Origin of the sequence: Mesorhizobium wenxiniae, assembly GCF_002284535.1 — a bacterium.
Lineage (GTDB): Bacteria > Pseudomonadota > Alphaproteobacteria > Rhizobiales > Rhizobiaceae > Mesorhizobium > Mesorhizobium wenxiniae.
Map to the genome: position 1 here is coordinate 454,620 of NZ_NPKH01000020.1, position 57,671 is coordinate 512,290.

Consider the following 57,671-nt stretch of genomic DNA (forward strand, 5'->3'; position numbering starts at 1 on the left):
ACGCAGTTCGAACTGACAATCTAGCGAATTTTCCTGCTTTTCATTCAATCAAAATGCATAGTATCCGGACTCACACCAGTTTGAGGCTTCCGCTTGATGACAACAGTCGCACCGTTTCCGCTTGTCGAGATCGATGGAGCGCCGAGAGCGCGCGGCATGGCCTATGGCGAACAGGCGCGCGGGCGCATCGGCGCTTCGGTGGCGCTCTATGCCGCTCAGCTCGACCGTTTCGGCTTCAGGCCGGACGATGTCGGGCGGTTCTCCGGCATCTTCCTGCCCCGCTTGCGGCAATGGGCGCCCGATCTAGTCGAGGAAATGGAAGGAATTGCGTCAGGCGCGAATGTCGACCTGTCCTCGATCGTCCTGGTCAATGCGCGTACCGAAATCCTGCAGCTCGCCCGGCGCGAGAAAGGCATTTCCGACGACGAGCCCGACGGCTGCACGGGCGCGGCGATCCTGCCGGAGGCAACCCGGAACGGCAGGCTCATCCATGGCCAGAACTGGGACTGGAAGGCAGAATGCGCCGAGACCTCGGTGGTGTTGCGCATCCGGCGAACGGACGGGCCGGACCTCCTCACCTTCACCGAAGCCGGCGGACTGGCGCGCAGCGGCTTCAACTCGGCCGGTATCGGCATCACCGCGAACTATCTCGAATCGGACCGCGACTATCGCGGGATCGGAATTCCGCTTCCCTTCATCCGGCGCCGGGCTCTTGAAGCGCAGCATTTCGCCCATGCCATCAAGGTGGTGGCGACGACGCCGAAATCCGGTTCCAACAACATGATCCTGAGCACCGCCGAAGGGTTCACGGCCAATTTCGAATGCGCCCCGGACGAGGTCTTCACCATCTATCCGGACAACGACATGATCGTCCACGCCAATCACTGGCAGAGCCCGGTGGCGTTGTCTAAGCTGCGCGAAACCGGACTTCGCGACGTGCCGGACAGTCTCTATCGCGACCACCGCGTGCGCCGGCACCTGTCGGCGCGGCATGGAGACATAACCATCGACGACCTGAAGGAAGCGCTGTTCGACAACTTCGCTTCGCCGTTCAGCGTGTGTCGCCCGCAGATCAGGAAGGAAGGCGGCAATCTCTCGGCGACGGTGGCGATGATCGTCTTCGAACCAGCCGCCGGCATCATGGAGATCGCGCCGTTGCCGGCCAAGAACGGTGAATTCACCCGCTACGAACTCACCATCGAAGACGAGATCCTCGAGCGGGCGGAGAAGGCAGTGCCCGCACGGGAGAGACCTTCGATATCAGCACAGGAGAAACGATGGTCCGCTTTGTCCTGACCCGCCTCGCCAGCGCCGTACCGACACTCATCCTGGTCTCGGTCGCGGTCTTCGTGATGATGCGCTTCATTCCGGGCGATCCTGCGACGCTGATGCTGGGCGAGCTCGCGCAGCCCGGACAGGTCGATGCGATGCGGCATCAGATGGGGCTCGACCAGCCGGTGGTGGTGCAATATCTGATCTGGGCCGGCAACGTCCTTTCAGGCGATTTCGGACGCTCGATCGGCAGCGGGCAAGAGGTGCTACCGCTCATCATCGATCGTTTCGCCGTCTCCTCGACCATCGTCTTTCTCGCCGTAATTGTCGCCTCGGCGATCGCCGTGCCTGCCGGAATGCTGGCTGCTTGGAAGCAGGACAGTCTCCGCGACGTCACGGTCGTCGCCACCTCGACCATCCTGCTCTCGATCCCCAGTTTCTGGCTGGGGTTGATGCTGATGCTGATCTTCGGCCTCTATCTCGGCTGGCTGCCGGTCGTCGGCTACGTACCCTTCAGCCGCGACTTCGCGCAAGCCGCTCTGTATGTGATCCTGCCCGTGGTCACCTTGGTGCTCGTCGAGTCCGGCCCGATTGCGCGCATGGCCAGGGCCAGCACGATCGAGGTGGCGCGCCTGGAATACATCACCCATGCGCGGGCAAAGGGGCTTTCGGAAAGCGCGGTGACGTGGCGCCACGCTTTCAAGAATGCCTTCGCGCCCACCTTGACCCTGATTGGCTTGGTGCTCGGCAGCCTGCTTTCCAGCATCGTCGTCATCGAGACCGTCTTTACCATTCCCGGCCTCGGCCGGCTGCTGGTCGACGCGATCTATGCCCGCGACTATCCCGTGATTCAGGGATCGATGCTGTTCGTCGCCTTCATCTATGTCGCGGTCAATCTTCTCGTCGACCTGATTTACCCGCTGCTCGATCCGAGGGTTACCGCATGATCGCCCGTGCGCTCGGCCGGCCCGGTCTGAAATTCAACGCGATCTTCGGGATCGCCGTCACCGGGGCATTGATCCTTTTGGCCGTGTTCGGTCCGTGGATCGCGCCCTTCGATCCGCTCAAGCTCGATCTGCCGTCGCGCCTCAGCGGGCCCTCGCCTGTGCACCTGCTCGGCGCCGACGAATTCGGCCGCGACGTGCTCAGCCGCCTCGCCAGCGGCGCGCGGACCAGCGCCTGGATCGCTTTTGCGACGGTCGCCTTCGCATTAATCACCGGCACCCTCTTCGGCGTTCTCGCCGGTTTCCTGCGGGGCTGGGTCGATCGCGCCATCATGATGGTCAACGACGCCTTCCTCGCCTTCCCTGGCCTGCTTCTGGCGCTCGGCCTGATGGCGGTGATCGGCGCCAGCCGCGAGGGCATCATCGTTGCGCTCGGCCTTGCCTACATGCCGATCGTGGTGCGCGTGGTGCGGGCCTCCGTGATGTCCATTCGCGAGCGGGAATATGTCGAGGCCTCGCGCGTGATGGGCAATAGCGAGATCATCACCATGGCGCGGCATGTGCTGCCCAATTGCGTTGCCCCGATCATCGTGCTCGCCACCACCATGTTCGGCTGGATCATCCTGTCGGAAAGCGCGCTGAGCTTTCTGGGCCTGGGCGTCCCGCCTCCGGCGCCCAGCTGGGGCAACATGCTATCGACGGCGCGACCCTATATCGGCCAGGCGCCGCATCTGATTATCCTTCCGGGTCTCTGCATCTCGATCACGCTGCTCGGCATCAACATGCTGGGCGACGCGGTGCGCGACTGGCTCGACCCGAATATATAGGTGCTGGAAACATGCTCGTGCCGGCCGGGGACAACAACACGATGCTTTCAGTGCGCAACCTGTCGATCTCGGTGGGACCATCGGGAAAGCGGATCGTCGACGAGCTGAATTTCGATCTCGCCTCTGGCGACATGCTGGCGCTGGTCGGTGAATCCGGTTCGGGCAAGACGATGGCGGCCCGCTCGATCCTGAGCTTGCTCCCTGCCCCGCTGGTCACGACCGCTGACAGCAGCATCCGCTTCGAAGGACGGGAGCTCACCGGCCTTGCCGCAAAGGCACTGCGCCGGATACGCGGTGCACAGATCGGCATGGTTTTCCAGGAGCCGATGGTCTCGCTCAATCCCGCCGTCACCATCGGCGAGCAGATGGCGGAAGGGCTTCGCTTGCATCGCGACATGTCGCGCGCCGAGATCAAGGACCGCTCGCTGGCGATGCTGGAGAGGATCCAGATCAAGGATCCCGGCAAATGCTTTGCGGCCTATCCGCACGAATTCTCGGGCGGCATGCGCCAACGCATCATGCTGGCATCGGTCATGCTGCTCAAGCCGCGCCTGCTGATCGCCGACGAGCCGACCACGGCGCTCGACACGCTGGTGCAGCGCGACGTGCTCGACCTCATGGTCGAGCTGACGCGGGAGAATGGAACCGCCGTCCTGCTGATCAGCCACGACCTCGGCATGGTGTCGCACTATGTGAACAACGTGACGGTGATGTGCGAAGGCAAGGCGGTCGAACAGGGAAGCAGCACCCAGGTCCTTCACGCGCCGCAGCACAACTATACCAGGCGGTTGGTGGATGCGCTTCCCAAGCGCAGCGCCGGCGGATCGAGAAGAGCCGTCAACGGCCCGCCCCTGGTCGAGATCAGCAATGTCGTCATCGACTATCCGGGCCGTCCCAGGCTATTTGCGCGCGCGCAGCCGAAGCGCGCCGTAGACCGCGTCGACCTTACCATCCGGCGTGGCGAAACCCTGGCGTTGGTCGGCGCGTCGGGCTCCGGCAAGACGACGCTTGGGCGCGCCATTGTCGGCCTCGTGAGGCCGTCCAGCGGAACGATCTCGTTTCTTGGCAAGGCGATTGCAAGTGGACGATCGGCTGACACGCGATTGCAGCGTCGCGACATGCAGATCGTCTTCCAGGACCCCTATTCCTCGCTGGACCCTCGCCAGTCCATTGCGGAAATCGTCACCGAGCCGTTGAAGCTCGACGCCGAATTGGATCGCAAGCGGCGGACCGCGCGCATGAATGAGGTCATCGAGGAAGTGGGACTGACGCACGACCTTCTCGAGCGTTTCCCGCATCAGCTGTCAGGCGGGCAACGCCAGCGCGTCGCGATCGCGCGGGCGATCGTCAGGCGACCGGCCTTCGTCGTTGCCGACGAGCCGGTTTCGGCGCTGGACATGACGGTGCAGAAACAGATCCTGCTCCTGATCCGGTCGTTGCAGGAACGCTATGGTTTCGCCTGTCTGTTCGTCTCGCATGATCTGGGTGCGGTGGAGCAGGTTGCCGATAGGGTCGCCGTTATGCAGGAGGGAAGGATCGTCGAGATCGGCGACCGCGACGACGTCTTCGACCGGCCGCGCCACGCCTATACGCGCGCCCTTCTCGATGCGGCGATGCTGATCGATCGCTGTTTCGCCGACGGCGAGGGCGCACGCAAGGCAGTGGCGCAATGACAGCGACACGGCTCGTCTCCGCATCATGACGCCGTTCGGCCATATCAAGGAAATCTGGCGATATCCCGTCAGTTCGATGGGCGGCGAAGGGCTGGACGGGACGGAGCTTGCGGAAGGCGGGATTCCGGGCGACCGGATCTGGGGCGTCGTCGACCGGCGCGACGGAATTGTTGCCGCGCCGGAGAAGCTAAAACATTGGCGGCCGCTGCCGAACCTTCTTGCAAGGCTGCGGGGCGACAGGCCGGAAATCGGACTGGACGATGGCTCCTGGATCGATGCCGGCTCCAGCCTGGCGGGCGAGCTGGTTTCGGCCTTACTTGATTTCCCGGCGGCGCTGCACCCACATGTCCCCTTTGGTTCGCAAGCCCACGATCATATCGCGCCGCGCTATCAGCGCGCCGACATCCACATCGTCACGTCAGCCTCGATGAACAGGCTTGCCGGTCTGGTTCCGGATTCGTCGCAAGTGGATTCCAGGCGGTTCCGGCCCAATATCGTGATCGAAACCGACGCTTCGCAGGACGATTTCGTCGAGCAGCAGATCATTGGGAAAGTGCTTTCCATCGGCGAGGCGCGGATCGTGATTTCGGAGCCTTGTGCGCGCTGCACGTTCACGGCGTTGGCGCAAGGCGATCTTGCCTTCGAACCGGCAGTGCTGCAAACCATAGCACGCCATGGTAAAGGCGGCTTCGGCGCGCTCTGCCAGATCGTGCAGCCGGGCAAGATCAGGCTGGGCGACAGGGTCACCTTGAACGAAGCCTGACCATTCTTCCAGCTTTCGATGCCGGACGGCGGCACGTTGCGGCGGCTGATGGGTGAGATGGGCCGTAAGTTCGATGGCGGCTATGCGGAGTATACGTTGTTGCCGAACTCGCTGCTGATGCCGGCCACTATGCACTCGTCCTTGATACACCGAATTCATCCCCTAGTTTACCTCCGTGGGCGCCTTAGTCGCGAGTTTGCCTGGGGGCGGCGGCGGTTGCGCCGTCCTGACCGCATGCCGCGGAAAGACGGTTGGACCGACGCACTTTATGGAGGTGGTCGTGCGTCAATCCCCTGAATCCAGCTGGGCATATTTCGCATTCGTTTGCTCGATCGCGGTAGCTTGCGCAGGAGCTGCAGAAGGCGGCCAGCGCGGCGGAGGCAATAGCGCTGGCGACCATGGTGGCGGAGGCAATAGCGCCGGCAGCCACGGTGGCGGAGGCAATAGCGCTGACAGCCATGGCGGAGGCAAAAGCGCTGGCAGCCATCACGGTGAAGGCCGAAAAGGCGGCCCGCACAAAGGACTTGGCGGCAAGCCCAGCGGCTCCAGCAGTAGTTCACCGGTGGACGACGATGGAACCAGCACCGCTGCAACGGCGGCAGTGGCGGCAACTACGACCGCCACTGCCGTCAGTGTCGTCCCGTCCGTAGAGGCCGGACGGTCGGTCGGCCTTCCGGCCAGCCTCCAGCCCCCCAGTGACGTCAACAGTCCATCAACGGTCAGTCCGATCAAAGCGCTGCCGGGCGTCCCGGATGAAGTCGTTCGCGCCTGCCATGACGAAATCGAGTCGGCCGCCGCCCCGTTTGGCGCGACCAGCGTGCGCGTCAGCAGCGCAGGTTCCATACATCAGTTGAGCCCGGATACGATCTCGGCTCCCATTGAGGTCAGCATCGACTATGTACGGCAGGGCAAGGTGGAGACGCGGCAGGCGCCGATCAAATGCGAATTGAACGCGACTGGCGGCGTGATCGGGCTGACATAGCGCATCGCGCAGACTCCTCGCCGACGAGAGCAGAATTCGAACAGGTGATTTCTTCCTGGCATAGCTCCCTGTTTTGCCTGAAGTGGCCGCGGCGTCGTGAGCGGGTGCGAGGCAATGCCTTCCGAAGGCCTTCGATAGGAGGACCGCGCAGTCGTTTTTGGAATCACTCCAATGTCGCGTGTCTTGGCCTGAGGGAATAGGGAAGCGTGAGAGAACGCACCCGGGTAATCCGCGACGGGTTGCGAACCTTGCTACGTGCAGTCTTCTGGCTGACAGCCTTCACCGGGCCGGTAGCGGCTGCTGCGCGGCCGGAGCGCGGCTTCAGCGGCCGCTCAACCTGCGCGCTGCGACGCTCAGCCCTGAGCCTGTCATTGTCCGCGCGCGCCGCAGCCAAGTCGCGGGCAAGTGAAACATTGGCTTCACGTTGCTTGTCCAGAGCCTCCTTCAGCCTGGTGACCCGTACCAAAAGTGCTCGGGCGGCGGCGCGTTCGAGGCGAGCCTTATCGAGATCCTCATGGGTCGAGACTGCTGCAGCGCGTTCTCGTGCCAGCGCTTGCGCCGTCTCGGTTGCAGTCTGCTCGGCACGCTCTCTCGCTGAGACTGCTCTGGCTCGTTCCTGTTCAGCCGCGACGCGCTCGAGGCGAGCTTTTTGCAGCTCGTCACGCGTCGACGCTGCTGCAGCACGTTCTCGTGCGAGAGCCTGTGCCGTCTCGTTTGCAGTCTGCTCGGCCCGCTCTCTCGCTGACACCGCTCTGGCTCGTTCCTGTTCAGACGCGTGGCGCTCGAGGCGAGCTTTTTTTAGCTCCTCACGAATCGACGCTGCTGCAGCGCGTTCTCGAGCCAGCGCGCCCTCCGTCTCGGGTGCGGTCTGCTCCACTTCTTCTCTCGCTGTGACTGCACCGGTCCGTTCCTGCTCAGCCACGTCCGCGCGCTCCATGAGTGCGGCATTGGACAGTTTCACTTCGGCGAGGTCGCCACGAACGTTCTCTGACTTCCGGCGTTCGTCGTCGAGCATTCCGCTCGCTTGCGCCAGCGAAGCCTTGGCCTTGGCGCGATCTTCGGCGGCCTCGGCCTCAAGCTGTTCAATTTTCGCCCGCGCTCGCGACCGATCGCGCGCCCGCAATTCGGCTCGCTGACGCTCCAGATGAGCAGCGGGCATCTCCGCAAAGACATAATTGGTGGCCTCGCTCAGCATTGTGCGGGCATCTCCCGCTATGCGCCGCAATGCGTCAAGTGTGCGGGCTGCCGCGAGCTCGTTGCGCAATCGCTCCTCGCGTGCGTTGTCGGAGGCTGCCATGCTTGCCCTCAGCGCATCGATCTGCTTGCGCGACTCGAGGAGTGCTCCCTGCAGAGCAGCGCTCCTTGCGCGTTCGCCTTCCGCCACCCGGTGCTCCTGGCCGCCCAATTCCCCTGCGGCGGCTGCCTGACCACCGGCTGCCCCGACTTGCGCCCGGGCAGCCGCGAGATCCGGGCTGAGCAAGTCGACACTCGTGCCTTGGGCCCGCGAAATGGCGGGGGCGCTTTCGACCCAGTTTTGTCTCGTCATCGCATAGCTAAGCGGCACGGCCAGACAGATTGCGGCGACGCCCAAGCGGGGCACAAGACCGATCGGCTTGCGAACGCGAGGAGGGGAGGTCGTTACGATGGTCGGCTCGGGATCCAGGCTGAACCCTCCCCTTCGAGCTGTGACATTCAAGCCGCGATGCGCCGGATTGGCCAACTGAGCAACTTTGCGCGGGGAAGCCTTATGACCCAATTGGTCCCATGCTGACCCGCAAATTCGCTCCCCACGTTCCGCGGGGGCGAGTTGTCTCGGCATACGGCTCAGAGCCCTCAATACTGGACTACTTAAGGCGGCAAGATTAGCCGCCACCTGCCTACGAACATCGCCAGCGATTTCTCTGACCGATGTCGCAAGGCGGCCGGATTGCGGTATGTTCGTCGCGGAAGCGTTGGTCTGGGCCGCAGACGAGCTCTCGCAAGGTTCGGAGCTCACGTCGAAATACTCGATTCGCACCCCGAACCGAAGGTAATTGGCATCCTGACGCCGAACGTCCAGGTCTGCGGTGTCTGAGGGCGCGGCCACCTGAGAAGAAGAAGCAGGCTCGGTTGCAAGATCGACCGGGCTTTCCCAATCCCAAGATGCCACCTCGGGGGGATCAGATCCGCCTTCGCTCACATCTGATTTGAGGCGATGCCGTTGCACCGCGATAAGGATACGCCGGAGCACAAGATAGAGGCCCACCGAGGCAAGTGTTGCTGTCCCGCCCAGGATGGCGAGATCTGCGTCGTTTGCGTAAATTTCGGCAAGAGGATTTGGCATTGCCGTGCCTGTGCGTTCTTGGGTGTATTCTCAAGTTCGAAGCGTGTGTTTGGTCCTCGCCTTGTGCTGGCTAAAGCCTTCGATCGCTTTCGAAGCTGTCACTTGCTTCGAGATCCCTCCAGTGCTCGGAGCGCCGGTCGCGCGCTGATAGACAGGCCGGCGCAGCTGACTTTCATTTGAATCGAAACTTGAAGATGCCGTGGCCGCCGATTATCGGTCGCCAAGGGCGCCCAGGCTCTGAAAGCCGACTTGCAACTCTGCATCTCAACGTCCCGAGAGTTCTCTCACGGTGCGCACCATTCCGCCATTTCCGGCTCTGGACGGTCCGCCTGACTTTAAAGCTAGGTCACAAAGCTAGGTCACAGACCTCCACGGTCAACCGTCACTCTCATACTAAACGTCAGAAGCACTTCGGCCACGCACAACGGCCATCGCTGCTCGGACCGCTGTCGAACGACCCCTCCTGGCGCACACGCGCCGTCGGAGAGCTGGTGAGTTTAGGATCCTTCCCACCCTGAGCGGGTTTACGGCCCCGGAACCAAGAGTCAGGTTTTCACACCGGGTACCTCAAACGAAAGACCGGAGGACAACACGCCTCCGATCTTTCGAGCAACAGACAATCGCCAGCTCCTATTCGCTTTTCCAGACGCCCCATACGTGAGGGTTTGCCGCCGGCCATACCGAATAGCCCTTCACCTTCGATGACACCGCGTCGACCGATGGCTCGTAATAGAGGCCAAGGATCGGCACATCCTTTGCCATGAGGGCATGGAGCTGCTTGAACAGCGCCTTGCGTTGCGCTGGGTCGGTCGTCGCCATCGACCTCGTGTAGAGGTCGAGAGCCTCCTTGCTGTCCCACTGCGCCGTCGGGTCGGTCGCCTTGTCGCCGAGGATGACGCCATACATCAGCGACGGATCGAGACGAGCCGAGTAGCCGAAGGACTGGATCTGGAATTTGCCGGCAAGGTAATTGTCGAGCTGTGCCGCCCAATCCAGCACTTCGAGCTGGGCGTTGAAGCCCGCGGCCGTCAGCATCGCCTGCAGCAGCACCGCGTTCTCATACATCCCCTGGTAGCGGGTGTTGGTCTGGATCTTGATCGGCTGGCCCTTGTAGCCGGCCTCGTCCAGCAGTGCCTTAGCCTTGACCGGGTCGTATTCCGGCCATTTAAGGAATTCGTCGTCGAAGAACGAGCTCGCCTGGGCGACGGCCGAGGGATCTCCGGTGGCGACACCGTTGGTGCGGGCGGCGGCGATCTGGTTGATGTCGGCGGCATGCGCCAGCGCCGTGCGTATCTTGGCATTCGACAGCAGCGGGTCCTTGGTTTGCAGCAGGATCGCTGTCCATGACAGGCCTTGCGTCGACAGCACCGTCATGCCCCGCGACTTGGCTTCCTCGACACGCGATGATTCAAGATCGGGAAGCACGTCGAGCTCGCCGGCAAACAGCGCGGTCTCCGCCGCCGCCGTGTCGGGGATGACGATGAAGCGCACCTCGTCGACATAGGCCTCACGGCTGCCGGCAAAGCCACTTGGCGCCTCCTTCACCGGCTTGTAGTCGGGAAAACGGTCGAGCGCCAAATACTGGCCCTTGACCCATTCCTTCAGCGTGAACGGGCCGCTGCCGATGGCGGAATCGGCGATCCATTTGCCGTCAGCGCCGACATTCTTCGGGCTGGCGACCCAGCCATTGCACTGGACACTGGCGAGCTGCGCCAAAAAGAGCGCATTCGGCGCGTTGAGCGTGAAGACGACGGTGCGTGGACCGGGCGTCTCCACTTGCTCGACCTTAAGGCCCTGGCTGCCATCGAAGAACGGAATGCAGAACCACTGGTTGGCTGGGTCCATGCGGCGATTCCAGTTCCATCTGACGTCGGATGAGGTCACGGCGTCGCCATTGTGGAAAGCCGCGCCGTCGCGCAGCGTAAAGGCATAGGTCTTGCCGTCGTCCGACACTTTCCAGGATTCGGCCAGTGCCGGCCCTACTGTGAGATCGGCGCGATATGCCACCAGCGTCTCAAAGATATGGTGCAGCACCGTGTCGGTATTCGCGTCTCGGCTGAGACCGTCGGTGGCGCGGATGTCGGCGTTGACGCGAACCTTGAGCGTGCCGCCGGTTTTCGGCTGCTCCTGCGCCGTCGCCGGCAATGCACACGCCATCACGGCGATTGCCGCCAGCACCTGGATCAATCGTCTTCCCATTCTCAATTCTGTTCCCATTTTTTATCTCCAGTTTGTTGACTACAGTTTTTCAGGCAGGCGCGGCATTCAATGTCCGCGCAAAGAACTCCTTGACCTTGGCGATGAGCTCGCGGTCGTTGTGAGCGATGCCAGGCACGACATCCAACTGCACCTCGACGCCGTGGCTCTCCAGGCTGCCCTTCAACGATCTGATCCGGTCGTTGCGGGTCGCGCCGGCGAGATCGGCGCCGGGCATCCACCAGTCATCCTCCGGCTTGATGGTGATCTCCCAGGTTTGGAGATCGTCACCACCGATCACCATCTGCACGGCGACCTTGCGCATGGCGTCGAGGTCGACGTTCTTGCCGAACACTCTCTCGAAGTCGCGCACCCCGACCCAGAAATCGTGATCGAAGTCAAGCAGCGTCACGACGCCCGGCGCACCGATCGATGCGGCCAGCAGACGTTCGGGATGGAGGAACAGGAAACGATGGGTGAAATGGCCGCCCCCAGAGAAGCCGTACATCAGCACACGGTCGCCGCGGATGCGATAACGCTCGCGCATCTCCTCGACCATGTCGAGCAGCACGGCATCGTAGTGGAGGTCGCCCTGGCGCAGCATCTTGTAAGAGGAAAGATCGCCCGGAAAACAGATATTCGCCGGGAAGACCGGGGCGAGCACGATTACGCCGTTCTGTTCGGCGAAGTCGGCAAAGGCGTCCCGGTAGGTGAGCATGCCGCGTTCGGTGCCATGCACGATCACCGCCAGCGGATAGGTCTTGCCGCCGTCTTCGTCATAGTCCTCGGGCACATAGGCACAATAGGGGAAGCGCTGGTCGAAGCGGGAGGCGTACACCGAGGTGTGCCCGAAATCGTAATAGGACAGGCGCTTGCCATGTCCGCTGACGTTGCGCATCGAATTTCCCTAATCTCAATCTCACTGTTTCATCATTTTGTGTGACTGAAAAGCATTTGTTTATCCCTAATGTCAGGAAAGTACGTATTTTACGTCGCATAACGCCGAAGCTTCCGGGGCAGGCATGAGCAGGTGTCCGGCCGTCGCGCGTCAGTTCGGGTTTCCGGAAACTCGCCGTGCTGCAAAAGGCGCATCGCGCCTCGTTTACGTCGCGCACGATCGCGGTGCGTGCGCGTGGCCCATCTGGGCTTCGATCGCGGCGAGGATCGCATCGGCGCCGTCGGCTCAAGGTCGGCCAAGCGTCATGACAAACGACATCGTGAAGTTGTGCAGGTTGACTCGATTATCTGCTTGCCTAACTAGGTTCTCGGGGCTCAGCGCAAATCACTACAGTCGGTATGATATCTTCCCGCATCCGAACGCTTGTCCTTGTTGTTATTCTCCTGGCCGGCAGTTCGATCGTGTCCTCCTGCGTCGCCCCTGACGACACGTCGAACCTCTCAAAGGAAGACGGCACAACGGCGGCAGCCCGCAAAGAGATGGTCGGTCTCAGCGAGGCGGACGTTCGAATGTGCGCTGGCTTTCCAACTGCCACCGTCGATGCGGGCGGAAGCCAGATCTGGACGTATCAGCGTACCGTTCAACGCGGCAATCTCAACGTCGTGATTCCAACTTTGGCCGTGGGTGCGGTCCCGACGGTTGGAGGAGCGCTCAATGTCGATCCTGGCGGCTATTGCAACACGCAAATCCGAATGGTCGGTGGCCGAGTTGCCGAGGTCGCCTACGCCGGCGACAACAACACGCAGAACCACCGCGATGCGCTCTGCGTCAGCACGGTAGACGGCTGCGTGGCATATGCCCGCCAGCGCCATCAAGTCAGGACAGGAGCCATTTCCAGGTAATCGGGCCGGCTGGCGCACCCCAGGCCCTGCACCGTTCGTTCCTATTTCAGGCAGGCGTTCGATATTCCGAACCGCTGCCAGAGACCGACCTCCCCGCCGATCAGCCTTGCGAAGGCCGATCGCCCGGAACCATTCTTGTGGTCGGGAGTACAAGAAGTCGGGAGTACAGGGAGTCGGGAGTACAGGGACGGCAGACGATGATCATCACCCGCAGGACGTTCGTGAAGGCTGCCGCCACTTCCGGAGCGGCTCTGGTGCTGCCGGGAACCGCGCCCGGCGCGCCGCCTGCGCCGGTGATGCGGGCCGTGCCCTCCTCGGGAGAGATGCTTCCCGCTGTGGGCCTGGGCACCTGGATCACCTTCAATGTCGGCGACGATCCGGTGCTGCGCGACGAGTGCGCCGAGGTGATGGCGGCCTTCTTCGCGGCGGGCGGCCGCATGATCGATTCCTCGCCCATGTACGGCTCCTCGCAGCCTGTGATCGGCTATGGCCTCGAGAAGCTCGGCCGGCCCGAAGCGCTGTTTTCCGCCGAGAAGGTCTGGACCTCCTCCGCCGCCGACGGACCCGCGCAGATCGAGCAGTCGCGCCGCTTGTGGGGTGTGCCGCGCTTCGATCTCGTGCAGGTCCACAACCTCGTCGCCTGGGAAACGCATCTCGAAACCTTGTTCGCCAAGAAGGCGGACGGGCGGATCCGTTATGTCGGCATCACGACGTCCGAAGGACGACGGCACGACCTGTTCGAACAAATCATGCGCGCGCATCCGCTCGACTTCGTGCAGCTCACCTATAACATCGTCGACCGCGAGGCGGAGGAGCGGCTCCTGCCGCTGGCGGCCGAGCGCGGGATGGCCGTCATCGTCAACCGGCCGTTTCGCCAAGGCGCGCTGACGCGCCAGCTCGAAGGCGAGACGCTGCCGGACTGGGCGGCGGAGATCGGTGCCGGGACCTGGGCGCAGTTCATTTTGAAGTTCATCCTTTCGCATCCCTCCGTAACCGTCGCCATCCCCGCCACCACCCGCGTCGAACACGTGCGCGAGAACGTGCTGGCGGCGACTGGTCCCCTCCCCGACGCGGCCATGCGCGATCAGATGGCGGCCTACGTCCGGAATCTCTAGATGTCGGAATGGTGGACCTACCGGCTGGAAGATTTCCTGCTATTCTCGCCGCGCGTCTACTGGCGCATGTTTGAGTTGGCCAATGCTGCCTTCTGGCCGCTGCATCTCCTGACGCTCGCCGCCGGCCTCGCCATTGTCCTGCTCGTGCTGCGGCGGCCGCCTCGCCACGGCCTCTGGATTGCGCTCCTCCTCGCCGCGCTCTTTGCCTTCGTCGGCTGGTCCTTCCTGTCGAGCCGCTATGCCGTGATCAACTGGGCGATCGCCTATGTCGCGCCGGCCTTCGGCCTGCAGGCGCTGCTGCTGGCATTCGGCGGTGCCGCGCGCGGCGGCCTCGCCTTCGAGCGGCGGGACATCGCAGCAAGGCTCGGGCTGCTGATCATGGCCGCTGGCCTCGTCGTCTATCCCCTCCTGCCGCCGCTTTTCCGGCGGCCATGGACAAGCGCCGAGGTCTTCGGCATCGCGCCCGACCCGACTGCAATCACGACGCTCGGCGTCCTGCTTGCAGCGAACGGCGGGCCTGTGCCGCTGCTGTTTGCGATCCCGCTGCTGTGGCTGCTGCTCAGCGGCCTGACGCTCCATGCCATGGGCGATCCGCAGGCCTGGCCGCCGCTTCTGGCAGCGGGCACCACTGTCGCTGCCTTGGCCCTGCGCCGCATTGCTCGGTGATGCAATAACGCTTCGGCATTTGCTCCGGCAAGAAACGTGAGCGATTGTCGGCAGCACGTTTGTTCTTGGTTTGTGCCGGCAGCAGTGCTATGAGTTGTTTACGGTGCCTATTCGCGCCAACGACCCGCGGCCGAGGCGGGTTTTCGTTTCAGGTTCGGCGCCCTCCTTCACAGGGATCCAAATCCATCTCTGACGGCGTGGCAGGATTCCTGGCGTGGCGACCAGCAGGACCGACTGTCGCGCTCTCAGCGCGCCGCCCACACCAGGCCGCGGCGACGAAATATCGTTCGCATCTGCGGCACCGCGAACTCCCTGACGGCATGTCCGAGTGCCGAATAGAACACCCTTCCCTTGCCGTGCCGGCGCTTCCAGACGACCGGCATGACCACGCCTTCTATCCAGGACGCGTGCTCGCCGGAGAAGGTGGTGGTCGCCAGCACCTCATTCGATGGATCCACATGCATGTAGTACTGCTCGGAGCGGTACGGGAAATCATCGATGCCGTTCATGATCGGATCGTCGCGCCTGATGATGTCGACCCGGTAGTCGATGATGTTGCCTGGGTGGGCCACCCACTGACCGCCGCACATGAACTGGTATTCCGTGGCTTCACGAAAGGCATCGCACATGCCGCCGTGATAGCCGCCAAGGCCGACACCGCCCTCGACTGCCTTTGTCAGGTTGAACTCCTCGTTCTTCGCAAGCTTGGCCATCGTGTAGATCGGGACGATCAGGCTCAGATCGGCGATCGCCGGGTCGGCGAATATCTCCGTCGTGGTTTCGACGCGCACGCCAAACCCTTCCTCCTCGAGCATCGCCTTGACGACGCGCGCACCTTCTTCCGGCTCGTGTCCATCCCAGCCGCCCCATACGATCAGCGCTTGCCGCATATTCTTCTCCGTCAGTTGGTGCATGAAGACTGACAGCAAGATGATCTATGAAACAAGGGCCGTACGAAATTAGTGGTGACGGGTTTGAATTTGGCAGTTTGCACGGCACAGCCCCAACGCCGCGGTAGACGGCCACGGTTCAGTGGATTGCCGCATTCTTTTGCGTGGCGCGGGTCAGGTTGGCGACGCTCATGGCACCGATGCCAACAGCGCAAAAGCCGTGCTTGATGCCGATAGGCTCGGCACTGCAAGGGTGGTGATCTGCCCCTTAGAACCACCGCCGCTCAGGTTCGGAACTCTTTGCAATCACAATTCCCAAGACAACACCGAGCACGCCGCCAAGCATCATCGCCGAAGATATTGTGCCTGGATTCTGCTGGACAGTTTCAGTCACGGTGTGCGCCTGGCTACGCAATTGCCGGGCTGCGCGCGAGGCCCGTTCGGCGGCGCTGTCGTACCAGCCCTCTGCCTCCTCGGCGCGGTCGGAAAGGGTCCGATTTATTTTCGTGATCTCGCGGCGAAGCTCAGCGATCTGCTTCTTCATCGCCTCCTGGGCTTCGTTTGCCGCCTTTGAGGCGCCTGCGTTGTTAGGGGTTTCGGCCATTGGATCTCTCCCTTTGGTATCAGACAGGGGAACGGTCGCAGGCGCGCAGGGTTCCTTGTCTTGGATAACAGCACCGTTGATTGCGCTATCAAGCATTCCCCTGCACGCGCGTGTGGCGAGCGATGATCCTCTCCTCGTCGGTCGCGACGACGCGTATTTCGACCTTGCTGTCCGATCGGCTTATGATCTCGGCATGAGAGCCATTGGATGGCTCGTCGATCGCCACGCCAAGCCAATGAAGCCTTTCGCATATCGCCTTGCGGACCGGCGCTGAGCGCTCGCCAATGCCGGCGGTGAACACGAGGCATTCGAGGCCGCCCAACGTGTTGGCGAGTGCGGCAACTTCCCTTGCGGCCCGGAAAGCAAAAAGATCTACCGCTTCGCGGGCGTGGGGATCGTCGCTCGCTTGCAGCGTGCGCATGTCGCCCGAGATGCCGGATATTCCGAGCAGCCCGGATTCCTCATAGAGCATGTGCTGCAGAGCCTCCCCCGCGATACCTCTCTCCAGGATGAAGTACAAAAGCACGCCCGGATCGATGGCGCCGCAACGCGTGCCCATGACCAGGCCGTCGAGCGCGGAAAAGCCCATCGTCGTATCGACGCTTCTTCCGTCGCGCATGGCGCACAGGCTCGCTCCGTTGCCGAGATGGGCGACGATCGTCCGCTTCGCCGCAAGACCGGGCGCTATCTCCTTGAGCCGCCCGGCGATGTATTCGTAGGAAAGACCATGAAACCCGTAGCGGCGGATTCCGTCCTCATCAAATCTACGCGGCAGCGCGAAACGGCTCACGATCGGATCGATCGTCTGATGGAAGGCTGTGTCGAAACATCCGACCTGCGGCAGATCCGGCCGCAGCGCCGCAAGTGTGCGGATCGGCGCGAGACTGCGAGGCTGATGCAGCGGAGCAAGCGGCGTCAGCCTGTCCAACGCCTCGATCACGTGAGGCGTCAGGCGGACGGGTTCGACGAAGTCGCGCCCGCCATGCACGATGCGGTGTCCGGCGGAGACCAGTTTTCTGCCGCCAAGTTCGCTCTCGATCCAGTCGAGCAACGCGTCGATGCCCGCATTGCGCGCGTCTCCAGCAAGCGGCCGATCACACTGCACTGTTCCATCGGCCGCTTTCACGCTGAGCCTCGGCGCATTGCCCAGGTCCAGCGTACCACGCGAGACGAGTTGCAGTTCTGCCGACGGTTCAATATAGTCCGAACTTGATACTGGAGGAGCCGGCGTTCAGTGCAAGAATTGCGTGTCGCATCAACCGGCAACCTTCGTCGCACTGTTATCAGGCCAGTTCCACTTCTGAATCTCGGGCATGTCTTCGCCGTACTCGCGGACATAAGCCTTGTGTTCCGCAAGCTTCCCGTGAAGTTCGGCGGCAAGATTTTTCGCCCGTTCGGCGAGACCTGGCACGCGTTCGATCGCGGCGAGCGCCAGGTGAAAACGGTCAAGTTCATTGAGCACGACCATGTCGAACGGCGTGGTGGTGGTGCCTTCCTCGCGAAAACCGTGCACGTGCATGTTGTCATGGTTGGCGCGTCGGTAGGTCAGCCGGTGGATGAGGTAGGGATAGCCGTGATAGGCGAAGATGACCGGCCTGGTTTTCGTGAACAGCGCGTCGAAATCCTCATCGGCAAGGCCATGCGGATGCTTTGAATTCGACTGCAGCGTCATCAGGTCGACCACATTGACGACGCGAACCTTCAGGTCTGGAAGCGCCGAACGCAAAATGTCGGTGGCAGCGAGCGTCTCCAGTGTCGGCACGTCGCCGGCGCAGGCCATCACCACATCCGGATCCTCGCCCTTGGCAACCGTTCCGGCCCATTCCCAGATCCCCGCCCCCGCCCTGCAGTGGGTTTCTGCGTCTTCGACAGACAGCCATTGCGGCGCCGGCTGCTTGCCGGCGGTGATGACGTTGATGCGGTTGTAGGTTCTCAGGCAATGGTCGGTGATCCAGAGCAGCGTGTTGGCATCCGGCGGGAAATAGAGCCTGACGGTATCGGCCTTCTTGTTGGCGACAAAATCGGCAAAGCCCGGATCCTGGTGACTGAAGCCGTTGTGATCCTGCCGCCAGACATGAGAGGTCAGCAGGTAATTGAGTGAAGCGATCGGCTTGCGCCAGGCAAGCTCGCGGGATGTCTTCAGCCATTTCGCATGCTGGTTGACCATGGAATCGACGATGTGGATGAACGCCTCGTAACAGGAAAACAGGCCATGCCGGCCGGTCAGCAGATAGCCTTCCAGCCAACCCTGGCAGAGATGCTCGCTGAGCACTTCCATGAGACGGCCGTCACGCGAGAGCTGGACGTCGTAGGGCTCGATCCGCTGCGTCCAGACCCGGTCCGTAACCTCGAAGACGTCGTCAAGGCGGTTGGAGGACGTCTCATCCGGCCCCATCAGCCGGAAATTTCTGGCCTCCGCATTCAGGCGTATGACGTCGCGGAGATAGCTTCCGAGAACCCGCGTCGCCTCGGCTGTGGCACCTCCCGGACGCCGCACGTCGAGCGCCAGGCTTTTCCAATCGGGAAGCACGAGGTCGCGCTTCAGCAATCCGCCATTGGCATAGGGGCTTGCGCCCATGCGCTTTGACCCGGTTGGCGCAAGCGCCGCCAACTCTGGAAGCAGATGCCCGCTGTTGTCGAACAGCTTTTCCGGCTCGTAGCTCCGCATCCAGTCTTCGAGGATCTTGCGGTGCGCCTCGTTGCCGCGCGCGTTCGACACCGGAACTTGATGCGAGCGCCAGAAATCCTCGACCTTCTTGCCGTCGACCTCCTTCGGTCCGGTCCACCCCTTCGGGCTACGCAGCACGATCATCGGCCACAGCGGACGCTCTCCCTGCCAGCCCGACGCTCGGGCGCGCTTCTGGATGGAGCGGATTCTGTCCAGCGCGGTGTCCAACTTCGTGGCCATCAACCGATGCATGGGAATCGGCTCGTGTCCTTCGACGAAAAGTGGTTCGTAGCCATAGCCGGCGAACAGGCTCCGCAATTCCACGTCATCCATGCGGGCAAGGATCGTCGGGTTGGCGATCTTGTAGCCGTTGAGATGCAGGATCGGCAGCACGGCGCCGTCGGATGCCGGATTGAGGAACTTGTTGGAGTGCCATGCCGCCGCGAGCGGACCGGTCTCCGCTTCACCGTCGCCGACGACGCAGGCGACCACCAGATCAGGATTGTCGAAGGCCGCGCCGAAGGCATGGACCAGCGCATATCCCAGTTCTCCGCCTTCATGGATCGAGCCGGGCGTTTCCGGAGCAGCGTGGCTCGGCACTCCACCGGGGAAGGAGAATTGCCGGAAGAGTTTCCTCAGGCCGTCTTCGCCCTGGCCGATCTCAGGATAGATCTCGCTGTAGGTGCCCTCAAGCCACGTGTTCGCCACCATCGCCGGGCCGCCATGACCTGGGCCGCAGATAAACAGAACGTCGAGACCGCGTTCCCGGAGAACGCGGTTCAGGTGGACGTAGATGAAGTTGAGGCCAGGTGTCGTGCCCCAATGGCCGAGCAGCCGCGGCTTGACGTGTTCGGCTTTCAGGGGCTCGCGCAGCAGCGGATTGTCCATCAGATAGATCTGGCCAACCGAAATATAGTTCGCGGCCCGCCAATAACGGTCCATGAGATCGACCTGATAAAGGCCTGTTGTGGTCGCAGCTCTCTGAGCCTCGTCGTTCATGGAAAAGTCTCCAGATGCATTCGCCCGTCGATATCTGGAGTGAGATCGCCTCGGAGAAAGGATTTTCACGGAAATAAGTTCGGCCGGAGCCGCCATCCGCGCCTGCCAATCGCTCTTTTGCAGGAACCTGGAAGCTCGCCAACGGTTAAGGAGACGAGCCGCCGAAATGAGATCAAGCGCTGCCGAGCAGAGTGCACGCCGATCGAGGGATTGTCGCCGGGGAGCCGTTAGGCACGATTGGGGGGCCCGAAAGAGGAGCAAAGGATGCTCGATCTTCCCGATGCACGCGACCGAATGGTCGAAGTCCAGCTCAGCCGCCGTGGCATCCATGACCGCGAGGTGCTGGAAGCGATGCGTGAGGTTCCACGCGAGGCTTTCGTCGCGCCCGGCTTTGAAGAATTCGCCTACGAGGATGGGCCGCTGCCGATCGCCGAGGGTCAGACGATATCGCAGCCCTACATCGTCGCCTTGATGATCGAGATGGCAGAGATCGGACCGGGCGACCATGTCCTGGAGGTTGGCACCGGCTCAGGGTACGCGGCTGCCGTGATGAGCCGGATCGTCGAACGCGTCTACACGATCGAACGCCACGCCGGGTTGGCCGAAACGGCGAGACAGCGGTTCGAAGAGCTTGGCTATGACAATATCGAAGTCCGCACCGGCGATGGCACCAAAGGCTGGCCCGACGCAGCGCCCTTCGACGCCATTCTTGTCGCCGCCGGCGGACCCGGTGCGCCGCTTGCCCTTCAGGAACAGCTCGACGTCGGCGGCAGGCTCGTCATCCCGGTCGGCGACGAACCGCATGATCAGCGCCTTCTCAAGGTCACCCGGACTGGCGCTGCAACTTACAGCGAGGAGGATTTCGGCGGCGTGCGGTTTGTCCCGCTCATCGGCGAGCAGGGCTGGCCCGAGAGCGGCAGCCGTACCGCGGATCGTCGGTCCGGACCCGCACGCACGCGCAGCCTGCCGGAGATGATCGCGGCAGCGGCCGAACCGCTGCCGGATTTCGACGATCCGGCGTTCGGCGAATTGTTCGACCGGTTTGGCGACCGGCGCGTCGTCCTGCTTGGTGAAGCGAGCCACGGTACGTCGGAGTTCTACCGGGCTCGTGCGGCGACCACCCGCAGGCTTATCGAGAAGCACGGCTTCACCATCGTCGCGGTCGAAGCCGACTGGCCTGACGCAGCGGCGATTGACCGCCACGTCCGTCATCGGCCGTCGCGGGCTGACGCCGATCCGCCGTTCCAGCGGTTTCCCACCTGGATGTGGCGCAACACCGACGTTGCCGCGTTTGTCGACTGGATGCGACAACACAATGAGCGGATTAGGATATCGTCCCGGCTGGCGGGCTTCTATGGCCTCGACATCTACAATATGAGCGGATCGATCGGCGCGGTTCTGCAATATCTCGATCGGGTCGATCCGCAGGCAGCAAAGATCGCGCGTGAACGCTATGGCTGCCTGACGCCTTGGCAACACGAACCATCCACCTACGGCCGTGTCGCGCTCACATCGGGTTACGAGAAATGCGAGCAGGCCGTGCTTGAACAATGCCGCGAACTGCTTGCCAAGCAGCTCGACTATGCGCAGCAGGACGGCGTTGATTTTCTGGATGCCACCCAGAATGCCCGGCTGATCGCTTCCGCGGAACGCTACTATCGGATCATGTACTATGGCGGCGCGCAGTCCTGGAACCTGCGCGACACCCATATGTTCGAGACACTCGAGCATCTGCTGGAAGCCCGCGGGCCGAACGCCAAGGCGGTCGTGTGGGCGCACAACTCCCACATCGGAGATGCACGCTATACCGAAATGGGGATTGTCAGGGACGAAGTAAACATCGGCCAGCTCTGCCGCCAGCGTTTCGGCGACGAGGCGGCCTTGATTGGGCTCAGTACGCATTCCGGGACAGTGGCCGCGGCCTCCGACTGGGACAGCGAGATGGAAATCAAGCGGGTGCGGCCCTCGCATAGCGATAGCTTCGAGCGGCTTTGCCATGATTGCGGCGTCTCGCGTTTCCTGCTCGACATCAAGCGCGACGACGATCTTCGCGAGCGGCTTCTGGAGCGCCGGCTGGAGCGCTTCATCGGCGTGATCTATCGGCCGGAAACCGAACTGCGTAGCCATTACGCGGCTGCCTTTCTTGCCCAGCAGTTTGACGCCTTCGTCTGGTTTGACGAAACCGTCGCGGTGACGCCGCTTGGGCCGGAGCATATGGGAGCGGGCGTTCCCGACACCTATCCGTTCGGACTTTAGCCCCTCTCGGACAACGCCGCATCAAGGTGAGTTTCGGCGGAACATTCATCGCGCCCTGCTGTTTTCTACAACAAGACCCTTTTCGAAGGAGTTGTGCCATGAGCGGAACCAAACATCCAAAGTGGAAAAAGCCGAGCGATGCCGATTTGAGGAACAATCCCGGTATCGGGACCTCCAAGGGCACGATCAAGGAAGGCGACGAACTCTTACTCGAAGGCGAAAACACGATCGAAGGCGATGTCGAGAACGACACCAACGCCCTTGGCGGGATCAATCCAAGGCAAAAGATGCGGACGAACAAGTAGCGTCGCTGCGTGTTACGAGCCAGGGAGGAGCACATGCGCGCATTTATGATTGTCGCGGCGCGCAGGAGATGTGAAGCAAGCTTCGGAGAGTATCCCATGACCGATCCTGATCCTGATCCGAACAATCCCGTGCCGATACCGGATAATCCGAATCCTGAGCCTGCCCGGCCGCCTGCTCCGCCGGAAACTCCGCCGGATGAGCCTCCGGGCGTTCCTCCGCCTTCGCCCGATCCCGTTCCCAGCCCGCAAAGGCAGCCCGTCGAAATTCCTCCCGAGACACCATCCGAGATTCCGACGAAACCGACCTTCCCGGGTCCGACGGCCAGAGCATCGGACCCGAGAGTGGAAACCCGGCTGTAGAACGACGCCGTCGCCGGCCATCCAGGTTCTGGTCATTCCCCGATTTGGCTGGTCGAACGTTCGTTGAGCGTCCCGCCCGTTTGCGCATCGATCGCCGCCAGGCTGACCTCATAGCCCCACAGGGTGCGGATATGGCGGAGGGTGGCGTCGCGACTGGCCTCCTCCAGCATGATGCCGTTCTTCACCTTGTGCTCCAGCCGCAATTGTCGGTCACCGAGCAGATCAACATCCACCACTTGGATATCCGGCCGGCTCGCACCGATGTCGTAGCTCTGGGCGAGCCCGGCGCGTATCTTTTCGTAGCCACGCTCATTGTGAATCGACGCGACTTCGTAATGCGGTTCGCTAGCGGCATCGGCGAGGATAAAGAACCGCCATTTCCGCATCAGGGCGGGGCTCAGATACTGGCGGATGAATGATTCGTCGCGATGGTTCGCCCACGCGTCGAGCAGGGTTTCGCGCCAATTGCCGTTGCCGGCGATATCGGGGAACCAGTCACGATCCTCGGCGGTCGGCTCAGTCGATATGCGCTGAATGTCCTGCATCATGTCGAGGCCCAAGGCATAAGGATTGATGCCGGAAAAACGCGGATCGTCGAAGCCTGGCTGAAAGATCACGTTCGAATGGTTGCGCAGGATTTCCAGCATCGCGCCTTCATTGATCAGGCCGCGATCGAACAGCATGTTCATGAGTGTGTAGTGCACGAAAGTGGCGCAGCCTTCGTTCATTACCTGCGTTTGCCGCTGCGGATAGAAGTATTGCGCGACGACGCGGACTATCCTGATGATTTCACGCTGCCAAGGCTCCAGGACCAGGCTGTTTTTTTCCAGGAAGTAGAGCAGGTTCTCCTCGGGCAGGTTGAGCGTTTTCTTCCGCTCTGCGATGCCGGTGACCGTTTCGTTGGCCTTGGTCCCGTCCTTCGACGGCGGGAGCGTGCGCCACAGATCGTTGTAGGAACGCTCTTCGTACTCCAGGCGCTCACGAACGCCTTCTCGCTGCCGCTCCGACGAGAGCTTCGGCGGTCGGCGGTATCTGAACACGCCCTGTTCCATCAGCGCGTGGGCAGCATCGAGGATGGCCTCCACCGCGGCGACGCCGTGCCGCTCCTCGCAACGGGCAATGTAACCCTTGGCGAAGTCCAGATAGCCCAGGATAGCGCTGGCATCCGTCCATTGCCGGAACAGATGATTGTTCTTGAAAAAATGATTGTGGCCAAGCGCTGCATGAGCTGTCACCAGGGCCTGCAGGGCCATGGTGTTTTCCTCCATCAGGTAGACGATGCAAGGATTGGAATTGATCACCAGTTCATAGGCGAGCCCCCGCCCGCCTTTGCGATAGAGCAATTCCTGGTAGAGAAAATGCTTGCCGAAGGACCAGTGGCGATACATCAGCGGCATGCCGACCGAGGAATAGGCGTCGAGCATCTGCTGGGACGAGATGATCTCCATCTGCACCGGATAGACGTCGAGGTGAAGCTCTTCGATCGCGAGCGCCTCGATCGCCTGGTAGGCGCGCGACAGTGTCTTGAAATCCCAGTCAGACCCTGAAAAGAGCAATCCTGATTTGCTGGTTTGGCCTGATTTGCTGGTTTGGCCTGATTTGCTGGTTTGGCCGGATTTGCCGGTCTGGTTCGCCATCGGCTCCCCTCAAGCGCTTTTCTGGAAGACCGGCTGCCTGGCAAAGAGCTGGCGAAAGACCGGATAGATGTCGGATGCGTTGGCGATACGGCTCATCTGGAAATTCGGCCATCTCTGGTTGACAGCGCTGTAGGCGCGCCACAGCGAGGTTCCATTGTCGGTGCTGCCGAAAATATGGCTCTCACGTTCGTCGATGATCTCGACATAGGCGAAATACTGGCACAGGCGCATGATCTGGCCGTCCATCAGGCCGATGCAGCGCTCGGAATCGGTTACGAAATTGTCGCCGTCCGATGCCTGGGCGGCATAGATGTTCCACTCGTTGCTGGGATAGCGTTGCTCGATAATGCGGCGCATCTCCTCAAGTGCCGTGGAAACGACCGTACCGCCGCTTTGCGTATTGTAGAAGAAGGTTTCCTCGTCCACCTCCTGCGCCTCGTGCGTATGGCGGATGAAGACGATTTCGGTGCGGTCGTAGCGCCGTTTCAGGAACAGGTGCAGCAGCACGAAGAAGCGCTTGGCCAGATCCTTCTCGCGTTCGCCCATCGAGCCGGATACGTCCATGAGACAGAACATGACCGCATTGGCATTCGGCACGGGCTGGGCGTCAAAACGGTTGAAGCGGATGTCGACGGGATCGACATAGGCGATCCGCTTACGGCGGCGCTCAAGTCGCTCAAGCTCTTCCCGCAACGCTGCGATGCGTTGGCGTACCGGCCCCGCGCTCTGGGGCTCTGCCTCCAGGATTGCGAGTTGCTCCGCAATCGCATCAAGCTCCTCCTGCTTCGGGCGCCTGAGCGCAATCCGGCGACCATGGCTGTTTCGCATCGTGCGCCCGACATTGATGTTGGTCGGCGAACCGGTCGCGGCGAACCCTGCGCGGCGCGGCTTGAAGGCAAGTATCTCCTTGAGGTTGAGCTTGACCATGTCGGGAAGTTCGAGATCCTCGAAGAAGAGGTCGAGCACCTCCTCGCGCGAGAGCACGAAACGAAAATCGTCCTCCGAGACCGTTTTCCCGGGAGACGAACCGCCGCCGCCCTGACCGGGCTTGGGAACCCGGTCGCCCGGGGCGAAATGCTTATTGCCCGGCAGGATGTGCTGCCGCTTGCCGCTGTCTTTCGCATCGCTGAAGCTCGGCTCGGCTGTGCCCCTCGCCGGCATCGAGACGGCATGCTCGCTGTCGACATCAGCGATCTTGCCGGTACGAATCCGATCCCGGATGCTTCGCTTCAGCTCTTCGCGCGCACGCTTCAGGAAGCGCTGGCGGTTGCCGAGGCTCTTGTCCTTCGGGTTCAGTCGGCGATCGACAAAGATCGGCATGGAACCACCCCGACCGGCCTCAGCCCGCCTTGTTCACCCGCATGTACCAGTCCACCAGCCGGCGGACCTGACGTTCGGTGTAACCGCGTCCGACCATCCGATGCACGAACTCGGTATGCCGTTTCTCCGTTACGCTGTCCTGCTTGGAGCCGAAGCTGATCACCGGGAGCAGATCCTCGACCTGGCCGAACATCCGCTTCTCGATGACTTCGCGCAGCTTTTCATAGCTTGTCCATGAGGGGTTGCGGCCATTGTTCCTCGCCCGGGCGCGCAACGCGAACTTCACGACCTCATTGCGGAAGTCCTTGGGATTGGCAATGCCGGCCGGCTTTTCGACTTGCGACAGTTCGTTGTCCAGTACCTCGCGATTGAGGATCTGGCCTGTATCGGGGTCTTTGTAGTCCTGATCCTCGATCCAGGCATCGGCGTAGGCGATGTAGCGGTCGAACAGGTTCTGGCCGTATTCGCTGTAGGACTCCAGATAGGCCTTCTGAATCTCATGGCCGATGAACTCGGCATAACGCGTCGCCAGTTCCGACTTTATGAAGTCGAGATAGGCGGCCTCCGTTTCCTTCGGGAACTGCTCGCGCTTGATGGCCTCCTCCAGAATGTACATCAGATGCACAGGATCCGCGGCCACTTCCTTGGTGTCGTAGTTGAATGTCTGCGACAGGATCTTGAAAGCAAAGCGCGTGCTGACGCCCGTCATGCCCTCGTCGACACCGGCGGCATCGCGGTATTCCTGAACCGACTTCGCCTTGGGATCTATGTCCTTGAGGTTCTCGCCGTCATAAACGCGCATCTTCGTGTAAAGCGGCGAATTGTCGTGCTCGGCCAGACGGGTCGAGACGGTGAACCGGCTGAGAATGTCCAGCACCTCCGGTGCACAGGGACTGGAAGCCAACTCGCTTTCGCGCAGCAGCTTTTCGTAGATCTGCCTTTCTTCGGTGACCTGCAGGCAGTACGGCACCTTGACCACCAGGATGCGGTCGAGGAACGCCTCGTTGTTCTTGTTGTTCTTGAACTGCAGCCATTCCGACTCGTTGGAATGGGCTACGACGATGCCCTGATAAGGAAAAGATCCGAAGTTCTCCGTACCGTTGTAGCTGCCTTCCTGGGTAGCGGTCAGCAAAGGATGGAGGACTTTGATCGGCGCCTTGAACATCTCGACGAACTCAAGCAACCCTTGCGTGGTCCGGTTCAGGCCGCCGCTGTAGGAATAGGCGTCCGGATCGGATTGGCTGAAATTCTCGAGTTGTCGTATATCGACCTTGCCGACCAGGGCCGAAACGTCCTGGTTGTTCTCATCGCCCGGCTCGGTCTTGGCGATGCCGATCTGGCGCAGCCGCGAAGGCATCAGCTTCACGACGCTGAACTTGGAGATGTCGCCGGACAGCTCATCGAGGCGCTTGGCCGCCCACGGCGAGATCAGGCCGTTCAGCCGGCGCCGCGCGATGCCGTATTTGTCCTCCAAAAGGTCGCCCATGCGGTCAGGATTGAAAAGCCCGAGCGGCGATTCGAAAACCGGGCTGATCTGGCCGCCCACCTTCAGCGTATAGATCGGACGCTGCTCCATCAGCTTCTTCAGCCGTTCGGCGAGCGAGGACTTACCGCCGCCGACAGGGCCAAGCAGATAGAGGATCTGCTTGCGTTCCTCGAGCCCTTGAGAGGCATAGCGGAAATAGCCGGCTATGCGCTCGATCGTGTCCTCCATGCCATAAAACTCGGAGAAGGTGGGATAGACCTTGATTGTCCTGTTGGCGAAAATGCGGCCGAGCCGCTCATCCATGCTGGTGTCGATCAGGGTAGGCTCGCCGATCGCCTCGACCATCCGTTCGGGCGCCGAGGCATACATCGATTTATCCTCGCGGCAGGCAAGGAGATATTGCTGGATGCTTATCTCCTCCTGCGCCGCATTCGTGTAAATCTCCGAAAACAGATCGAAGACGTCGGACTGGTTCTCGCGCATGGTATCCTCGCCCCGGCCGGTCTGGTTGCTCTCGCCCTTCATTCAACTATCGGAAAGCCTTTGTGGTTCCCTATCATCACGTAGTGCGTCTGCGACCGGATGTTAGGGGTCGAGACAGATATAGTGAACGCCTGAAAGCCAGCCAGCGAATGGCTCGCACAATGGAACGTTTCCGAGGGATATCCATTCTTCCATCAGCGCGTGCCGAGTGCAACAGCCCGTCGCGAACAAGCTGTTTTTCTGGAGGAATGAACCAGGCCGCCTGCGCTCAGCAGTTGAGTTGGCGGCGCACAGGTCATTCGGTGAAGAGATCTACACTGCACTGTCCACCCCTGGACCGGAAGGGAGCAACGGTTTGCTCCTTCTGGCAACGAGGGAAGGAGATGTTCCATGTTCGAGAACAGTATGTGGTTGATCGTCGTTGCTGGCGGCCCGCTACTGCTAGCAATCGTGATCGCTTACGCACTCCTCACGTGGCGCCGTCGGGGGCCTGCAGAGCGCAGAGAAAGCGATCGGGCCACTGAGCGACTGTATCGCGAGGAAAAGGACCGGCCGGGCCGAGGCAGCTGAGAACCGTATCGAGAGCTCAGACTTTTGTCTTGCTGCTGCTAAAGTCCAACACTTTCGGGCCAAAGCGCCTGGATCTGCTTCGGCAACGCGGCTCGCACCTTGACCAACTGGCCGAAGTCGACATGCCTGGCGAGAACTTTGAACACGGATCTCGTCGCATCCTCGGGATTCACGGGTCGAGGGATTTCATCTCCTCGGCCACCCGCTGCAGGAAGTCCTCCAATGAACGGCTGCTGGTCGGCAGATCACGCGGCCGATACCGATCATAGTAGGCTCCACGCACGAGAAGCGGCAGCCCCGCCCCCAAAATTGGCAGCCAGTTCGATCTGCAGCAAATCCCGCAAGGTGCGTCAAACAGCTCCCAGCATATGCCAGGCAACGCGCCTATCGGGCCCGGCCATGATCTCGTCCAGCCAGATGTTTGTCGTCTGCAGGGTTTTTGTCAAAAACTTCCAAGCCGGTTGCGCTCATCGTCGCCTGCTTTGGCATGGACAATCCCAAGGCTCGCCCCCAACATTCGCCCCAACGCTAACTATGACGGGCATACGGGGATCGAGCGCGATTGTTTCGTCACTCGTTGAAAAATTGCCCAAATAGCAACGGCGAATGCAGCTAGTTCGAAAGCTCAGTTGCCGGGAACCTTCCGCCCCTCTCGCCGGTTTACGGCGGAGGGGTTGGAAATGGGTCAATATTTCAGCCTGTCCGCTGCGTCATTATCGCTGGCGAGCGGCTTTGCCGGCGCCCGGTCGGTCCTTGAGCCCGCGGGAGCGGAAGCGCAGCAGATAGCCATACTGTTTTGGATAATGCTAAGTGGCGGCGCCGTCATCTGGCTGGGCGTGCTCGGCGTGCTTCTTCATTCAGCCCTATTCAACCGCCGCAGGCTGGCCGAAAAGTCTGCCAGCAGGATCATCCTTTGGGGCGGCGTGGTCTTCCCGTCGGTCACGCTTTGTGTCCTGCTCGCCTATGCACTGTGGCTGATGCCTGGCCTTCGGCCCTTCGCCCAGGCGGGCGCCGCCGGCCTGCGGATTGAAATCACCGGCAGGCAGTTCTGGTGGGAAGTTGTCTACCGCCCAGCTCAGGGACCGCCGGTCGCGTCCGCCAACGAGGTCAGGCTGCCGGTCGGCGAGCGCGTCGAATTCACCCTGAAAAGCGCCGATGTGATCCATTCCTTCTGGATCCCACCGCTCGGCGGCAAGATGGACATGATCCCCGGTCGCACCAACAGGCTTTCGCTTTTGGCTACGAAACCCGGCATCTTCCGCGGGCCCTGTGCGGAATATTGCGGCACGTCTCACGCGCTGATGGCGTTCTCGGCCGTGGCGATGGAGCCCGAAGCATTCCGGTCCTGGCTCGCCGCCCAGGCAATTCCCGCGGAAGGCGCCGGCGCGAGCGGCGGCGCGCTGTTCCTGCGCCATGGCTGCGGGTCCTGCCATTTCGTCGCGGGCACCGATGCGCGCGGCCTGATCGGCCCGGATCTTTCGCATCTCGGTTCCCGCGCCACCGTCGGAGCCGGCATCCTGCCCAACACCGAAGACGCCGTCGCCCGCTTCATCGCCCGGTCCGAACTAATCAAGCCCGGCTCCAGGATGCCGGCCTTCGACATGTTGCCGCCGGACGACATTCGCGCCATCGCCGCCTGGCTGAGAGGCCTGCAATGAGCGCTGCGATCAAGAAGCGCTCGCTGGAGGAATACAAGGCGCAGGAGGAGCGGCTGCGCGCCGTCTGGGCCAATCCGGCCGGCTGGCGTTACTGGACCTCGGTGAACAATTTCCAGATCGGCCTCTGGTACAGCTCGGCGGCTTTCGCCTTCATGCTGTTCGCCGGCGCGCTCGCGCTGCTGATGCGCCTGCAGCTCGCCGTGCCCGACAACGACTTCCTGTCGGCCGACTTCTTCAACCAGGCTTTCACCCTGCACGGTACGGTGATGATGTTCCTGTTCGCGGTGCCTATCTTCGAGGCAGTCGCGATCTTCCTCCTGCCTCCGATGCTGGGCGCGCGCGAGATGCCGTTTCCGCGCCTGGGGGCGTTCAGTTTTTGGAGCTTTTTCCTCGGCGGTATCTTCGTGTGCGGCTCCATCTTCTTCAGCGCGGCGCCGTCGGCAGGCTGGTTCATGTATCCGCCGCTCGCCACCGACAAGGAGTTCTCCGGCATCGGCGCCGACATCTGGCTGCTCGGCCTTTCCTTCATCGAAGTCGCCTCGATCGCGGCCGCCGTCGAGCTCATCGTCGGCATCATGAAATGCCGCGCGCCGGGCATGCGCATCAACCTGATGCCGCTCTTCGCCTGGTACCTGTTGATCGTTGCTGGAATGATCCTGTTCGCCTTCCCGCCGCTGATCGCCGGCGACCTCCTGTTCGAGATGGAACGGATGTTCGATTGGCCGTTCTTCGACGCAGCGCGCGGCGGCGACCCGCTGCTGTGGCAGCATCTGTTCTGGATATTCGGCCATCCGGAAGTCTACATCATCTTCCTGCCGGCTATCGCGCTGATGGCGATGATCGTGCCGACTTTTTCCCAGCGTCCAATCGTCGGTTATTCCTGGATCGTGCTCGCGGCAGTGGGAACGGGATTCCTTTCTTTCGGCCTGTGGGTACACCACATGTTTGCGACAGGCCTGCCGCAGATCTCGCTGGCCTTCTTCTCGGCGGCCTCCGAGGCGGTGGCGATCCCGACGGGCGTGCAGATCTTCGTCTTTATCGCCACCATGCTGACCGGCCGGGTGATCTTCTCGACCCCGATGCTGTTCGGCACCGGAGGACTTGCCATCTTCGTCATTGGCGGACTGACGGGCGTGATGGTGGCGCTCGCACCCTTCGACTGGCAGGCGCACGACACGTACTTTGTCGTCGCGCACCTCCATTATGTGCTGATCGGCGGCATGCTTTTCCCGGTCGTGGCCGGGCTCTACTACTATTACCCGCTGATCGACGCGAAGAAGCTCTCCGACCGTCTGGGACGGCTCGCCTTCTGGCTGATGTTCTGCGGCTTCAACATCGGCTTCTTCCCCATGCATCTGAGCGGCCTGCGCGGCATGCCCCGGCGCGTCTTCACCTATCCGGCCGAAATCGGCTGGGATTGGCTGAACCTGATCTCGACGGCCGGAGCCTTCATTTTCGCCGCGGGCGTGCTGGTGGTTGTCTTCGACGTGCTCAGGCCGAAGCACCGGGAGCCGCGCGACGAACTCAACCCGTGGAATGCTGGCACGCTGGAATGGATTTCCGAGCCGGAGGAGGACTGGGGCGTCCGCTCTATACCCATCGTGCGCAGCCGCTATCCCCTCTGGGACCAGAAGGATCTTGCGCGCGAGGTCAATGAAGGCCGCTGTTACCTGCCCGACGCGGAAGAGGGACGGCGCGAGGGACTAGTCACCTCCGTGCTCGACGCCGACCCCATCCAGGTGCTGCGCGTCGGCGGCAGTTCCCATGTCACCATCGTCTCGGCCCTTTCGCTCGGAGCCGCCTTCATCGCGCTTACCTTCCACTGGTGGATCGCGACGGCGATGGCCGCAATCACCTGCTTTTGCGCCGTCATCTACTGGCTCTGGACGGGCACTGGCGAAATCCCCGAGAAGCCGGAAAAGGATGTCGGCCTGGGCCTCAGCCTGCCGCTTTATGCCTCCGGCCCCGATTCGGTCGGCTGGTGGGCGATGTTCATCACCATGGTGGGCGACGGCACGGCCTTCGCCAGCCTCGTCTTCGGCTATTTCTTTTACTGGACGATCCATGCCGACTTCACCGCGGGGATTGCCGGGCCTGATGCGATCTGGTCGCTGCTGGCTGCCATCCTGTTCGCTGCAGCGTGGGGCCTGATGGTGGCGGCCCGCATGTTCAACAGGCGCGGCGCCACGGCCACTGTGCGCGGCTTGCTGGTAGCGTCCCTGCTGACCACCGTTGCCGCGTCCGCCGCAGGCTTGGCCGCGCCGTGGTCTCCCGGCATGGACCCGATGCGCCACGTCTATCCCGCAATCGTGTGGATCCTCGTGATCTGGGTGCTCGCTCATGCCGCGCTCGGCACGGTAATGCAGGCCTATTGCCTGGCCCGCTCTTTGGCCGGCCGACTGACGCCGAAGCATGACATGGATCTAAGCAACGTGGTGCTCTACTGGCATTTTCTGCTGGTCACCGCCGTCATCACCTTCGCCATCATTGGCCTCTTTCCGGCAGCGATGTGAGGCGGCGATGCGGCTCATCCCGAAAGAGATTGAAACGCTCTGGACGCTGTTTACCGCGCCCGTGGTGTGGGCTGCGCATTTCCTCGTTTGCTACATCGGCGCGGCGCTCTATTGCGCGAAGCCCGAGCTTATCGGGCTGAGTTTCAGCGCTGTGCGCGCGGGCATCGCCGCCGTCACTCTGATCGCCCTCTCGCTCATCGCGCTATCCGCATGGCTCGCCTGGCGGCAATGGGGCTTCGGCAGAGACGATCCGCCGCACGACGATCCGACGAGACGCGACCGGACCCTGTTCCAGGGCTTTGCGACGCTGCTGCTCTCGGGTCTCAGCTTCATCGCCGTGATCTTCACCGCGATGCCGGCATTGTTCCTGACGGAGTGTATCCGGTGAGACGCGCCTGCCTCATCCTCGGTCTCCTCGTCCTCGCCCTGGTCTGGGTCGGACCGCTGCTCGATGCCTGGCGGGATTCGTTTTCGGCGCACATGCTGGCGCATATGGGAGTGGTAGCGATCGCTGCGCCGCTGATGGCGATTGGAATCCCGCTCCGCCCGAAACCAGATGCAAACCGGGCGTTCACCCTCGCCCTTCCCGCCTCCCTCGTCGAGCTTATCATTGTCTGGTCCTGGCACGCGCCGGCCTTGCGGACGCTGGCGCAAAGCTCGCTGTTTGCGACCGCCATCGAGCAGGCCACGTTCCTCGCCGCCGGGCTGTTCCTGTGGCTGGCCTGCCTGCCGCGCCGCGGTTCGGACATCACAGGCAATGCCGCCGGCGCCTTCGCCTTGCTTCTCACGTCCATCCATATGACCTTGCTCGGGGCGCTGCTGGCGCTGACCCCGAGGCCGCTTTACGGGACGGGCGAGATAAGCTGCTTCGGCGTCGCGCTTTCTGCGCAGCAGGATCAGGAACTTGGCGGCGTAATCATGCTTTTGGTCGGCGCGGCGGTCTATCTGGCCGGCGGCGTGACGCTTTTCGCGCGCTTGCTCGCCGCCCCGCCGCGGAAGGCGGTCTGATGCATATCAGTTGGAAGAAGCTCGCCATCGCACTTGCCATTCTGCCCTTCGTCGTGGTGCTGGCCGCCTGGATCGGCTTTTTCAATGTCGGTGCGTCAAGCGGCCACTGGAAGATCACGGAATGGTTTCTCCAATTCGCCATGCGATCGGCTGTGCGCACCTATGCGCTGGCGGTCGACGTTCCAGAAGCTCTGCCGCGTCATGCGATCCAGCCGGCCGCCGGACATTTCGCGGGCGGCTGCGCCATCTGTCACGGTGCGCCGGGCGAGCCGCGATCTCCTGTCGTCATGAGAATGCTGCCGCAGCCGCCTGACCTTGCCGGGGCCGTCGGCGAATGGTCCGACGCGGAACTTTTCCGCATCGTCAAGCACGGCGTGCGCTTCACCGGCATGCCGGCCTGGCCGACGCAGGAACGCGACGACGAGGTCTGGGCGATGGTAGCCTTCCTGCGCGAACTGCCGTCGATGGACGAAGCCACCTACCGTGACCTCGCCTATGGAGCAAGGCTTGCGCCTCCTGAAGGCGCTGCCGCAACCCTACGGCAGGCGCTCGCGGATTGCGGCCGCTGCCACGGTGGGGACGGTCTCGGGCGCGGTCCTGCGATCCCCGTTCTCGCCGGGCAGAGCGAGGCCTATCTCCTAGAAAGCCTGCGTGCCTATGCCGAGGAAGGTCGGGCAAGCGGTTTGATGAGCCTGCCCGCCATTGCGGCAGGGCCTCAATCCTGGCCGGATCTGGCCAAGCATTTCGCCGCCCTGCCGACGAGGCACCCCGGCGGCGAGGGCGATCCAGCACTTGTCCGGCGCGGCAGGGAAATCGCCGAGAGGGGTATCAAGGAGGCCGGCGTGCCAGCCTGTCTCGGCTGTCACGGACGACAGGACCGCAGCGCGCTCTATCCCTCCATCGCCGGCCAGCCCGAGCGCTATATCGAGGCGCAGCTTGGGCTGTTCAGGGCGGGAAAGCGGGGTGGAACGCGCTTCGGCCATCTCATGGCCAATGCCGCGAAGGGTCTCACGGACGACGACGTCCGCGCGCTTGCGGCCTACTTCGCCCTATCCGCCGCTCCATCCGCAACCGGAACGCGATAAGCGCGTTTGCGTTCTTTCGACATTTTCGAGGTTCTGGTGAAAAAGTTGCTTGCCGCCCTTCTCATGCTGATCGTTCTTTTCGTCGTCGCCGGCGGAGCGGTCTTCTTCCTGTCGCGCGAAGAGGCGACGGTTCCGATCGCGGAGACCTATGGCCCCAACCCGATCCTGCCGGAGCCCAATCCGACTTGGCTGCCGACCGTCCATGTCGCCAAGGCCGCGCCATGGCCGCAGGGCACGAAGCCGACCGCGGCCCAGGGATTTGCAGTAAACGAGTTTGCCGGCGGGCTCGACCATCCGCGCTGGCTATACGTGCTGCCAAACGGCGACGTGCTGGTGGCCGAGAGCAATGCCCCGCCCAAGCCGGACGAGGGCTTCAGAATACGCAGCATACGCAGCTTCTTCATAGAGAGCTTACGCAGCATACGCCGCTTCTTCACAAACCTCTTCCAGAGCCAGGCCGGCGCGCAAACGTCTAGCGCCAATCGCATCTCGTTGCTGCGCGATCAGGATGGCGACGGGGTGGCGGAAACCAAAACGGCCTTCCTCACCGGGCTGTTCTCGCCATTCGGCATGACGCTACTTAACGGCAAGGTCTACGTCGCCAACGCCAATGCAATTGTGGCCTTTCCCTACCAGGAGGGCGCGACCGAGATCACCGCACCGGCGGAGAAGATCGTCGACCTGCCTGCGGGGAGGAACCACCACTGGACCAAGGACATGACCGCCTCGCAGGACGGCACGAAGCTCTATGCGACGGTCGGATCCAATTCCAATGTCGGCGAGAACGGCTTGGAGGAAGAGGAGAACCGCGCCGCAGTGCTGGAGATCGATCTCGCTTCGAAGCAGTCGCGTCTCTTCGCCTCCGGGCTGCGCAATCCGAACGGCCTGTCCTGGAATCCGGAAAGCGGCGAACTCTGGGTCGCCGTCAACGAGCGCGACGAGATCGGCAGCGACCTCGTGCCGGACTACATGACTTCGGTGAAGGATGGCGGCTTCTACGGCTGGCCTTACAGCTACTATGGCCAGCATGTCGATAATCGCGTCAAGCCGCAGCGGCCCGACCTCGTCGCCCAGGCGATCAAGCCGGACTATGCGCTCGGGGCGCACTCGGCTTCATTGGGACTGACCTTCAACACGGGCGACCTGTTCGGTCCTCAATACAGGAATGGCGCGTTCGTCGGCCAGCATGGCTCGTGGAATCGCAAGCCGCGCAGCGGCTACAAGGTGATTTTCGTGCCGTTTACCGGCGGCAAGCCGTCAGGCCCGCCTCAGGACATCCTCACCGGCTTCCTGAGCGAGGACGACAAGGCCTTTGGCCGTCCTGTGGGGGTGGCGATAGACCGTCGCGGCGCCCTGCTGGTGGCGGATGATGTCGGCAACAAGGTCTGGCGGGTCGTTCCATCTCAGACGCAATCGGCACTTTGAGCGGTTCGTGCTGCCGGCGACCCGACGAGGGAAGCGATAGGACACCACTTGCCATTGCGTGTCGGACACGGTGTTCCGGGCGCCGATCAAGCCGAAAATCAAGCTGTCGGCATCAGTCCGCGCCCGCGTACATGCCGGACCGTCTGGCGCATACGATCGGCAAGAGAAGCGAGCGAGCCTTGCGCCGTGCGCGTCCCAAGAACGGATTGCAGGACAACGCCCTGCGTTGCGAATTTGTGCTTGAACGACTCTGCGCCGCACAGGAAATCGACCGTGCCCAAGCCGTGATCGATCGACCACCGTATGTAGTCCATCATCAGGATCATGCCGGGCGACGCCTGGCTGAAATCCGGATCGAAAGTGGTCACGAAGGCCATCATTGTGTGGTGCTGGACGAAGTTGATGGAGACTGCGACCATCGTGCCATTGCATTCAAGTACGAAAATGTGCAGCACGCCGGCGCGCGCCAGTGCCTCGACGAGTGCGGCGAGTACTGGCGCTCCCTCTTCGAAAAGTTGGGATTCACGCTTGCGCTCCACCAGCCATCTGCGCTTCAGGGCAGAGAGGCGGTCCAGTACCGGCTGCAGCGGCTCGTCTGGCGCAAGCAGGCGAAATTTCATTTTCCCGGCTTCTTCCAGCGTCTTGACGCCGCGCCGATAGTTCTGCCGCGTCTTTTTCGATTGCTCCGCGAACCACGCGGCTCCGCTCTCCCATTGTCCGGCGACGCGATAGCTGACTTCCTCTCTGTGATTGGGGCGAAGCCTGATCCCGCCAGAGGTATCCGGAGTGAAAATTCTGCGGACCGCCGCACCCGGCAAGAGATGATTGAGAAAGGCAATATCGAAGCCACCGGCTTCACAGATCCGGGCCCATACGTCCTGCAGCGCCGATGAGGAGCATTCCGGAGCAACGAGAATATCCCCGTAATCGGTATAGCTGCCGGCCGCCCATTCGAGAAACCGCAGGCCTTTGCGCTTGCCGATCGCCATGGGAAAGACGGCAACGAGCCTGTCACCATTCCAGACCAACCCGATCCGCAGCGCGCGCTGGTCACGGTCCGCTACGGTACTCCACCATGCCGAAATCCAGGCATGGCTCTGAAAGATCAGCCCATCAGTGCGATGCCAAAGATGCATCCAATGGGCTTCGATCGCAGCCAGGCGATCCGCCGAGCGGACAACTTCCAGGCGCTCTGCGCTCGAAGCGTCAATCGAAACAATGGTGTTCATGAAGGGGAACGATCCTGTGGCTGTGCGATGACATCGAGACGCCTCTGGAACAGTCTGGCGACATGCCCTCCCATCTTCTTGAGCGGCAGGATGTAAAGCCCAAAGAGCGATTGATAGTCGCGCACATCGCGATCTATCAGGCCAAATTTGAGGTCTTCATCCGGATCCGGGACAAACTGCGTCCCGAACAGGCGATCCCAGAACGAAAACAGCAGGCCAAAATTCTTGTCGTAGTGGCGAGGGTCGATGCTGTGGTGCACCTGGTGCCAGTGCGGACACAAGATGATGTTGTTCAACCGGCCGAAGGAAATCTTGAAATGGGTATGGCGAACAAAGTCCATCATCAGGATGTTGCGAATGACATAGACGTTGATGCCGAAGATAGCGATCTCTACAGGATCGAGTGCGATCAGGCTCCAGATGCCGAAGCATATCCCCGGGATGACACCATCCCAGATACGGTTCATCAGATCGTCCAGCGGATGAACCCGATCCTTGGTGATTCCCACCATCACCTCGGCCGAATGATGCACTTTGTGCAATTCCCATAGGAACGGGAAGTGGTGTTGGGCGACATGGTAGAGATAGTACGAAATGTCGTAGGCGATCAGCATGGTTGCGGTGAAGATGACGATCGTCACCGGTCCGGCCGGGCCGTCGATGAGCGGCGCCTGGATATCAAGGAGCCAGCCGATTGCCTGGTGCGTCCCATAGCCCACGGCGGCAACGAAGGTGACGCCGGCAGGGATGAGCAGGAAAGGCATTATCGCCCGTTTAGTGACCCAAAATAGGACATCCGCTCGCGCCGACGGATGCAGGATGACTTCCGCCGGGAAAGCGAAATCGAAAAAGTCCTTGAGGGACTTGTGCTCGACAGTTCGCCAGTAAGCGACCACCGCGCTCCCCAGTGCCGTGAGAAATAGGAGGCCGAGCGTCACCAGATTGACGTTCGAAAGCTTTTCCACAATCACTCTGGCGAATTCAGAAAACATCGGTGCAGTGGCTCCTGGGCCGTAAAATGGCTACCGGCGAATTACGAAGCAAAAAACTTGCCAAACCCACTGCATCTTGCCCGCAACCAGGTGGCTATTGCGGCTGCAACGAGCAAAAGCATGCCGGATTTGCGCCAGATTAGCAGTTCAACCGTAACAAAACGCTAAATGTCGGAACGTAATTAATCTCGAATACGGCCGGAACAGCGGATGGCCCGCTCTGCTGCTGCGCCGGTCGCTATCGTTGCGACGGTGGGATTGCCGCGAGGTGGATCTTAATTCCGTCTTCGCCCACTTCGCCGTGCCAGGCGATGCGTTCGGCTGGCTGCCTGGCGCCAAAACGCGGTGAAACCCAGCCGCCCTGCCCCGGTGCGTCGCCGCCGGCGCGGATGTCGACCGCAGCGTCCGGAAACCGAATGGTCATCAGCGGCTCGTCGCCGCGCAGCACTATGATCGTGCTTCCGTCTCGGTTGGTGCCGAGGCCGGCTGCGAGTTGAAAGACGACCTCGGCCACGCGCCTGCCGCCGAGCAGTTGGTCGGTCACGACGATCCCGTCGGCCTGGTGCGTCACGGTGCGCTGATGCACGACACCGAAGCGGCTTCTATACCCGTCATGCCGGGCGCGCAGCTTCCAGTGCGTTCCCGGCTCGCTCTCCACCAATGCCGCAACCGCCTTGTGCGACCAGTTGAACATCCCGGCGATGATGCTTTGGCTTTTGCCCTCGATATTCAGCGTGTTATGCGCCGGTGTCGAGCGGAACCAGTCGCGCCAGACGCCCCCCGAACCGTAGAGCCAGGTGCCGGGGTCGACCAGCACCGGCTCGCCATCGATGCACAAGGTGAGCGACAGCGCGTCGGCATGGCCGTGAGCCGCTATCGAGAGATAGCCGAGCGGGCCGTGGTCGAAGGTCAGATCGATGCTGCGGCCATTCATCTCACCGCGCCAGACGGAGAGCCCGCCTTGCGTGAACGTTTGCAACCCATGCGACGCCGGTGCCGGTTCCGACGGCCTGCCAAAGAAAAGCGCCCGAAAATCGTGTGGCGCCGCCGCGTTGCCCGGCATCTGTAAAAAGCCACGGATGGCGGCGGCGACGGATCGGACATAGTCCGGCTCGTCCCCGAGCGTCAGCACGCGACCTTCATCGTTGTCGCCAAAGCCGGCAGCTGGGGAGAGCCAAGCGACGAAATTGGCAAATGCGGCCAGACGCGCTTCGACGGGCGAGGGAAACGGCGTTCCGGCCTGGCGTGCCGCAGCGGCGCACAGCAAAATTAGTTCGGCGGTGAAGGCCGCATATGTCGGGGTCTGCTCGGCACCGGCGCCATCGGCGAGAATCTGCTTGCGCGCCTCAGCCAGGAGGGCGCCGCGGACAGCGTTGGATTCGGTCCCCAACGCCAGGCCGATCAGATACTCGCCAGCCAGTTCTGCGACGAGATGGTTGTTGGCGGAGGAAAATCGAGAAGGGAACCGCGGCAGCCAATAGGCGCTTGCCGCCAGTATTTCACCCACTTGCTGCCGTGTCGCCGCGCCTAATCGGTCGCCGACGAGGTCCATGGTGACAATCAGGCTGATGGCTCGCAGCGCTACTTCGATGCCGGAGGCCCAGCAAACCCCTCGAAACGGCGGATTGGCTGAATGCCAGCTGTCGATCGCCGCCTCTATGGCCATCCGGGACTGGTCGTCGCCGGCGAGAAGCAGGTGGGCGCCCAGTGGCGGCAACTGCTGCAGCCGGTTGATCTCCCAAACGTATTTTACATCGCCGCGGCCGCCGCCATGGCGAAAATCGATATCGAAAGTATGGGCCTCGGGACCCGGCCAAAACCTGCCGGTCACCGGATCGAGGCGCCAAAGCTCGGGAGGAAACAGCCGATCTCGATCGCGCCATGGCCATGTCCGCCCAAGTGCGGAAAACTGGCCCCCAAGCGTGTTTTGCGCCGCCGCCGCTATGGCTTGCCGTTGCTCCGGTGTCGCAGCCAGCGCAGCATCGCCCAATGGACGCAGCACCGGCTGCAACTGGGGCGAAGCGTAACGCTCCCAACCGTCGTCGCGGCGGCGCGAAGCGATCCTTCGACGCTGCTCGCCCAGCCGGTGCAACACCTCGGCCGGCTCCATGCTACGCAACCGGTTGATGTACCAGCCGACTCTCATACGCGCTCCGCCAAGGTTTCGATTCTTATATACCATGCTGTCGAAAAGCCGCACGACGGCAATCCTCCTTTTCCGATCCTGCGGTTAATATCTCCGACCATGATGCGGAGAGTGGCGATGAGAAGGATGGCGTGGGTTGCAGCGTGGGTGCTCGGCATGGCGATAGCCGCCAACGCTGCGCCGATCCAGCTCCAGCGCGGCGTCGGCGTGCATGAATGGCTCAACTGGTCGCCGGTCGAGGACGATGGATCCTACAGTTGGCCGCCCTATCGCAGCGAGGAGGAGTGGCGCGCTGGACATAGGCCGCTCACCGATTGGCCGGGTGGCGAAGTGTTTGCGCGCATTCGGTCGATGGGCTTCGACTTCGTCCGGCTGAGCGTCGACCCCGGCCCTCTGCTTGCCAGCGAGGGCGCCAAACGGCAGCAGGCGCTGGACATACTTGCCGCAGCGGTCGAGCGGGTCACGTCGGCCGGCCTCAAGGTGGTTTTCGACCTGCACGGCGTCACCCAGGTTCCGGCCTACAGCATGGAGATGATCTATGACGGTGCCGACAGCGAAGGCGCTGCCAGCTATCGCGAAATGGTTGTGGCGGTCGCCACCATGCTGGCCAGGGTTGGCACCGACAAGGTAGCCTTCGAGCCTTACAACGAGCCGGCATACTACCCCTGTGATTCGAGCGGCAGCGATGACTGGCAGCGGATCATGGCAGACACGGTCCGCGATATTCGCGCAGTCAGCAGCGAACTCACCATCGTCGCAACAGGCGCCTGTGGCGGCAGCATTGCCGGGCTGGTCAATCTCACCCCGGGCTTTGACGATCCGAACCTCTACTACAGCTTCCATATGTACGAGCCGCACAGTTTCACGCACCAGCGGCCCGACGGGACAGGCGCCTTCGCCTCGGGCCTGCCCTGGCCGGCCGACAGCAGTACGCCCGAAAAGGTGGCCGAAACCCTTAAGGCGCAGATGGACGCCGCCGGCCTGAGCCCGGTCGAGCAAACGATGAACATGGTCGCGGCGCGTGAAGCATTCGCCCGATATTTCGAGCACAATTGGGGCTCGAGCCAACTCGAGGCGAGCTTCCGTCAGGCGGTCGACTGGGCGGAGGCGCATGGCATTCCAAGCCGACGGCTCTTCATGGGTGAATTCGGTGTGATCCTCATGTCTGCGGACGGCCGCATGGGCGCATTCGACGCCGACCGTCTGCGCTATCTCAAGGCGGTGCGCCAGCAGGCGGAACGCTTCGCGATACCATGGTCTGTCTGGGAATTCTCCAATCCCTATGGGATGACCGTTATCCGGCCCGAAGGGCCTGCGGTCCCGGACCAGGAGATGTTGCGGGCACTGGGCCTGCCGTAGCCATGCGCCTCTTGACGGATGAGCAGCCGGGCGGCAACGCCAATCCTGTCCCGCCACAAGCTAGTGATCAATCACGCGACGGCAAGAGCTGCCGTCTCCGCGGCAACCGTCGGTGGCACGTCATTCAGGACCAGAACCTGATCGAACCGGTCAAGCCCGCCTTTGAAACACCTTGGCGGCTTTCTCCGCGATCCGGTTCGTCGGCAACCAAGTGTTTAATACATTCGTCGTAAACAGCGTCGCGAACACGCGCGCCCAGGGAAGAGATGATGTGCGGAATTGCCGGCTGGATCGGGCCGAGAGTCGAGAACCCACAATATCGGGCCGCCGGAATGTCCAACGCATTGCGGCATCGTGGCCCCGATGCCGAAGGCACCGAGTTCTTGGACTTGAACACCGGCGGGAACCAATTGGCATTGGTGCATCGCCGCCTGGCGATTATTGACTTAAACGCCGATTCAAATCAGCCGATGCATATCGACGACGGCCGTCTCAGAATTATTTTCAACGGCGAAATATACAACTATATCGAGTTGCGCCAGGAACTGATCGGCCTCGGTCATCATTTTCGAACGCGCTCCGATACCGAGGTGCTGCTCAGAGCTTATGATCAGTGGCACTTGTCCGTCTTTGACCGATTGAGCGGCATGTTCGCTTTTGCGCTCTGGGATGCTCAGAGGCACGAATTGATCCTCGGCCGCGATCCCTTCGGCAAAAAGCCCCTTTACCTTATGGAAAGCGAAAAATTGCTGTCGTTTGCCTCGGAGATCAACGCGTTGTTGTCATCGCAGCCAAACGCGCAGCAGCTCGATCTGGACGCTGTGCACGAGTATCTGCGCTGGCGTTACGTGCCTGGACCGCGCACGCTTTTTAAACAAATCCGCAAACTCAACCCCGGAAGCTATGCCGTTTGGTCGCAAGGGACCGTGACGGAAACGCGCTATTATACGCCTCCAGATCAAACCGATCTGACCGAGGACATCGACGACGAAACCGCCAAGCGGCGATTTCTGGAACTGCTCGACCATTCCGTCGAGATCAGAATGCGCAGCGATGCACCCTTTGGCGCCTTTCTCTCCGGAGGCCTCGACTCGTCAGCGATCGTTGCCCTGATGACCAAGCACAGCGACAAGCCAATTCGTACATTTTCGGTCGGCTTCAGCGAACCGGCTTACAGTGAACTTCCATTCGCCCGACGCGTCGCCGATCATTTCAAGACCGATCATTGCGAACTGGTCATTGAGGCGGACGACCTGATTGACCACCTGCCCAAGTTGATTCGCCATCTGGGGGCGCCTGTTTCACAAAGTTCGGACATTCCAATTTACCTGATGTCGGAGCGAGCCTCGCAGGACGTCAAGATGGTGCTCACAGGGGAAGGGGCAGACGAGATTCTCGGCGGGTATCCCAAACATCGCGCGGAGTCACTGGCTGGAATCTACCGGTCGCTCGTTCCAGCCTTGCTCCACAACAACGTCCTCGCCCCTCTGATACGCGCCATGCCTGGCGCATCGGCCAAGTTCGATACATTTGCCCGAAGCGCGGGCGAAAGGGACTTTGCCACTCGGATGATCTTCTGGTTTGGGGCCATGACAGCGCGGGAACACGGTCGCCTCATCGGTGCGCCGGCCAATTGCCTCAATGAACGCAACGACTTCCCGTTCTCCTCAAGCGCGAAGGCATCCCATCTTCGCCGCGCGCTATTTTTCGATCAGACATCGTGGTTGCCTGACAATCTCTTGGAACGAGGCGACCGGATGATGATGGCCGGTTCAATCGAAGGAAGAATGCCGTTCCTCGATCGCGATCTGGTTGCGTTCGTCAGCAAATTGCCCGATCGCTACAAGGTGGGTTGGCGGAAGGGTAAGCTGATCTTGCGCAACAGCATGGCCAACATGCTTCCTGAGGAAATTCTCAACCGCCCCAAGGTCGGGTTCAAGGTGCCCGTCGCCGAATGGTTTCGCGGGTCAATGAGGAACTACGTGGACGACCATCTTTGCTCCTCTCAGTCCGTCATTCGCAGCTATTTGAGCGCCAAACACCTTGATCAAATCGTCTCGGAGCATACCAGCGGTGCCGCAGACCACGAAAAGCTAATTTGGGCGCTGTTGAATTTGGAGATATTCCATCGCGAATTTGAGCTTGGAGCGCCGCAGTGACGCCAATGGGATCGATATTGCGCTCGACCCGCAGCTGCTCGTCTTAGGCTCACCTGCGCGGCGCGCAAGCTCAGCGTCCACGTTTACATAGGATGGCGTCAGCGCTTGACCGATTGAGCTTTTAACGCGACCGACCTCCAGACGTCGCAGATCGCGCCGACGAAAGGTACGAGCTCAAGCCGTTCCCGATGCACGGCCATCGCGGCAGCACCAAGCCTGGCTCTCAATGCGGGATTTTCGACCAGCCGTGTCAGCGCCTCGGTCAACGCCGCAACATCGCCGGGCGGCACCAGCAACCCGGATTGCTCGTTGGCGATGATGTCCTCCACGGCGCCGACAGGCGTCGTCACTACCGCGAGACCTGCAGCCATGCCTTCGATGACCGAGACGGGCAGATTTTCGGCAAAGGAGGGCAGCACCAGAATGTCCGCCGAAGCGATCAGCGACGCGACCTCGTCAGGCCCGACCCAGCCAGGAAGGGTAACGCGCTCGGCAAGGCCCAGTTCGGCCGTTCTCATCCGTGCCGCCTCGACGTCGCCATCGCCGGCGATCGTGGCGCGCCAACTCTTGATCGGCTCCATGCAGTGCAGCGCATCCAGCAATTGCGGGACGCCCTTGCGGTCGCCGATGCGGCCAAGGAACAGGAGATGCACATGGTCGCCGCCACCGACATGCGCCAAGGATGGAACCGCCGTGGCGTTGGGAACGATGACAATCTTGTCGGCCGCCCCCGGTGCCCGGCTGGCGACGAAGTCGCGCCAAAGCCTGCCCAAGACGATCACCCGACCGGCACGCTCGAACAGAGCTTCGATGCGGCGGCCCATGAAGCTGCGATCGTCTTTCCAGAATGTCTCATACTGCGCCCCATGCAAATGCAGGACATAGGGTATCGACAGCAGCCGTGCGCAGGCGGCGATCACCATCTTGCGATAGGTGCTGCCGGAAACCGATATGTTGATGTGAATGACATCGGCGCGCTTCGCCAAACGCGCCGCGAGCATCCGCAAGCAAAAGTCAAACATATAGAAGATCGAAAACGCGACATGCCCCGAGCCGCGGCTGGCAAGGAAGCGTACATCGATGTCGGCGATCTCCTGCCGCTCGAACTCCTGCTTCAGCGCCCCCATGATGCGGTCGATACCACCCTGCCCCGAAACGCCCGAAGGCGTCGCGACAAGGACATGGACTTTTGGATTGTGGACCGGACGCTGCAACATGACTCCATTCGGAACGACAAGGCAAAGGTTTCAAACAAGGTTTACGACGAATCCGTTAGTTCAAACTGAATCTGTTCACCCTTTGCCGTCATCGCACTGGATTTTCCGCCGGTCGACGGTTAATCGAAGGTGAATTTTCCGGGGACAACTCTTTGCTGCTGCGCTCCACGCTCATCTATGCCCCGGCGATCCTGCTGACGCGGATTTCCGCGCTGCTCCTGCTGGTCATCGTGACGCGGCTGATCGATCAGACCGAGTATGGCCTGCTGACCCTGGTGGTGACCGTGGGCGAAATGACAGACATTGCCGTCACCAACTGGCTGCGCATCGCTTTGCTCAGGCTTGGGGGCAAAGGCGACGTCAGCCGTGGCAGCCTGATGCTGGCCGGGCGGGTGTTGCTTGCCAGCACGGTCCTGGCGCTGATCATATCCGTGGCCGCCTCCGCAGTGATCGTGCCGGAGCGCTGGGTCGAGTTCGCGATCGCAGTCTGCAGCTACCTGATCGCCGGTTCCATCGGCCGCTTCGCGTTGACGGTGCTGCAGATGCAGCAGCGTCATTCGGTCTATTCGACCCTCGAGTTCCTGCGCGCCGTGCTGCAACTCGCGCTGCCGATCGGTGCCATCGTCATGTTTCAAGATTCATTTCTGACGGTATCGCTCGGCTCGAGCCTCGGCGTGCTGATTGCCGGTATCGTGGCAGGCATCATGGCATCCCGACGCGTCGTTGCCGGTCCGCCACGCTTCACCCAAAAGGAGTTCTTCCTCCTCGGCTTGCCCCTGGTCATCATGGCGCTGGTAGGCTTCGGCCTGCACAGCGCCGAGCGTGTGTTCCTCAAGATCTATTACGATGCCGGCGCAGTGGCGATCTTCGCCGCAGCCTATGCACTGGCCCGCCAGCCCATTGATATGGTCGCCAATTCCATCAACATGGGCGCCTTTCCCGAGGTGGTCAGCCGGTTCGACGACGACGGTCCTGCGGCATCGGGCCAGCTGCTGTCGCAATTGATGGCCTTGATGATGCGCCTTTGCCTGCCGGTCGCAGCGATGCTGGTCGCACTCAGCAGCGATATCACGCAGCTCCTGCTGCCCTCCGAATATCACGGCCGTTTCGGCCTGCTCTTTCCGATCATCGCCTTCAGCGTGCTGTGTGCCAATCTCGCCAGCTTCGTCTATGGCACCGTGGTGCACGCGCACAAGCGGCCGTGGCTGCTGATCATCGCCAATTCCTTCGGCTCGGTGGCGACAATCGCACTGTCCGTGCTGTTGATCCCTCCGATGGCGGAGGTCGGCGCTGCTTTGGCGCTGGCGGGCGGATCGCTCGCAGGACTTTTAGCCTGCATCATCATCAGCGAACGGCTCACGCCGGTGCCGGTGCCATGGCGCGACATCGGCGTTTCGATCGTCATTTCGGTCTGCACGGGGCTGGCCGCCAGTCTTGCCAGCGCTCTTCTCGGCGATATGCCGGCCATCTTCTCGCTCGTCGCGGGCGGCACCGCTGGCGCAGTGGTTTTCTTCGGGCTGACCTGGCTGTTCTATCCTGCCGCCGCGATGCAATTCATAGCCAAGCTGCGGGCGCGGCTACGGCTCGCATAGACCCGTGCCGTAGTCCTAGAAAAAGCGGTTCCGACTTCGGGCCAAGGCTGTAGCCCCAGGGGCCGCCCGCTTGTTGGGGGCAATCGTTACTTACTTATAGATCGACCTTTCGGCGTCCCCGACGGCCCCATAACTCCCGGCACAGCAGCGCTGCGTAGGCAGTGTTGGTGTCATAGTAGCGGCGCCACAAGCGTCGCGGCTCCTGTGCCACGCGAAACAACCACTCCAGACCGGCCGCTTGAACCAGTTTTGGCGCCCGGGCAACCTTGCCGCCATAGACGTCGAAACTGCCGCCCACGCCCATGACGAAACTCGGAGTGAGTTCGTCACGATAGCGCTTGAGAAAGCGCTCCTTGCGCGGCGTCGGCATCGCCACCAACAGGCAGTCGGCGCCCGAGGCGTTGATCGCCTCGACGATGCCGGCCTCGTCTTCCGGCTTGAAATAACCATTGCGCATGCCGGCGACGACGAGACCCGGATGATCCCTGGCAAGTCGCATCCTAACCGCATCGAGAACGGATTGTTCTGCGCCCAGGAGGAAGAGCCTGTAGCCCCGCGTGTCGCAGAGGCTCAGCAGATTGATCATGATGTCGACACCCGCTACTCGCTCCGGAAGCGCGACGCCGCAAAGACGCGCCCCCCAAAGCACGCCGATGCCGTCGACGTTGACTACATCCGCCGTTGCCACGTCCTCGTGCAGTTCGGCGTTGTTGCGCATGTTCACAAGCTTGGCGACATTCACGACCACATGATGCAGCGGCCGCCGCAGGGTCATCGCCTCATCGGCGATGGCCAGCGTCTCGGCCATGGTCAGCGCATGGATCGGCGCGCCAAGGAATTCCCGGCGCCGTGACGCCAATAGGCGATGCTGCGCCCATGCTGGGTCGTGCGCGTTCATGCGGCCTCCTCGGCACTTGCAGGAAGTGCCAGGTGTTCGAGCGCTGATTTCTTGCCTTCGATGCGGGCGTCGGGCTTGCGTGCTTTGCGCCAGGTCCACAAACCCCTTGTGTCGACGAGCTTCTTGTCCTTGAGCGCTTCGGGATCAACCAGATTAAACTGCCGATGGTCGACCAGCAGGACGACGATATCGCACTGGTCGACGGCGGAAAGCGCATCGGTGAAGACGATGCCTTTACCCTCGAGTTCAGGCGGCAGCCTATTTGTGTTGGGTTCGGCCGCGATGATCTTCAGGTTGGGAATATCTGACAAAAGCTTCACCACCTCAACAGCCGGACTCTCGCGCATATCGTCGATATTGGCTTTGAAGCTGAGGCCAAGACAAGCGATCGTCTGCTTGCGGGAAGGATCGAGCAAGGCTTCTATATCTCTGACCACCGACAAGGGACGCTCGGAATTGATCCGGCGTGCCGAAGCCATCAGCCGCGTGCTGTTAGGCGCGGCATCGATGATAAAATACGGATCGACCGCGATGCAGTGGCCGCCGACGCCCGGGCTCGGCTGCAGGATATTCACGCGGGGATGCCGGTTAGCGAGATCGATCACCTCCCAAACGTTGAGCGACAGATCCTGGCACACTGCCGCAAGCTCGTTGGCAAAGGCGATATTGACGTCGCGGAACGCGTTCTCGGTCAGCTTCACCAGTTCCGCGCTTTCGGCCTGGGTCGTGAACAGGTCGCCGGCAACAAAGGTCGAATAGAGTGCTGCGGTGCGTTCCGACGACTTGCGCGACAGTCCGCCGATCGACCGATCGTTGTTGATCAACTCGGTAAGGACCTTTCCCGGCAACACGCGCTCGGGCGAATAGGCGACCAGGACATCGGCGTCTTCGCCATGCACCAGAGGAAATTTGAGATCGGGCCGCAATTCGGCAAGCAGTCCCGTCATGATGCGCGTCGTGCCGACCGGGGATGTCGATTCCAGCACCACAAGGTCTCCCCGCTTCAGCACGGAGGCGATGCTTCGTGCCGCCGCGAGCACATAGCTCACGTCAGGCTTGTGGTCCTCGGTCATCGGCGTCGGCACTGCGATGACAAACGCGTCCGCCGGCTGCGGCGTACTGAATGCCCTAAGCTTGCCGTTGGCTACAACCTTCTGGATCAAACCATCGAGGTCCGGCTCGACGATGTGGATTTCGCCGCGATTGACCTTCTCGACCACCGCTTCGTTGACGTCGACACCAATGACGTCGAGCCCTCGACTGGCGAAGATGGCACAGGTCGGCAGGCCGATATAGCCCATGCCGATAACGGAAACGGTTTTGATCTCAGCCATGATACAGCAATTCCTCAACGATCCGGTTACCGGCCCGGCCATCGCCATACGGGTTGTGTCGTTCCGCCATGCCGCGATAGGCAGCCTGATCGTCGAGCAGGCTGTTGGCATTGGACAGGATTTTTTGGATATCGGTGCCGACGAGACGGGCGGTACCCGCCGCAATCCCCTCGGGCCGCTCGGTATTCTCTCGCATCACCAGCACCGGCTTGCCGAGCGATGGCGCTTCTTCCTGCACGCCGCCGCTATCGGTCAGCACCAGGTAGCTCTGCTTCTGCAGGAACAGGAACGGCAGATAGTCCTGCGGGTCGACCAGGTGAATATTCGGCACGCCACCCAGTTCTGCGTTGACCACCGAGCGCACGTTGGGATTGGGATGGACCGGATAGACGATCTGCACGTCCTCGCGTATCGCCAACCCCTTCAGCGCCGTGCAGATGCGATGGATGCCGCCGTCGAAATTCTCACGGCGATGGCCGGTGACCAGGATCATTTTCTTGGCGGGATCGAGAAACGGGAAATGGGCGGCGAGCTTGGCGCTCATCGACTTGTCGGCGTCGATCGCGCCGGAAAAATGCAACAGCGTGTCGATCACCGTGTTGCCGGTCACGAAGATGGTGTTCGCAGCCTTTCCTTCGGCGATGAGATTGTCGCGCGCCTGGATGGTCGGCGCGAAATGCCACGTCGCTATGTCGCCGGCAATCTTGCGGTTCAGTTCCTCTGGAAAGGGTGAGTTGATATCGTGGCTGCGCAATCCTGCCTCGATATGGGCTACCGGGATGCGCTTGTAGAAAGCAGCCAGAGCCGCAGTCATCGCCGTGGTCGTGTCGCCTTGCACGAGGACGATATCGGGCTTCGCCTTCTCCAGCACTTCGGCCATGCCCAGCAGCACGCGCGAGGTGACGTCGAACAATGTCTGGCCGGGCTGCATGATGTTGAGGTCGTGATGCACCGGCAGGCCGGTCAGTTCGATGACCTGCTCGACCATCTCGCGATGCTGGCCGGTGATGCATGTCTCGGTAACAAAACCCGGATGGGCAAGCGCGGCACGCACCACCGGAAAGCATTTGAGCGCCTCCGGCCTCGTGCCGAAGACGATCAGCAATTTTTGCCTGACCGGCAGTTTCGGATGTGAAAGGACGTTCATTGCTGATCCTGGTCGCCAGAAGGCGTCGCGGCCGGCTGATTATTCGCCACAGGAGCTATACTAGCTGCAGAAGCCGCCTCCGTGACCTTAAATCTTAATATATGATTAATAGCCAAGCCCGCGTTCTCCCCGGTAACTCTTATGAAAGCCTAAACCGATAGGTATCCTGGCAGAGTAGTCTTGAAAAAGAACATATTCGATTGACTAATATTTTAATTATCGGCCACATCGCCGGATCTCGGCGCTGGGAAAATGAGCTCCTGGTACGGTTGAACGCAGCTGGTCACGTGGTTTCGAGCTGCCGCGCGCCGACGCCTGCGCCGATCTCACGCGGACTGGATATTGTGCTGGCGATCGAGAGCCGGCGCTTCGGTCCCTCATTGGCAAGCCGCTCCGAGCCGTTGCCGTCTGGCGGTCCTGGTACAGCGGACCTCGTAATCGATCTCACCGGCACTGCCGCTCGACGAGGCATGCCTGTCCTGACGCTCGAATTTTGCGGCCACAGCACTTTCCCCGCCGGTGTGGCCGAGATGCTGGCGAGCGGGCGATTGCCCGAACTTGCCGTTCGCCTCGACGGCGTCACAGTCGCCAGGGGGCGACCGATGATCAGCGACCGGCTCTGGCAATCTCGCAGCTGCAACGACCTGCTCGCTGGGGCCATCTCGCTGGTTGCGCAAAGCGTCGCCCGTTTTTCCGCGGGCGAACTTGTGCCAGTAGTCGATAATCCGGCACCGATCCTAAGGAACGGCGGTTTTGTCCGGCATTATCTGCCCTTTTTCTGCAGGGGGTTGGTCGATCGCGCCGTGCAAAAACTCAGACTTGGAAGGCGCCCCTTTTATTGGCAGGTCGCCTATCGGCTGATCGACGGGTCAGGTGTCGCCGAAACCGGGCAACTTGACGGTAAGCCGTTCACCGTCCTCCCGGACGATGGCCAGCGATTCTATGCCGATCCATTCGTCCTCGAGCGGGATGGCCGCCACTATCTGTTTGTCGAGGAATTTCCCTACGCTACGGGTCGCGGCGTGATTTCTGTCGCCGAGCTGGGCGAAGATGGCACCTTCGGTGTGCCGAGGGTGGTACTGGAGGAAATGCACCACCTGTCGTATCCGCAGGTGTTCGCTCAGGCCGGCGAGATTTTCATGATTCCGGAAAGTGGGGCGGCGCGCGAGCTTGTGCTCTACCGCGCCGCGCAGTTTCCGGATCGCTGGGTACGCGACACCGTGCTGATGACGGACAAGGATTTCAATGACGCCACGCTGCTCGAATTGGATGGGCGCTTCTGGCTGTTGGGGACGGAGCGGTTCGGTTACGGCAGCGCGTCGGATTCGATGACGGTCTATTCCGCACCCTCGCTGCGCGGGCCGTGGGTCGCGCATGCGCTCAATCCCATCGCCGTCGATCACTCGGCCGCTCGGCCCGGCGGCGCCTTTATTCGCCAGGATGACGCCGTAGTTCTGCCGGTGCAAAACGGGTCGAAAGCCTATGGCGGCGGTCTCGGGTTGATGCGGCTGGATAGGCTTGACGACTTCGACGTCCGTTTTGCGCCGCCCCGCCCGATCGGCCCGGGGCCGGCATGGGCCCGCACGGGCATTCACACGCTTAATCGCGCAGGCAACGTCGAGGTTGTGGATAGCGCCGGCTGACGCGTCTGGAGCCTGTCTTATCCGAGCCGATCCGGTTTCGGCTCGGATGCAGCCGCAGCCGACGATGTGCTCTTCGGCCGGTTTCTATACGGCGCGTTTCTATAGGCAAGCAGCAGCACCACGATAATTGCGATCTCCGGCGATTTTGACGAGAGCGCGTTGTTCGACAGCGCAGCAAGCAGGAACGTCATGGTGCCGATCCATGCCGGCAGCGGCGCCGCGCGCAGCAGCCGAAAAATGAACCAGAATACCAGCATGATAAAGAGCACGGCTATGGGCAAACCGAAGAGCATGATGATGACCACCGGCGCGCTCTCGATGTAGGGCAGATGCAGCTTCTCGTTGACGATCGCCAGCAGGTCGTCGACGTTCATGCCAAACAGGATGTCTTTCCAGCTAACAAGTCCGAACACCTGGTAGATCGTCACCCGAGCCATGAAATTTTCGTCAAAGATCGTGTTGCCGAATCGGTTCAGCAGTCCGCCCGAAAACAGTATGGCCACCAGCACTGCGCCGGCCGCCAGGGCGAACAGCAGCACGACAGACTTGGCCTGCCGCTGATGCTTGAGGGTCAGGCGCGGCCAAGGCACGAACATCAGCAGAATGAGTGTTTCTCCGGCAGCCAGCAACAGGGCGGCGCGAGCGCCTGACGCAGCACAACCGACGAGCAATACGAAGATCGCCAGCACCCGCACCCATATGCGCCAGCGCGTCAGCGGTACGAATCCGATGACAGTGGCGCAGAGCGCGCCTAGGGCCAACGGGTGCGCCGATAGCCCGATTGGCCTGAACTGCAGTTCGTTGAGACCGTAAGGCAGAAATCGATGTTGAGTCACCGCTTCGATCGTGCCCATCACGGCACTGAGGATCACCATTCCAAGCACGACGTCGCCCAACGCCCGCCGTACTTCCGCGTTCAAGGCCAGCATCAACAGGCCTGCGGCGCCCGCCACCAGATAGGTATCGATGATGAACCCTGAGGAGCCCGCACGGCCGGTGACGAACAGATACGGCACCAGCGCGAAAATCAGCGCAGAATAGAGCAGCAAAGCCTTGAAGATTCCAATTTCGTCGCCCTGCAGCAGAAACGGCCGGCTGAAAAGAACGAACGGAAGCAGCAGAAAGATAGCATAGGTGCCGAAATGCAGTTTCTCGTAGAATGAACCACCGTCGGCCGTATAGTCGACGACCATGTTCATAATCTGCGGTGAAACCGTGAAGCGGAGCAGGAACGCCAGCGCAGCGCATAGGAAAAACAGAATCGACAGCGCGTTCTGACGGCGCGCCTGGCTGGACAGCAATCGTTCCGATGCGGCAGCGGGATAGCTCATGGCCCATCCAAATGGGGGTATTCAAGCGGCATTCTGGCCAACGAGATCCATTCAAGGGACCGCCGAACGGACGCGGCGTGTGACTCGGCAAAATATGCCAACTTGGAAAATGAGATGTTAACGATCTTTCTGTAGTGCTGGCCCGCGTAGCGAATAACAAGAGTTAGCACCATGTCCGCCGCTTCCGGCACAACCCCTCCCTCTGCAGCGGATTCCGATATCAGCGCACTCGAGCGGATCGCCAATGCACGGCGCGCCAGCAGGGCAAGGCTGCAACAGGATGCCCCCGTCATGGCACGCACCTCCGCCCCTGTCACTCCGCACACGCCCGAGCCTGTCCCGACGGTGACGCTCGACAAGATCGGCGATTTCCTTGAGCTCGATTTTCGACGCCTGTTTGTCTGGCTGCGTGCCGGGCTCGTCTTGGCATTGATGCTGGCAGTGGCCGGCGGCGTCATCGGCGCCGCCTATGGGTTGCTGAGCAAACAGCGTTATACCGTTACGACAGAAATCCTCATCAATCCTGCCAATTTGCAGGTTGTGGAAAACGATCTCTACTCGCAACCGGGCCAGGTCGACAGCCAAATACTTAACGCGCGCAGCAAGCAGCGCATCTTGACCTCGGGCAACGTGCTTGCACGGGTAGTGGACGAACTCGGTCTAGCCAGGGATCCGGAGTTTTTCGACCCGGACCAGAGCTCCTCCACGTCTGGTGCTGCAGCGAGTGGCGCCAAGTCCGATCCGAAGCTTATCGCCCAGAAAAGCCTGGCGGAGCGGGTCAGCGTCGCTGCAGATGAAACGTCGTTCGTCACAACCCTCTCGGTATCGGCAGAAACCACCGGCAAGGCGATCCTGATCTCGCAAGCCATAGTGAAGGCTTTCCAGGACGAACTGGCCAAGGCCGAAGCTGCTGGTGCCAGCCGTGCCGCAGCTGCTCTTGAGGGCCGGCTCGGCCAACTCAAGCGCGACGTGCAGGCGGCCGAAGAGAAGGTCGAGAGCTACAGGCGCAGTCACAACCTGTCCTCCAGCAATGGCCAGCTTGTCAGTTCGCAGACGATGACGCAGCTCAATAGTGAAATTGGAGAGGCGCAATCGCGCGTCATCGCAGCGCAGGCAAGTTACCACGCCTTGGTTGCCGCCGGTGTCAATGGAGCCAATCCTGACCCCGCGGTTTCGGCAGCACTCGCAGCACTGCGCGACAAGGCAAATAGCCTGCGGCAGCAAATCGATTCACAATCCATGACCTTTGGTCCGCGCCACCCGACGATTGTCCGGCTTAGGACAGAATTCGAGACCGTCAGTTCTCAACTCAGGGCAGAGTTCGCCCGCACGGTCGGCACCGCAAAAGCCAACTTGGATAAGGCCAACGCCTCATTGGCTTCTCTCAGCGCCAAGATGAACGATCTGAAGAACAATGTTTTCACCGACAGCGAGTCCCAGGTCGCCCTGCGTGAACTTGAACGCGACGCCGCCTCGAGGAGGGCGGTCTATGAAAGCTTCCTGTCTCGCTCGCGCCAAATCACCGAGCGCGAGCAGATCGACACCACGAATGTACAGGTGATTTCCACCGCCGTGCCGCCACCGGGACGCTCGTGGCCGCCCCGCACCCCCCTGATGGCAGGCCTGGGAGCTTTCGCCGGCTTTGCGCTGGGCATGTTGCTGGCCATTGCCATGGGCATCGTTCGCGACATGCGCCAGCCGACGAACCGATCAGGCATCGACGTCAGCCGAGCCTGAATCCAGGCATGGCGAAGCGCATTGTTTTTCACATTGCCAGTCTCAGGGGCGGCGGCGCCGAGCGTGTCTTCGTCCTCATGGCAAATGAATTGGCATCACGTGGCCACGATGTCACGCTTTTTACCTGGAACGCTGAAGGACCCAACGCCGCGCTGCGCTCCCCCGCGGTGCATCTTGTCGATTTCGACCTTCCCATCCGGGGCGAGGGTTACGGCAAGTGGGAGACGCTGAAAGGCATCGTGCGAAGCGCACTTTTGTTCAGCCGCCTTGGTCCGCATGCGGTCTATAGCGCCCCCGAATTTGCCAATCTGGTCGTGGCGCTGGCACTTCTCTTGGCGCGAAGCCGAGCGCGGTTCTTTCCAAGCTTCCACGCGGCGGCCTCACTGCCTTCCAGCAGCCTCGGCGCGAGAATAGCGGTGTGGTTTTCCGCGTTGGTTGCAGCGCGCGCAACCAAAGCCATCGCCGTCTCAGTGGGTGTCGGCCGCGACATTGCGGCCCGCGGCTTTCCCAAATCCAAGGTTGTCGTCATCAACAATCCGCTGCCACCGGCTGCGGCGCTCCAGCAAGATTCCTATACATGGCAGACAAAGCTGGCGACGATGGGCGATGGCCCGGTCATCGCCACCGCCGGGCGCCTGGTGCCGGTCAAGGATCATCGGACCTTGCTCCAGGCCTTCGCTATCCTGCGCGCCGGCCGCCGCGCTCGGCTTGTAATCTTCGGCGAAGGTCCGCTGGCTGCCGAGTTGCGCACCTATGCCCAGGAATCCGGTACCGCCGCCGATGTGCTCTTTGCCGGCTACGTCAACGATCCCGCGGCCTGTTATGCCGCAGCCGATCTGTTCGTCCTTTCCTCGACGAGCGAGGGCTTCGGCAATGTGTTGGTCGAGGCCATGGCTGCTGGCGTCCCCGTAGTCTCCACAGATGCGCCGCATGGCCCGCGCGAGATTCTCGGTGACGGTCGTTTCGGCGCCTTGGTGCCGGTCGGCGATGCCGCGGCCCTGGCAAAGGCGATGGCTGAGATGCTGGACCACCCCACTTCTGTCGCCCTCCTGAAGAGCAGAGCAGCGGATTTCGAAGTTGAAAAGATCGGAGATTTATACGAAGCGCTGCTCTAGCCAGGAGCTTCGCGCTGGCGTTCGTTGAGGCAGCCGCTATCGCCATTCGCGTGGTTGGAGCATCGCCGTTGGCCTCCCGGGGCAGGATGGGTGTCAGGTACATCGGGATCTGATAGCAGCCCATGAAGAGGAGCAGCGGGTCGGTCACCGCGGCGGGATGCGCGGGCGTAGGACCGCATGGCGATCCTTTTTAACGGAGTGTTCGAATGAGACATGTGTGGCGTTGGTTCGGCCCGGTCGACAAGGTGACGATCGCGGATGCGCGTCAGGCCGGGGCGCAAGGCATCGTCACGGCTCTTCACCACGTTCCTCACGGCGCCGTCTGGCTGCCCGCCGAAATCGAAAGACGTCAGTGCGAAGTCGCGTCTTTGCCGGATGGAAGCGCGAGCGATCTGAACTGGGAGATTGTCGAGAGCCTGCCGGTTTCCGAAGCGATCAAGACGCAGGTCGGCGAGTGGCGCAGTCATATTGCCAACTACAAGACATCGTTGGAAAACCTGGCGCGGGCCGGCATTTCGGTCATCTGCTACAATTTCATGCCCGTGCTCGATTGGACCCGCACCGATCTTGCCTGGCGCCTGCCGCATGGCGGCACCACCATGCGTTTCGATCTGATCCACTTCGCCGCCTTCGACATCCATATCCTGAAACGCCAAGGGGCGCTCGGCGATTACACACCGGAGATCGTCTCCGAGGCGGAGCGGCGATACGCGCAGATGGATGAGGATGCGCGGAAGATTCTGGCAAGAAGCGTCAATTCCGGTCTGCCCGGCTCGACCGAAGACACGTCTCTCGACGGTCTCGCGGCTCAACTGTCAAGTTACGACCGCATCGGCGCAACAACCCTGCGCCAGCATTTCGTCGATTTCCTGGCGGAGGTCGTGCCTACGGCCGAACGCCTCGGCCTGCGTCTCTGCTGCCACCCCGATGATCCGCCGTTTCCGCTGCTCGGCCTGCCGCGCATCATGTCGACCGAGGCCGACTACAGGTACATTCTGGACGCAGTCGACAGCCCGGCCAACGGAGCGACACTGTGCACCGGATCGCTCGGCGCAAGACCGGATAATGATCTGCCCGGCATGATCGAGCGGATGGGACCAAAAATCCACTTCGCGCATCTGCGCAACGTCCGCAAGGAAGCGGCCGGCACCCCCTGCTCGTTCCACGAGGACGAGCACCTTGCCGGTGACGCCGACATGGTGGCGGTGGTGGCGGCGCTGCTCCACGAGGAAGCGCGGCGTCAGAAGGAAGGACGCCAGGACGCGGTCATCCCGATGCGTCCCGACCATGGCCAGGATATTCTCGATGACCTGACGCGTGGGGCCCAGCCCGGCTATCCGGCCATCGGGCGGCTCAAAGGATTGGCCGAACTCCGCGGCGTCGAACATGCCATTCGCAACTCGGCATCATGCAAGCGGATCTCCACCTCTACCCCATAGTCTGGAGAAGGGCGCAGGGCGGTTCGCAACCGGTGCTCGTTAAATTTGCCATCAGCCTCGACCACTGGGCGTTCCGCGGCCCGCCTCCGGCTCGATGGCACCTTTCCACCTTATTGCGCGGACTTGTGTATAATAGCAGTTTGCGGTTTGAGTCCGATTGCAATCCGCTAGCTTGCGCTAGTTATTGCTCCATCCACAGCCGGCGTTGAGAGGAACTCTAGGCAACGGTTGGGAATTTATATCCTGGGAGGAAATCACGATGAGAAAGTTCGCCGCCGCTCTGGCCGCCGCCGCAGCCGTCACGCTTTATCCGTTCGCTGCGGGCGCGCAAACCTATCCTGAACGCACCATCACTGTCGTGGTGCCGTTTTCGGCCGGCGGCCCGACCGACACGGTCACGCGCCTCGTCGCGGAAGCCATGTCGAAGGATCTCGGCCAGCAGATCATCGTCGAGAATGTCGGCGGCGCCGGCGGCACACTGGGCGCCGGTCGCGTCGCGAACGCC

43 protein-coding genes and 1 pseudogene (1 of these 44 only partly in view) are annotated in these 57,671 nt (G+C 61.8%); 24 read left to right on the plus strand and 20 right to left on the minus strand.

Translation table 11 applies throughout. From position 1 onward, the window contains the following. Positions 1-96: 96 nt before the first annotated feature. The 6 genes from CIT31_RS12480 to CIT31_RS34165 all read left to right on the plus strand — a co-directional run bounded on the left by CIT31_RS12480 (position 97) and on the right by CIT31_RS34165 (position 6,461). Positions 97-1,296 carry a C45 family autoproteolytic acyltransferase/hydrolase gene (locus tag CIT31_RS12480; RefSeq protein WP_095518824.1) on the plus strand — a complete coding sequence of 400 codons (1,200 nt, stop codon included), beginning with the start codon at positions 97-99 and terminating at the stop codon, positions 1,294-1,296. Then, a complete protein-coding gene (locus CIT31_RS12485) occupies positions 1,278-2,219 on the plus strand; it encodes an ABC transporter permease (RefSeq protein ID WP_095518825.1) in 942 nt (313 codons plus the stop codon). Before CIT31_RS12480 ends, CIT31_RS12485 begins: the two co-directional genes overlap by 19 nt. Continuing rightward, entirely contained in the window at positions 2,216-3,043 is an 828-nt protein-coding gene (locus CIT31_RS12490; RefSeq protein WP_095518826.1) for an ABC transporter permease, read from the plus strand. Before CIT31_RS12485 ends, CIT31_RS12490 begins: the two co-directional genes overlap by 4 nt. Positions 3,044-3,084: 41 nt before the next feature. Further along, positions 3,085-4,716: an ABC transporter ATP-binding protein gene (locus CIT31_RS12495; RefSeq protein WP_245316288.1), complete on the plus strand. Its 1,632-nt coding sequence runs from the start codon at positions 3,085-3,087 to the stop codon at positions 4,714-4,716. Positions 4,717-4,741: 25 nt separating this feature from the next. Further along, a complete protein-coding gene (locus CIT31_RS12500) occupies positions 4,742-5,479 on the plus strand; it encodes an MOSC domain-containing protein (protein ID WP_095518828.1) in 738 nt (245 codons plus the stop codon). Positions 5,480-6,041: 562 nt separating this feature from the next. Next, the gene (locus CIT31_RS34165) at positions 6,042-6,461 is read left to right on the plus strand and encodes a hypothetical protein (protein WP_165778422.1); all 420 of its coding nucleotides are present in this window, start codon (positions 6,042-6,044) and stop codon (positions 6,459-6,461) included. A 163-nt stretch (positions 6,462-6,624) separates the two neighbouring features. Here the strand turns inward: CIT31_RS34165 and CIT31_RS35075 are convergent, their stop codons facing one another. From CIT31_RS35075 to CIT31_RS34170, 4 genes are all read right to left on the minus strand, one after another. Further along, positions 6,625-8,784, minus strand: a complete 2,160-nt coding sequence (locus CIT31_RS35075; protein ID WP_245316197.1) for a hypothetical protein — start codon at positions 8,782-8,784, stop codon at positions 6,625-6,627. 630 nt (positions 8,785-9,414) lie between these two features. Next, entirely contained in the window at positions 9,415-10,983 is a 1,569-nt protein-coding gene (locus tag CIT31_RS12520) for an ABC transporter substrate-binding protein (protein ID WP_245316199.1), read from the minus strand. Between the two features lie 49 nt (positions 10,984-11,032). Continuing rightward, positions 11,033-11,878, minus strand: coding sequence for a hydrolase (locus CIT31_RS12525; protein ID WP_095518831.1), 846 nt, complete (start codon positions 11,876-11,878; stop codon positions 11,033-11,035). Between the two features lie 500 nt (positions 11,879-12,378). Next, complete coding sequence (locus CIT31_RS34170; protein ID WP_165778423.1) at positions 12,379-12,753, minus strand: hypothetical protein; 375 nt, start codon at positions 12,751-12,753, stop codon at positions 12,379-12,381. A 224-nt stretch (positions 12,754-12,977) separates the two neighbouring features. Here CIT31_RS34170 and CIT31_RS12535 point away from each other — a divergent pair, with 224 nt between their 5' ends. Both CIT31_RS12535 and CIT31_RS12540 read left to right on the plus strand, forming a co-directional pair. Next, positions 12,978-13,895, plus strand: a complete 918-nt coding sequence (locus tag CIT31_RS12535) for an aldo/keto reductase (protein ID WP_095518833.1) — start codon at positions 12,978-12,980, stop codon at positions 13,893-13,895. Beyond that, a complete protein-coding gene (locus CIT31_RS12540) occupies positions 13,896-14,561 on the plus strand; it encodes a DUF6064 family protein (RefSeq protein ID WP_095518834.1) in 666 nt (221 codons plus the stop codon). Between the two features lie 245 nt (positions 14,562-14,806). Here CIT31_RS12540 and CIT31_RS12545 read toward each other — a convergent pair whose 3' ends face one another. The 4 genes from CIT31_RS12545 to CIT31_RS12560 all read right to left on the minus strand — a co-directional run bounded on the left by CIT31_RS12545 (position 14,807) and on the right by CIT31_RS12560 (position 19,722). After that, entirely contained in the window at positions 14,807-15,451 is a 645-nt protein-coding gene (locus CIT31_RS12545) for a ThuA domain-containing protein (protein ID WP_095519352.1), read from the minus strand. A 268-nt stretch (positions 15,452-15,719) separates the two neighbouring features. After that, entirely contained in the window at positions 15,720-15,995 is a 276-nt protein-coding gene (locus tag CIT31_RS33810) for a hypothetical protein (RefSeq protein WP_133116141.1), read from the minus strand. 148 nt (positions 15,996-16,143) lie between these two features. Further along, positions 16,144-17,181, minus strand: coding sequence for an acetate/propionate family kinase (locus CIT31_RS12555; RefSeq protein WP_342586917.1), 1,038 nt, complete (start codon positions 17,179-17,181; stop codon positions 16,144-16,146). A gap of 129 nt (positions 17,182-17,310) precedes the next feature. Next, positions 17,311-19,722, minus strand: a complete 2,412-nt coding sequence (locus CIT31_RS12560) for a phosphoketolase family protein (RefSeq protein ID WP_095518836.1) — start codon at positions 19,720-19,722, stop codon at positions 17,311-17,313. A 264-nt stretch (positions 19,723-19,986) separates the two neighbouring features. On the opposite strand from CIT31_RS12560, the gene CIT31_RS12565 reads away from it, so the two are divergent. Both CIT31_RS12565 and CIT31_RS12570 read left to right on the plus strand, forming a co-directional pair. Continuing rightward, complete coding sequence (locus tag CIT31_RS12565) at positions 19,987-21,978, plus strand: protein-L-isoaspartate(D-aspartate) O-methyltransferase (protein ID WP_095518837.1); 1,992 nt, start codon at positions 19,987-19,989, stop codon at positions 21,976-21,978. A gap of 98 nt (positions 21,979-22,076) precedes the next feature. Further along, entirely contained in the window at positions 22,077-22,283 is a 207-nt protein-coding gene (locus tag CIT31_RS12570) for a hypothetical protein (RefSeq protein ID WP_029350518.1), read from the plus strand. A 392-nt stretch (positions 22,284-22,675) separates the two neighbouring features. Here the strand turns inward: CIT31_RS12570 and CIT31_RS12575 are convergent, their stop codons facing one another. The 4 genes and pseudogenes from CIT31_RS12575 to CIT31_RS35080 all read right to left on the minus strand — a co-directional run bounded on the left by CIT31_RS12575 (position 22,676) and on the right by CIT31_RS35080 (position 28,610). Continuing rightward, on the minus strand, positions 22,676-24,280 hold the full coding sequence (locus tag CIT31_RS12575; RefSeq protein ID WP_095518838.1) for a SpoVR family protein: 1,605 nt from the start codon (positions 24,278-24,280) through the stop codon (positions 22,676-22,678). Between the two features lie 9 nt (positions 24,281-24,289). After that, entirely contained in the window at positions 24,290-25,600 is a 1,311-nt protein-coding gene (locus CIT31_RS12580; protein ID WP_029350513.1) for a YeaH/YhbH family protein, read from the minus strand. A 19-nt stretch (positions 25,601-25,619) separates the two neighbouring features. Further along, the gene (locus tag CIT31_RS12585; protein WP_029350511.1) at positions 25,620-27,569 is read right to left on the minus strand and encodes a PrkA family serine protein kinase; all 1,950 of its coding nucleotides are present in this window, start codon (positions 27,567-27,569) and stop codon (positions 25,620-25,622) included. Positions 27,570-28,177: 608 nt separating this feature from the next. Further along, a pseudogene (locus tag CIT31_RS35080) lies at positions 28,178-28,610 on the minus strand (DUF2267 domain-containing protein). Positions 28,611-28,819: 209 nt separating this feature from the next. Between CIT31_RS35080 and coxB the strand changes: the two are divergent. The 6 genes from coxB to CIT31_RS12620 all read left to right on the plus strand — a co-directional run bounded on the left by coxB (position 28,820) and on the right by CIT31_RS12620 (position 35,828). Beyond that, positions 28,820-29,797: a cytochrome c oxidase subunit II gene (gene coxB, locus CIT31_RS12600; protein WP_095518839.1), complete on the plus strand. Its 978-nt coding sequence runs from the start codon at positions 28,820-28,822 to the stop codon at positions 29,795-29,797. Beyond that, positions 29,794-32,310 (plus strand): cytochrome c oxidase subunit I, encoded by a 2,517-nt coding sequence (gene ctaD / locus CIT31_RS12605; protein WP_095518840.1) that lies wholly within the window; start codon positions 29,794-29,796, stop codon positions 32,308-32,310. The genes coxB and ctaD overlap by 4 nt, the downstream gene beginning before the upstream one ends. Positions 32,311-32,317: 7 nt before the next feature. Continuing rightward, positions 32,318-32,698, plus strand: a complete 381-nt coding sequence (locus CIT31_RS35085; RefSeq protein WP_245316201.1) for a hypothetical protein — start codon at positions 32,318-32,320, stop codon at positions 32,696-32,698. After that, positions 32,695-33,318 carry a cytochrome c oxidase assembly protein gene (locus CIT31_RS12610; protein ID WP_245316202.1) on the plus strand — a complete coding sequence of 208 codons (624 nt, stop codon included), beginning with the start codon at positions 32,695-32,697 and terminating at the stop codon, positions 33,316-33,318. Before CIT31_RS35085 ends, CIT31_RS12610 begins: the two co-directional genes overlap by 4 nt. Further along, positions 33,318-34,403 carry a c-type cytochrome gene (locus CIT31_RS12615; RefSeq protein ID WP_165778424.1) on the plus strand — a complete coding sequence of 362 codons (1,086 nt, stop codon included), beginning with the start codon at positions 33,318-33,320 and terminating at the stop codon, positions 34,401-34,403. The genes CIT31_RS12610 and CIT31_RS12615 overlap by 1 nt, the downstream gene beginning before the upstream one ends. Before the next feature lie 63 nt (positions 34,404-34,466). Then, positions 34,467-35,828, plus strand: a complete 1,362-nt coding sequence (locus CIT31_RS12620) for a PQQ-dependent sugar dehydrogenase (RefSeq protein ID WP_095519355.1) — start codon at positions 34,467-34,469, stop codon at positions 35,826-35,828. 98 nt (positions 35,829-35,926) lie between these two features. Here CIT31_RS12620 and CIT31_RS12625 read toward each other — a convergent pair whose 3' ends face one another. The 3 genes from CIT31_RS12625 to CIT31_RS12635 all read right to left on the minus strand — a co-directional run bounded on the left by CIT31_RS12625 (position 35,927) and on the right by CIT31_RS12635 (position 40,195). Further along, complete coding sequence (locus CIT31_RS12625; protein ID WP_095518841.1) at positions 35,927-37,057, minus strand: GNAT family N-acetyltransferase; 1,131 nt, start codon at positions 37,055-37,057, stop codon at positions 35,927-35,929. After that, the gene (locus CIT31_RS12630) at positions 37,054-38,049 is read right to left on the minus strand and encodes a sterol desaturase family protein (RefSeq protein ID WP_095518842.1); all 996 of its coding nucleotides are present in this window, start codon (positions 38,047-38,049) and stop codon (positions 37,054-37,056) included. Before CIT31_RS12630 ends, CIT31_RS12625 begins: the two co-directional genes overlap by 4 nt. Before the next feature lie 238 nt (positions 38,050-38,287). Further along, positions 38,288-40,195 (minus strand): heparinase II/III family protein, encoded by a 1,908-nt coding sequence (locus CIT31_RS12635; RefSeq protein WP_095519356.1) that lies wholly within the window; start codon positions 40,193-40,195, stop codon positions 38,288-38,290. A 117-nt stretch (positions 40,196-40,312) separates the two neighbouring features. Between CIT31_RS12635 and CIT31_RS12640 the strand changes: the two genes are divergently transcribed. Beyond that, positions 40,313-41,554, plus strand: coding sequence for a glycoside hydrolase family 5 protein (locus CIT31_RS12640; protein ID WP_095518843.1), 1,242 nt, complete (start codon positions 40,313-40,315; stop codon positions 41,552-41,554). 269 nt (positions 41,555-41,823) lie between these two features. Then, a complete protein-coding gene (gene asnB, locus CIT31_RS12645; protein WP_095519357.1) occupies positions 41,824-43,713 on the plus strand; it encodes an asparagine synthase (glutamine-hydrolyzing) in 1,890 nt (629 codons plus the stop codon). Positions 43,714-43,811: 98 nt separating this feature from the next. On the opposite strand, the gene CIT31_RS12650 is transcribed toward asnB, so the two are convergent. Beyond that, positions 43,812-44,930 (minus strand): glycosyltransferase family 4 protein, encoded by a 1,119-nt coding sequence (locus CIT31_RS12650; RefSeq protein WP_245316210.1) that lies wholly within the window; start codon positions 44,928-44,930, stop codon positions 43,812-43,814. 152 nt (positions 44,931-45,082) lie between these two features. Between CIT31_RS12650 and CIT31_RS12655 the strand changes: the two genes are divergently transcribed. Continuing rightward, positions 45,083-46,522 carry a lipopolysaccharide biosynthesis protein gene (locus CIT31_RS12655; RefSeq protein WP_095518844.1) on the plus strand — a complete coding sequence of 480 codons (1,440 nt, stop codon included), beginning with the start codon at positions 45,083-45,085 and terminating at the stop codon, positions 46,520-46,522. 94 nt (positions 46,523-46,616) lie between these two features. Here CIT31_RS12655 and CIT31_RS12660 read toward each other — a convergent pair whose 3' ends face one another. Genes CIT31_RS12660 through wecB form a run of 3 tightly spaced genes read right to left on the minus strand, consistent with a single transcriptional unit; the run spans position 46,617 to position 49,901 of the window. Further along, entirely contained in the window at positions 46,617-47,420 is an 804-nt protein-coding gene (locus CIT31_RS12660; protein ID WP_095518845.1) for a WecB/TagA/CpsF family glycosyltransferase, read from the minus strand. After that, a complete protein-coding gene (wecC, locus tag CIT31_RS12665; protein WP_095518846.1) occupies positions 47,417-48,754 on the minus strand; it encodes a UDP-N-acetyl-D-mannosamine dehydrogenase in 1,338 nt (445 codons plus the stop codon). The genes CIT31_RS12660 and wecC overlap by 4 nt, the downstream gene beginning before the upstream one ends. Further along, entirely contained in the window at positions 48,747-49,901 is a 1,155-nt protein-coding gene (wecB, locus tag CIT31_RS12670) for a non-hydrolyzing UDP-N-acetylglucosamine 2-epimerase (protein WP_095518847.1), read from the minus strand. The genes wecC and wecB overlap by 8 nt, the downstream gene beginning before the upstream one ends. Positions 49,902-50,371: 470 nt before the next feature. Here wecB and CIT31_RS12675 point away from each other — a divergent pair, with 470 nt between their 5' ends. Continuing rightward, positions 50,372-51,544, plus strand: a complete 1,173-nt coding sequence (locus tag CIT31_RS12675; protein WP_245316212.1) for a glucosamine inositolphosphorylceramide transferase family protein — start codon at positions 50,372-50,374, stop codon at positions 51,542-51,544. Between the two features lie 17 nt (positions 51,545-51,561). Here CIT31_RS12675 and CIT31_RS12680 read toward each other — a convergent pair whose 3' ends face one another. Continuing rightward, positions 51,562-52,875: a VpsF family polysaccharide biosynthesis protein gene (locus CIT31_RS12680; protein ID WP_206073357.1), complete on the minus strand. Its 1,314-nt coding sequence runs from the start codon at positions 52,873-52,875 to the stop codon at positions 51,562-51,564. A 171-nt stretch (positions 52,876-53,046) separates the two neighbouring features. Between CIT31_RS12680 and CIT31_RS12685 the strand changes: the two genes are divergently transcribed. From CIT31_RS12685 to CIT31_RS12700, 4 genes are all read left to right on the plus strand, one after another. Further along, complete coding sequence (locus CIT31_RS12685) at positions 53,047-54,612, plus strand: GumC family protein (RefSeq protein WP_095518849.1); 1,566 nt, start codon at positions 53,047-53,049, stop codon at positions 54,610-54,612. An 8-nt stretch (positions 54,613-54,620) separates the two neighbouring features. Next, positions 54,621-55,727 carry a glycosyltransferase gene (locus CIT31_RS12690; protein ID WP_095518850.1) on the plus strand — a complete coding sequence of 369 codons (1,107 nt, stop codon included), beginning with the start codon at positions 54,621-54,623 and terminating at the stop codon, positions 55,725-55,727. A 206-nt stretch (positions 55,728-55,933) separates the two neighbouring features. Beyond that, complete coding sequence (uxuA, locus tag CIT31_RS12695) at positions 55,934-57,166, plus strand: mannonate dehydratase (protein WP_095518851.1); 1,233 nt, start codon at positions 55,934-55,936, stop codon at positions 57,164-57,166. A gap of 259 nt (positions 57,167-57,425) precedes the next feature. Next, positions 57,426-57,671, plus strand: the beginning of a protein-coding gene (locus CIT31_RS12700; protein WP_095518852.1) for a tripartite tricarboxylate transporter substrate-binding protein. 732 nt of this gene lie beyond the right edge of the window; the window shows 246 of its 978 coding nt (coding positions 1-246); it begins with the start codon at positions 57,426-57,428; the stop codon falls past the right edge of the window.

Bases quoted from the DNA above. Each gene is read 5' to 3' on its own strand.
- CIT31_RS12650 (WP_245316210.1), bottom strand. From the start codon at position 44,930: ATGTTGCAGCGTCCGGTCCACAATCCAAAAGTCCATGTCCTTGTCGCG.
- asnB (WP_095519357.1), top strand. From the start codon at position 41,824: ATGTGCGGAATTGCCGGCTGGATCGGGCCGAGAGTCGAGAACCCACAA.
- CIT31_RS12625 (WP_095518841.1), bottom strand. From the start codon at position 37,057: ATGAACACCATTGTTTCGATTGACGCTTCGAGCGCAGAGCGCCTGGAA.
- CIT31_RS12545 (WP_095519352.1), bottom strand. From the start codon at position 15,451: ATGCGGCAAGCGCTGATCGTATGGGGCGGCTGGGATGGACACGAGCCG.
- CIT31_RS12690 (WP_095518850.1), top strand. From the start codon at position 54,621: ATGGCGAAGCGCATTGTTTTTCACATTGCCAGTCTCAGGGGCGGCGGC.
- uxuA (WP_095518851.1), top strand. From the start codon at position 55,934: ATGAGACATGTGTGGCGTTGGTTCGGCCCGGTCGACAAGGTGACGATC.
- CIT31_RS35085 (WP_245316201.1), top strand. From the start codon at position 32,318: ATGCGGCTCATCCCGAAAGAGATTGAAACGCTCTGGACGCTGTTTACC.
- CIT31_RS12535 (WP_095518833.1), top strand. From the start codon at position 12,978: ATGATCATCACCCGCAGGACGTTCGTGAAGGCTGCCGCCACTTCCGGA.
- CIT31_RS12485 (WP_095518825.1), top strand. From the start codon at position 1,278: ATGGTCCGCTTTGTCCTGACCCGCCTCGCCAGCGCCGTACCGACACTC.
- CIT31_RS12540 (WP_095518834.1), top strand. From the start codon at position 13,896: ATGTCGGAATGGTGGACCTACCGGCTGGAAGATTTCCTGCTATTCTCG.
- CIT31_RS12685 (WP_095518849.1), top strand. From the start codon at position 53,047: ATGTCCGCCGCTTCCGGCACAACCCCTCCCTCTGCAGCGGATTCCGAT.
- coxB (WP_095518839.1), top strand. From the start codon at position 28,820: ATGGGTCAATATTTCAGCCTGTCCGCTGCGTCATTATCGCTGGCGAGC.
- ctaD (WP_095518840.1), top strand. From the start codon at position 29,794: ATGAGCGCTGCGATCAAGAAGCGCTCGCTGGAGGAATACAAGGCGCAG.
- CIT31_RS12585 (WP_029350511.1), bottom strand. From the start codon at position 27,569: ATGCGCGAGAACCAGTCCGACGTCTTCGATCTGTTTTCGGAGATTTAC.
- wecB (WP_095518847.1), bottom strand. From the start codon at position 49,901: ATGAACGTCCTTTCACATCCGAAACTGCCGGTCAGGCAAAAATTGCTG.
- CIT31_RS12560 (WP_095518836.1), bottom strand. From the start codon at position 19,722: ATGAACGACGAGGCTCAGAGAGCTGCGACCACAACAGGCCTTTATCAG.
- CIT31_RS35075 (WP_245316197.1), bottom strand. From the start codon at position 8,784: ATGCCAAATCCTCTTGCCGAAATTTACGCAAACGACGCAGATCTCGCC.
- CIT31_RS12680 (WP_206073357.1), bottom strand. From the start codon at position 52,875: ATGAGCTATCCCGCTGCCGCATCGGAACGATTGCTGTCCAGCCAGGCG.
- CIT31_RS12495 (WP_245316288.1), top strand. From the start codon at position 3,085: ATGCTTTCAGTGCGCAACCTGTCGATCTCGGTGGGACCATCGGGAAAG.
- CIT31_RS12580 (WP_029350513.1), bottom strand. From the start codon at position 25,600: ATGCCGATCTTTGTCGATCGCCGACTGAACCCGAAGGACAAGAGCCTC.
- CIT31_RS12675 (WP_245316212.1), top strand. From the start codon at position 50,372: ATGCCTGTCCTGACGCTCGAATTTTGCGGCCACAGCACTTTCCCCGCC.
- wecC (WP_095518846.1), bottom strand. From the start codon at position 48,754: ATGGCTGAGATCAAAACCGTTTCCGTTATCGGCATGGGCTATATCGGC.
- CIT31_RS12525 (WP_095518831.1), bottom strand. From the start codon at position 11,878: ATGCGCAACGTCAGCGGACATGGCAAGCGCCTGTCCTATTACGATTTC.
- CIT31_RS12615 (WP_165778424.1), top strand. From the start codon at position 33,318: ATGCATATCAGTTGGAAGAAGCTCGCCATCGCACTTGCCATTCTGCCC.
- CIT31_RS33810 (WP_133116141.1), bottom strand. From the start codon at position 15,995: ATGAAGAAGCAGATCGCTGAGCTTCGCCGCGAGATCACGAAAATAAAT.
- CIT31_RS12490 (WP_095518826.1), top strand. From the start codon at position 2,216: ATGATCGCCCGTGCGCTCGGCCGGCCCGGTCTGAAATTCAACGCGATC.
- CIT31_RS12500 (WP_095518828.1), top strand. From the start codon at position 4,742: ATGACGCCGTTCGGCCATATCAAGGAAATCTGGCGATATCCCGTCAGT.
- CIT31_RS12565 (WP_095518837.1), top strand. From the start codon at position 19,987: ATGCTCGATCTTCCCGATGCACGCGACCGAATGGTCGAAGTCCAGCTC.
- CIT31_RS12570 (WP_029350518.1), top strand. From the start codon at position 22,077: ATGAGCGGAACCAAACATCCAAAGTGGAAAAAGCCGAGCGATGCCGAT.
- CIT31_RS12480 (WP_095518824.1), top strand. From the start codon at position 97: ATGACAACAGTCGCACCGTTTCCGCTTGTCGAGATCGATGGAGCGCCG.
- CIT31_RS12635 (WP_095519356.1), bottom strand. From the start codon at position 40,195: ATGAGAGTCGGCTGGTACATCAACCGGTTGCGTAGCATGGAGCCGGCC.
- CIT31_RS12575 (WP_095518838.1), bottom strand. From the start codon at position 24,280: ATGGCGAACCAGACCGGCAAATCCGGCCAAACCAGCAAATCAGGCCAA.
- CIT31_RS12660 (WP_095518845.1), bottom strand. From the start codon at position 47,420: ATGAACGCGCACGACCCAGCATGGGCGCAGCATCGCCTATTGGCGTCA.
- CIT31_RS12620 (WP_095519355.1), top strand. From the start codon at position 34,467: ATGCTGATCGTTCTTTTCGTCGTCGCCGGCGGAGCGGTCTTCTTCCTG.
- CIT31_RS12630 (WP_095518842.1), bottom strand. From the start codon at position 38,049: ATGTTTTCTGAATTCGCCAGAGTGATTGTGGAAAAGCTTTCGAACGTC.
- CIT31_RS12640 (WP_095518843.1), top strand. From the start codon at position 40,313: ATGAGAAGGATGGCGTGGGTTGCAGCGTGGGTGCTCGGCATGGCGATA.
- CIT31_RS12520 (WP_245316199.1), bottom strand. From the start codon at position 10,983: ATGGGAAGACGATTGATCCAGGTGCTGGCGGCAATCGCCGTGATGGCG.